The sequence below is a fragment of the Ruegeria sp. SATB027 genome (assembly GCF_059613825.1).
Window position 1 is genome coordinate 1 of record NZ_JBXWTH010000048.1, and the last position, 57,273, is coordinate 57,273.

At 58.9% G+C, this 57,273-nt stretch carries 54 protein-coding genes, 1 other RNA gene and 1 riboswitch (1 of these 56 only partly in view); of the genes, 18 read left to right on the top strand and 37 right to left on the bottom strand.

The genetic code is table 11. From position 1 onward, the window contains the following. The 10 genes from AC2FPW_RS15105 to rplJ all read right to left on the bottom strand — a co-directional run. Positions 1–386: GTP-binding protein (locus AC2FPW_RS15105; protein ID WP_496814355.1), on the bottom strand; the 386-nt coding region annotated here is incomplete at its 3' end. Positions 387–446: 60 nt separating this feature from the next. Further along, positions 447–2,564: an elongation factor G gene (gene fusA / locus AC2FPW_RS15110; RefSeq protein ID WP_209507797.1), complete on the bottom strand. Its 2,118-nt coding sequence runs from the start codon at positions 2,562–2,564 to the stop codon at positions 447–449. Between the two features lie 18 nt (positions 2,565–2,582). Beyond that, positions 2,583–3,053, bottom strand: coding sequence for a 30S ribosomal protein S7 (rpsG, locus tag AC2FPW_RS15115; RefSeq protein WP_039529242.1), 471 nt, complete (start codon positions 3,051–3,053; stop codon positions 2,583–2,585). A 15-nt stretch (positions 3,054–3,068) separates the two neighbouring features. Beyond that, positions 3,069–3,440 (bottom strand): 30S ribosomal protein S12, encoded by a 372-nt coding sequence (rpsL, locus tag AC2FPW_RS15120; protein ID WP_005621086.1) that lies wholly within the window; start codon positions 3,438–3,440, stop codon positions 3,069–3,071. A gap of 424 nt (positions 3,441–3,864) precedes the next feature. Continuing rightward, positions 3,865–4,734 (bottom strand): DMT family transporter, encoded by an 870-nt coding sequence (locus tag AC2FPW_RS15125; protein ID WP_496814357.1) that lies wholly within the window; start codon positions 4,732–4,734, stop codon positions 3,865–3,867. 138 nt (positions 4,735–4,872) lie between these two features. Next, positions 4,873–5,652 carry a hypothetical protein gene (locus AC2FPW_RS15130; RefSeq protein WP_496754536.1) on the bottom strand — a complete coding sequence of 260 codons (780 nt, stop codon included), beginning with the start codon at positions 5,650–5,652 and terminating at the stop codon, positions 4,873–4,875. A 210-nt stretch (positions 5,653–5,862) separates the two neighbouring features. Continuing rightward, positions 5,863–10,104, bottom strand: coding sequence for a DNA-directed RNA polymerase subunit beta' (rpoC, locus tag AC2FPW_RS15135; protein WP_496804270.1), 4,242 nt, complete (start codon positions 10,102–10,104; stop codon positions 5,863–5,865). Positions 10,105–10,309: 205 nt separating this feature from the next. Beyond that, on the bottom strand, positions 10,310–14,446 hold the full coding sequence (gene rpoB, locus AC2FPW_RS15140) for a DNA-directed RNA polymerase subunit beta (RefSeq protein WP_496814358.1): 4,137 nt from the start codon (positions 14,444–14,446) through the stop codon (positions 10,310–10,312). 250 nt (positions 14,447–14,696) lie between these two features. Beyond that, positions 14,697–15,074: a 50S ribosomal protein L7/L12 gene (gene rplL, locus AC2FPW_RS15145; protein WP_209507787.1), complete on the bottom strand. Its 378-nt coding sequence runs from the start codon at positions 15,072–15,074 to the stop codon at positions 14,697–14,699. A 79-nt stretch (positions 15,075–15,153) separates the two neighbouring features. Beyond that, the gene (gene rplJ, locus AC2FPW_RS15150; RefSeq protein ID WP_209507785.1) at positions 15,154–15,672 is read right to left on the bottom strand and encodes a 50S ribosomal protein L10; all 519 of its coding nucleotides are present in this window, start codon (positions 15,670–15,672) and stop codon (positions 15,154–15,156) included. Positions 15,673–16,119: 447 nt separating this feature from the next. Here rplJ and AC2FPW_RS15155 point away from each other — a divergent pair, with 447 nt between their 5' ends. Continuing rightward, positions 16,120–16,890, top strand: a complete 771-nt coding sequence (locus AC2FPW_RS15155; protein WP_496814360.1) for a class II glutamine amidotransferase — start codon at positions 16,120–16,122, stop codon at positions 16,888–16,890. A 55-nt stretch (positions 16,891–16,945) separates the two neighbouring features. Here the strand turns inward: AC2FPW_RS15155 and rplA are convergent, their stop codons facing one another. Together rplA and rplK are read right to left on the bottom strand one after the other, a co-directional pair. Beyond that, positions 16,946–17,644, bottom strand: coding sequence for a 50S ribosomal protein L1 (gene rplA, locus AC2FPW_RS15160; RefSeq protein WP_480484697.1), 699 nt, complete (start codon positions 17,642–17,644; stop codon positions 16,946–16,948). Between the two features lies 1 nt (position 17,645). Continuing rightward, positions 17,646–18,095, bottom strand: a complete 450-nt coding sequence (rplK, locus tag AC2FPW_RS15165; RefSeq protein WP_010440985.1) for a 50S ribosomal protein L11 — start codon at positions 18,093–18,095, stop codon at positions 17,646–17,648. A gap of 446 nt (positions 18,096–18,541) precedes the next feature. Between rplK and AC2FPW_RS15170 the strand changes: the two genes are divergently transcribed. Beyond that, positions 18,542–19,753: a peptidoglycan-binding domain-containing protein gene (locus AC2FPW_RS15170; protein ID WP_267363515.1), complete on the top strand. Its 1,212-nt coding sequence runs from the start codon at positions 18,542–18,544 to the stop codon at positions 19,751–19,753. A 96-nt stretch (positions 19,754–19,849) separates the two neighbouring features. Here AC2FPW_RS15170 and nusG read toward each other — a convergent pair whose 3' ends face one another. The 7 genes from nusG to AC2FPW_RS15205 all read right to left on the bottom strand — a co-directional run bounded on the left by nusG (position 19,850) and on the right by AC2FPW_RS15205 (position 26,087). After that, the gene (nusG, locus tag AC2FPW_RS15175) at positions 19,850–20,383 is read right to left on the bottom strand and encodes a transcription termination/antitermination protein NusG (protein ID WP_209507773.1); all 534 of its coding nucleotides are present in this window, start codon (positions 20,381–20,383) and stop codon (positions 19,850–19,852) included. A 195-nt stretch (positions 20,384–20,578) separates the two neighbouring features. Continuing rightward, the gene (gene secE / locus AC2FPW_RS15180; protein WP_170427365.1) at positions 20,579–20,776 is read right to left on the bottom strand and encodes a preprotein translocase subunit SecE; all 198 of its coding nucleotides are present in this window, start codon (positions 20,774–20,776) and stop codon (positions 20,579–20,581) included. 99 nt (positions 20,777–20,875) lie between these two features. Continuing rightward, on the bottom strand, positions 20,876–21,034 hold the full coding sequence (gene ccoS / locus AC2FPW_RS15185) for a cbb3-type cytochrome oxidase assembly protein CcoS (protein WP_209507770.1): 159 nt from the start codon (positions 21,032–21,034) through the stop codon (positions 20,876–20,878). A gap of 5 nt (positions 21,035–21,039) precedes the next feature. Then, positions 21,040–23,217: a heavy metal translocating P-type ATPase gene (locus AC2FPW_RS15190; protein ID WP_496814361.1), complete on the bottom strand. Its 2,178-nt coding sequence runs from the start codon at positions 23,215–23,217 to the stop codon at positions 21,040–21,042. A 3-nt stretch (positions 23,218–23,220) separates the two neighbouring features. After that, positions 23,221–23,679: a FixH family protein gene (locus AC2FPW_RS15195; RefSeq protein ID WP_209507766.1), complete on the bottom strand. Its 459-nt coding sequence runs from the start codon at positions 23,677–23,679 to the stop codon at positions 23,221–23,223. Between the two features lie 2 nt (positions 23,680–23,681). Then, a complete protein-coding gene (gene ccoG, locus AC2FPW_RS15200; RefSeq protein ID WP_480484692.1) occupies positions 23,682–25,109 on the bottom strand; it encodes a cytochrome c oxidase accessory protein CcoG in 1,428 nt (475 codons plus the stop codon). Positions 25,110–25,211: 102 nt separating this feature from the next. After that, the gene (locus AC2FPW_RS15205) at positions 25,212–26,087 is read right to left on the bottom strand and encodes a LysR family transcriptional regulator (RefSeq protein WP_496814362.1); all 876 of its coding nucleotides are present in this window, start codon (positions 26,085–26,087) and stop codon (positions 25,212–25,214) included. Positions 26,088–26,187: 100 nt separating this feature from the next. Here AC2FPW_RS15205 and AC2FPW_RS15210 point away from each other — a divergent pair, with 100 nt between their 5' ends. Further along, on the top strand, positions 26,188–26,346 hold the full coding sequence (locus tag AC2FPW_RS15210) for a hypothetical protein (RefSeq protein WP_480488890.1): 159 nt from the start codon (positions 26,188–26,190) through the stop codon (positions 26,344–26,346). Between the two features lie 152 nt (positions 26,347–26,498). Here the strand turns inward: AC2FPW_RS15210 and ccoP are convergent, their stop codons facing one another. Genes ccoP through ccoN form a run of 4 tightly spaced genes read right to left on the bottom strand, consistent with a single transcriptional unit; the run spans position 26,499 to position 29,909 of the window. Next, a complete protein-coding gene (gene ccoP / locus AC2FPW_RS15215; protein WP_267363525.1) occupies positions 26,499–27,362 on the bottom strand; it encodes a cytochrome-c oxidase, cbb3-type subunit III in 864 nt (287 codons plus the stop codon). Then, positions 27,359–27,544 (bottom strand): cbb3-type cytochrome c oxidase subunit 3, encoded by a 186-nt coding sequence (locus AC2FPW_RS15220; RefSeq protein WP_267363526.1) that lies wholly within the window; start codon positions 27,542–27,544, stop codon positions 27,359–27,361. Before AC2FPW_RS15220 ends, ccoP begins: the two co-directional genes overlap by 4 nt. Positions 27,545–27,556: 12 nt before the next feature. Further along, complete coding sequence (gene ccoO / locus AC2FPW_RS15225; RefSeq protein ID WP_480484688.1) at positions 27,557–28,285, bottom strand: cytochrome-c oxidase, cbb3-type subunit II; 729 nt, start codon at positions 28,283–28,285, stop codon at positions 27,557–27,559. Positions 28,286–28,301: 16 nt separating this feature from the next. Further along, positions 28,302–29,909, bottom strand: coding sequence for a cytochrome-c oxidase, cbb3-type subunit I (ccoN, locus tag AC2FPW_RS15230; protein WP_480508578.1), 1,608 nt, complete (start codon positions 29,907–29,909; stop codon positions 28,302–28,304). Between the two features lie 201 nt (positions 29,910–30,110). Here ccoN and AC2FPW_RS15235 point away from each other — a divergent pair, with 201 nt between their 5' ends. After that, positions 30,111–30,950, top strand: a complete 840-nt coding sequence (locus AC2FPW_RS15235) for a universal stress protein (RefSeq protein WP_267363529.1) — start codon at positions 30,111–30,113, stop codon at positions 30,948–30,950. Between the two features lie 39 nt (positions 30,951–30,989). Here the strand turns inward: AC2FPW_RS15235 and AC2FPW_RS15240 are convergent, their stop codons facing one another. Both AC2FPW_RS15240 and fnrL read right to left on the bottom strand, forming a co-directional pair. Further along, positions 30,990–31,244, bottom strand: coding sequence for a GlsB/YeaQ/YmgE family stress response membrane protein (locus AC2FPW_RS15240; RefSeq protein WP_209598278.1), 255 nt, complete (start codon positions 31,242–31,244; stop codon positions 30,990–30,992). A 73-nt stretch (positions 31,245–31,317) separates the two neighbouring features. Further along, the gene (gene fnrL, locus AC2FPW_RS15245) at positions 31,318–32,061 is read right to left on the bottom strand and encodes a transcriptional regulator FnrL (RefSeq protein WP_267363531.1); all 744 of its coding nucleotides are present in this window, start codon (positions 32,059–32,061) and stop codon (positions 31,318–31,320) included. Between the two features lie 61 nt (positions 32,062–32,122). Here fnrL and hemN point away from each other — a divergent pair, with 61 nt between their 5' ends. Continuing rightward, positions 32,123–33,478 (top strand): oxygen-independent coproporphyrinogen III oxidase, encoded by a 1,356-nt coding sequence (gene hemN, locus AC2FPW_RS15250; protein WP_496814364.1) that lies wholly within the window; start codon positions 32,123–32,125, stop codon positions 33,476–33,478. A 213-nt stretch (positions 33,479–33,691) separates the two neighbouring features. Next, positions 33,692–35,620 carry an elongation factor G gene (locus tag AC2FPW_RS15255; RefSeq protein ID WP_496814365.1) on the top strand — a complete coding sequence of 643 codons (1,929 nt, stop codon included), beginning with the start codon at positions 33,692–33,694 and terminating at the stop codon, positions 35,618–35,620. A gap of 24 nt (positions 35,621–35,644) precedes the next feature. Here AC2FPW_RS15255 and AC2FPW_RS15260 read toward each other — a convergent pair whose 3' ends face one another. From AC2FPW_RS15260 to AC2FPW_RS15280, 5 genes are all read right to left on the bottom strand, one after another. Further along, positions 35,645–37,222, bottom strand: a complete 1,578-nt coding sequence (locus AC2FPW_RS15260; protein WP_480508570.1) for an ABC transporter ATP-binding protein — start codon at positions 37,220–37,222, stop codon at positions 35,645–35,647. Continuing rightward, entirely contained in the window at positions 37,219–38,325 is a 1,107-nt protein-coding gene (locus tag AC2FPW_RS15265; RefSeq protein ID WP_496814366.1) for an ABC transporter permease, read from the bottom strand. Before AC2FPW_RS15265 ends, AC2FPW_RS15260 begins: the two co-directional genes overlap by 4 nt. After that, positions 38,326–39,420 (bottom strand): microcin C ABC transporter permease YejB, encoded by a 1,095-nt coding sequence (locus tag AC2FPW_RS15270; protein ID WP_267363536.1) that lies wholly within the window; start codon positions 39,418–39,420, stop codon positions 38,326–38,328. It abuts the gene before it with no gap. A 1-nt stretch (position 39,421) separates the two neighbouring features. Beyond that, positions 39,422–41,326, bottom strand: a complete 1,905-nt coding sequence (locus AC2FPW_RS15275) for an extracellular solute-binding protein (RefSeq protein ID WP_496814368.1) — start codon at positions 41,324–41,326, stop codon at positions 39,422–39,424. Positions 41,327–41,496: 170 nt separating this feature from the next. Beyond that, entirely contained in the window at positions 41,497–42,009 is a 513-nt protein-coding gene (locus AC2FPW_RS15280) for a c-type cytochrome (RefSeq protein ID WP_267363544.1), read from the bottom strand. A gap of 120 nt (positions 42,010–42,129) precedes the next feature. Here AC2FPW_RS15280 and AC2FPW_RS15285 point away from each other — a divergent pair, with 120 nt between their 5' ends. Next, entirely contained in the window at positions 42,130–42,963 is an 834-nt protein-coding gene (locus AC2FPW_RS15285) for a prephenate dehydratase (protein WP_267363539.1), read from the top strand. A gap of 118 nt (positions 42,964–43,081) precedes the next feature. Here the strand turns inward: AC2FPW_RS15285 and AC2FPW_RS15290 are convergent, their stop codons facing one another. Genes AC2FPW_RS15290 through nudC form a run of 3 tightly spaced genes read right to left on the bottom strand, consistent with a single transcriptional unit; the run spans position 43,082 to position 45,076 of the window. Then, the gene (locus tag AC2FPW_RS15290; RefSeq protein WP_496814370.1) at positions 43,082–43,597 is read right to left on the bottom strand and encodes a GNAT family N-acetyltransferase; all 516 of its coding nucleotides are present in this window, start codon (positions 43,595–43,597) and stop codon (positions 43,082–43,084) included. After that, on the bottom strand, positions 43,587–44,054 hold the full coding sequence (locus AC2FPW_RS15295) for an SRPBCC family protein (protein WP_267363541.1): 468 nt from the start codon (positions 44,052–44,054) through the stop codon (positions 43,587–43,589). The genes AC2FPW_RS15290 and AC2FPW_RS15295 overlap by 11 nt, the downstream gene beginning before the upstream one ends. 38 nt (positions 44,055–44,092) lie before the next feature. Beyond that, positions 44,093–45,076 (bottom strand): NAD(+) diphosphatase, encoded by a 984-nt coding sequence (gene nudC / locus AC2FPW_RS15300; protein WP_496814372.1) that lies wholly within the window; start codon positions 45,074–45,076, stop codon positions 44,093–44,095. Between the two features lie 183 nt (positions 45,077–45,259). On the opposite strand from nudC, the gene AC2FPW_RS15305 reads away from it, so the two are divergent. The 3 genes from AC2FPW_RS15305 to rsgA all read left to right on the top strand — a co-directional run bounded on the left by AC2FPW_RS15305 (position 45,260) and on the right by rsgA (position 48,453). After that, complete coding sequence (locus AC2FPW_RS15305) at positions 45,260–47,128, top strand: bifunctional 2',3'-cyclic-nucleotide 2'-phosphodiesterase/3'-nucleotidase (RefSeq protein WP_496814374.1); 1,869 nt, start codon at positions 45,260–45,262, stop codon at positions 47,126–47,128. Between the two features lie 39 nt (positions 47,129–47,167). Further along, an RNA gene (gene ffs / locus AC2FPW_RS15310) (signal recognition particle sRNA small type) lies at positions 47,168–47,266 on the top strand. 158 nt (positions 47,267–47,424) lie between these two features. Further along, entirely contained in the window at positions 47,425–48,453 is a 1,029-nt protein-coding gene (gene rsgA / locus AC2FPW_RS15315) for a ribosome small subunit-dependent GTPase A (RefSeq protein ID WP_496814376.1), read from the top strand. A gap of 35 nt (positions 48,454–48,488) precedes the next feature. Here rsgA and AC2FPW_RS15320 read toward each other — a convergent pair whose 3' ends face one another. After that, positions 48,489–49,346 carry an alpha/beta hydrolase family protein gene (locus AC2FPW_RS15320; RefSeq protein WP_496814377.1) on the bottom strand — a complete coding sequence of 286 codons (858 nt, stop codon included), beginning with the start codon at positions 49,344–49,346 and terminating at the stop codon, positions 48,489–48,491. Positions 49,347–49,479: 133 nt separating this feature from the next. Further along, a riboswitch (cobalamin riboswitch) is annotated at positions 49,480–49,698 on the top strand. Between the two features lie 90 nt (positions 49,699–49,788). On the opposite strand from AC2FPW_RS15320, the gene AC2FPW_RS15325 reads away from it, so the two are divergent. Continuing rightward, positions 49,789–50,196 carry a hypothetical protein gene (locus AC2FPW_RS15325; RefSeq protein WP_267366881.1) on the top strand — a complete coding sequence of 136 codons (408 nt, stop codon included), beginning with the start codon at positions 49,789–49,791 and terminating at the stop codon, positions 50,194–50,196. Here AC2FPW_RS15325 and AC2FPW_RS15330 read toward each other — a convergent pair. Further along, positions 50,188–50,700: a protein-tyrosine phosphatase family protein gene (locus tag AC2FPW_RS15330; RefSeq protein ID WP_480488864.1), complete on the bottom strand. Its 513-nt coding sequence runs from the start codon at positions 50,698–50,700 to the stop codon at positions 50,188–50,190. The genes AC2FPW_RS15325 and AC2FPW_RS15330 overlap by 9 nt on opposite strands. A 172-nt stretch (positions 50,701–50,872) precedes the next feature. Between AC2FPW_RS15330 and AC2FPW_RS15335 the strand changes: the two genes are divergently transcribed. From AC2FPW_RS15335 to AC2FPW_RS15355, 5 genes are all read left to right on the top strand, one after another. Beyond that, positions 50,873–52,636: a DNA polymerase III subunit gamma/tau gene (locus tag AC2FPW_RS15335; RefSeq protein ID WP_496814379.1), complete on the top strand. Its 1,764-nt coding sequence runs from the start codon at positions 50,873–50,875 to the stop codon at positions 52,634–52,636. A 190-nt stretch (positions 52,637–52,826) separates the two neighbouring features. After that, the gene (locus AC2FPW_RS15340) at positions 52,827–53,180 is read left to right on the top strand and encodes a YbaB/EbfC family nucleoid-associated protein (RefSeq protein ID WP_209507712.1); all 354 of its coding nucleotides are present in this window, start codon (positions 52,827–52,829) and stop codon (positions 53,178–53,180) included. 61 nt (positions 53,181–53,241) lie between these two features. Continuing rightward, positions 53,242–53,835 (top strand): recombination mediator RecR, encoded by a 594-nt coding sequence (gene recR, locus AC2FPW_RS15345; RefSeq protein ID WP_480588744.1) that lies wholly within the window; start codon positions 53,242–53,244, stop codon positions 53,833–53,835. Positions 53,836–53,916: 81 nt separating this feature from the next. Next, positions 53,917–54,480, top strand: a complete 564-nt coding sequence (locus tag AC2FPW_RS15350) for a histidine phosphatase family protein (RefSeq protein ID WP_496814381.1) — start codon at positions 53,917–53,919, stop codon at positions 54,478–54,480. 137 nt (positions 54,481–54,617) lie between these two features. Further along, on the top strand, positions 54,618–55,106 hold the full coding sequence (locus AC2FPW_RS15355; RefSeq protein WP_496814382.1) for a hypothetical protein: 489 nt from the start codon (positions 54,618–54,620) through the stop codon (positions 55,104–55,106). On the opposite strand, the gene AC2FPW_RS15360 is transcribed toward AC2FPW_RS15355, so the two are convergent. After that, positions 55,103–55,732 carry a ribonuclease T2 family protein gene (locus AC2FPW_RS15360; protein WP_480488860.1) on the bottom strand — a complete coding sequence of 210 codons (630 nt, stop codon included), beginning with the start codon at positions 55,730–55,732 and terminating at the stop codon, positions 55,103–55,105. The two genes, AC2FPW_RS15355 and AC2FPW_RS15360, sit on opposite strands and share 4 nt — an antisense overlap. A gap of 130 nt (positions 55,733–55,862) precedes the next feature. Between AC2FPW_RS15360 and AC2FPW_RS15365 the strand changes: the two genes are divergently transcribed. Beyond that, positions 55,863–56,624, top strand: a complete 762-nt coding sequence (locus tag AC2FPW_RS15365) for a DUF1013 domain-containing protein (protein WP_480484669.1) — start codon at positions 55,863–55,865, stop codon at positions 56,622–56,624. 51 nt (positions 56,625–56,675) lie between these two features. Then, complete coding sequence (locus AC2FPW_RS15370) at positions 56,676–57,065, top strand: hypothetical protein (protein ID WP_267363610.1); 390 nt, start codon at positions 56,676–56,678, stop codon at positions 57,063–57,065. Positions 57,066–57,121: 56 nt separating this feature from the next. Here the strand turns inward: AC2FPW_RS15370 and AC2FPW_RS15375 are convergent, their stop codons facing one another. Continuing rightward, on the bottom strand, positions 57,122–57,273 hold the 3' end of the coding sequence (locus tag AC2FPW_RS15375) for a permease (RefSeq protein WP_496814385.1). Its footprint extends 880 nt past the window's final position; 152 of the gene's 1,032 nt are visible here — the last part of the coding sequence; the start codon falls outside the window, past its right edge; the stop codon is at positions 57,122–57,124.

The window sequence follows — 57,273 nt, forward strand, 5'->3', positions numbered from 1 at the left end:
AACACGACCATCTTCGGGATGCCAACCTGGCGGCCCAGCAGGATGTGCTCGCGGGTCTGCGGCATCGGGCCGTCCGCTGCGTTCACAACCAGGATCGCGCCGTCCATCTGAGCGGCACCGGTGATCATGTTCTTGACGTAGTCGGCGTGGCCGGGGCAGTCGACATGCGCATAGTGGCGCGCGTCGGTCTCGTATTCCACGTGCGCGGTCGAGATGGTGATGCCGCGGGCTTTCTCTTCCGGCGCGCCGTCAATCTGGTCATACGCCTTGAAGTCACCGAAATACTTGGTGATCGCTGCGGTCAGCGTCGTCTTGCCGTGGTCAACGTGCCCAATCGTGCCGATGTTGACGTGCGGCTTATTACGCTCAAACTTTTCCTTTGCCATGATGGCCTCCTTTTTCTGTAATGAAGGGAGCCCCGGAACGGCGCTCCCTCAAATCGTCGCTTATGCGTATTTCGCCTGGATCTCGTCCGAGATGTTCTGCGGAACCGGATCGTAGTGGTCGAACTGCATGGTGAACTGGGCGCGGCCCGACGACATCGAACGCAGGGTGTTGATGTAGCCGAACATGTTCGCCAGCGGAACAAACGCATCGATCGCGATCGCGTTGCCGCGCGGTTCCTGACCAGACACCTGGCCCCGACGCGAGGTCAGGTCGCCGATGATACCGCCGGTGTATTCTTCCGGGGTGATCACTTCGACCTTCATGATCGGTTCCAGCAGCTTCGCGCCAGCTTTGCGCATGCCTTCACGCATACACATACGGGCCGCGATTTCGAACGCCAGAACGCTCGAGTCAACATCGTGGAACTTACCGTCCAGCAGGGCAACCTTGAAGTCGATCACGGGGAAGCCAGCCAGAGGGCCGCTGTCCATGACCGAGTTGATGCCTTTTTCAACACCGGGGATGTATTCCTTCGGAACGGCACCACCAACGATGCGGCTTTCGAACGAATAACCTTCGCCTGCCTCGGTGGGCTGGATCTCCAGCTTGACTTCGGCGAACTGACCCGAACCACCCGACTGTTTCTTGTGGGTGTAGGTGTGTTCGACCGGCATCGAGATGGTTTCACGATAAGCCACCTGAGGCGCACCGATGTTGGCTTCGACCTTGAACTCGCGCTTGAGACGGTCCACCAGGATGTCCAGGTGAAGTTCGCCCATGCCCTTCATGATGGTCTGACCCGATTCCAGGTCGGTTTCCACGCGGAAGGACGGGTCTTCGGCGGCCAGACGGGCCAGACCCTGAGACATCTTTTCCTGGTCGCCCTTGGTTTTGGGCTCGACCGCGATCTCGATCACCGGATCGGGGAAGGTCATGGTTTCCAGAACCACCGGATCCTTCGCATCGCACAGAGTGTCACCGGTGGTGGTGTCTTTCAGACCCGCCAGCGCGATGATGTCGCCTGCAAACGCTTCTTCGATCTCTTCCCGGTTGTTGGAGTGCATCATCATCATACGACCGATGCGCTCTTTCTTGCCTTTGGTCGAGTTCAGGATCGAGTCACCCTTGTTCATGGTGCCCGAGTAGATCCGGGTGAAGGTCAGCGAACCGACGAAGGGGTCGTTCATGATTTTGAACGCCAGACCCGAGAAGGCCATGCCGTCATCGGCACGACGTGCGATGTTACGAACTTCTTCCTCGTCGCCGGGTTTGAAGCCCATGTAATCAACAACGTCCAGCGGGCTGGGCAGATAGTCGATCACAGCATTGAGCAACGGCTGAACGCCTTTGTTCTTGAACGCCGAGCCTCCCAGAACGGGTACGAAATGCAGCGCCAGCGTGCCTTTGCGCAGCAGTTTGCGCAGGGTCGGAACGTCGGGCTCTTCGCCTTCCAGATAGGCCATCATCGCGTCGTCGTCTTCTTCGACGGCCGCTTCGATCATCTTGCCGCGCCATTCGTCAGCCATGTCTTTCAGGCTGTCGCGGATCGGAGCTTTGACCCAGCTTGCACCAAGGTCTTCGCCCTGCCACAGCCACTCTTCCATGGTGACCAGATCAACCAGGCCTTCCAGCTCGGTTTCGGCACCGATCGGAATACCAACCGGAACAGCGCGTGCGCCGGTGCGGTCTTCGATCATGCGAACGCAGTTGAAGAAGTCTGCGCCGATCTTGTCCATCTTGTTGACGAAAACCATACGCGGAACCTTGTAGCGGTCAGCCTGACGCCACACGGTTTCGGTCTGGGGTTCAACACCGGCGTTTGCGTCCAGAACGCAGACGGCACCGTCGAGAACCGCCAGCGAGCGTTCGACTTCGATGGTGAAGTCAACGTGGCCGGGGGTGTCGATGATGTTCAGACGGTGCTTGGGGGTATCGGCAGTCTGACCGTCTTCGGTGCGTTCCCAGAAGGTGGTGGTCGCAGCCGAAGTGATGGTGATGCCGCGTTCCTGCTCCTGCTCCATCCAGTCCATGGTGGCTGCACCATCGTGCACCTCACCGATGTTGTGGGATTTACCAGTGTAATACAGGATACGCTCCGAGCAGGTGGTCTTACCTGCGTCGATGTGCGCCATGATACCGAAGTTACGGTATAGTTCGAGCGGATATTCGCGTGCCATTTGGATAAGCCTCTGGGATTACCAACGGTAATGGCTGAAGGCTTTGTTCGCCTCGGCCATCTTGTGGGTGTCTTCGCGCTTCTTCACGGCGGTACCGCGGGACTGTACAGCGTCCAGCAGTTCACCGGCGAGGCGTTCTTCCATGGTGTTTTCATTGCGGCCGCGCGCAGCGGTGATCAGCCAGCGGATGGCCAGTGCTTCGCGGCGCTCGGGGCGGACTTCGACCGGAACCTGATAGGTTGCACCACCAACCCGGCGCGAGCGAACCTCGACCGACGGTTTGATGTTGTCGAGTGCTTCGTGGAACACTTCGACGGGCGCGCGCTTGATCTTGTTCTCAACGCGGTCAAAGGCGTTGTAGACGATGCGCTCGGCGACCGACTTCTTGCCGTCGATCATCAGGTTGTTCATGAATTTGGTCAGAACCTTATCGCCAAACTTGGCGTCAGGCAGGACTTCGCGTTTTTCGGCGGCGTGACGACGTGACATATCAGCCTCTCCTTCTTACTTGGGACGCTTCGCGCCGTATTTCGAACGGCGTTGCTTACGGTCTTTGACGCCCTGAGTATCCAGAACACCGCGCAGGATGTGGTAACGCACACCGGGAAGGTCTTTCACACGGCCGCCACGGATCAGAACAACCGAGTGTTCTTGAAGGTTGTGGCTTTCACCGGGGATGTACGAGATGACCTCGAACCCGTTGGTCAGGCGCACCTTGGCAACCTTACGCATAGCCGAGTTCGGTTTCTTCGGTGTGGTGGTGTAAACACGTGTGCAGACGCCGCGTTTCTGCGGGCACTGCTCCAGGTGCATGGACTTCGAGCGTTTTACTTTGGGCTGCCGCGGTTTGCGGATCAGCTGTTGAATAGTTGGCATTCCGGTTTCTTCCCCGTTTTGCAACACACATGACATGCACGCGGGCTGCGTGCGGCTAACTTCGCTGCGCTTATGCGTCCACAAGCGCAAAACCCACGAGCGTTCCCATTCCGAGGTGAACGTCGCGGTTGTTTCTCAGAGGGCGCGAACTGCAAAATTGTCCGGGCCTTGACCAGCTCATTACTGGAATCGGCTATGGGGCGGCCCCCGGCACCGAGATGACGCGCGTAATAGGGGGAGTCGGCCCGAGTGTCAACAGCACGATACCGGTTGCCCGGCAATAGGCTGATCCGGGCCGTGCCGAAGTAGGTGCGCGGGCTTTACCGGGTTCATATAACCGCGCTGCACCGGAAGTGCCAAGCCCGCAACCGGAGGCTGGGTTTCGCCTTTGGATAACCAGTGTTCAGAGCCGTGTCACGCAGGTTCACGCCGCTTCCCGACGCGCGCGTTCCCGGAACAGCGTAAACAGTCCGGCGGCCACAATCAGTGTCGCACCCAGCATGGTCAGACCGTCGGGCCATTCATCGAATACGGCCCAACCCAACCCCAGGGCCCAGATCAGGCTGGAATAGCGAAACGGCGCGATGAACCCGACATCGCCCTGACGCATGACCATGACGCTGAACAGGTAGCCCATCAGGACGAACACGGCCGCCGCCGCAACCAGAGAACCCGCCGCGCCGGAAACCGGAACCCATCCTTCGAACACCGAAGCAATCGCTGCGGCCACGGTGATGGAGAGAGACGTCGCCAGCGTCACCACCATTGACGGAACCTGGGGCGACATGCGTCGCGTCACCAGATCGCGAACCGTGATCGAAGCCACTGCGATCAGCGCGTAGATGGAATACAGGCTGAAGCCGTCAGGACCGGGTCTGACGATCAAAACCATGCCACCAAAACCAATGGCAATCGCCAATATGCGCCGCCAGCCGACCTGTTCGGAGAAGACCAGCGCCGCGCCCAGCGTCACGGTCAGGGGCAGCGCCTGCAGAATGGCCGTCACATTGGCAAGCGGCATGTTCTTGAGCGCTGTCAGAAAAAAGAAGGTGGCCGACAGTTCGGCCAGACTGCGCAGCGCAACCAGCAACCGGTCGCGGTTTGAGAAATTGAGGTGCAGCGCCCCCAGATAACGGGCAAGACCGTAGACAAGGAAAACGGCCAGGACGCCCCGCATGGCCACCAGTTGGAACAATGGCAGATCCCGAAGCGCGACCTTGACCAAAGTGTCGTTCAGGGTGAAGGCCGCCATGCTGCCCATCATCAGCAAGGCACCTTTGGTGTTTGGGTTCATGTCAGATTTGGCCCTGCGCAGAGTGATCGGGCCATTGGCCCAATCGGACAGCCGCCTGTCAACGCATCAAATCAGATCAGCGCAAGAATTACGCTCCGACGCGTTGGGAGCGGGCCGAAAACGCCTTCTGAGCCCCTATCAGAGACCAGAGACCCGACCGCCTCCGATACCTTCCACAGCCACCCCGGCGCTGAGCGTGTGCGTTGCGATCAACCCGCCGGACATGTCCAGAACGCCAAGCTGGTTGCCGTTCTGAAGCGCAACATAAAGCTCGCGGCGTTTGGAATTGATGCCAAGGCCAAAGCGTTCGATCTGCACCGCTGCGCCGACCGATGGATTGGTCGCCCGGATTGTCCTAAGCACCGTGCCGTTCAAATCCACCTCGGCGATCAGGCGATTGCGGATGAACAGCACATAAAGCGTGCCGGTCGTTTCATCAAAGGCCAGCCCGCCAATCGGCCCCTGTGGCTGGCTGAGGGTTATGTTGCGCACAAATTGCCCGTCGCGGGTCAGTTCCGCGATCATCACCCCGTTCGGATGGTCGAGGAACAAATGCCCGTCGCTTCCCCGAATGGCCAACCCGCATTCCTTGATGGGAAACTCGTCAGGTGTGATGCCACCGCATCCGGCCGGAACCCGCTGTGCCGCAAAGGTACGCAGAACACGGCCATTTCGGTCCAACTCCTGTAGTTGGGTGCCGGGAAGATTGCGCAGGAAGATCCGCCGTCGCGGCTCATCATAAGCCAACCCGACGATCGAGGCGGAGATCGGGATCAGGCGCGTCGTGCCGTTCGGGATCACGATCTCACGCGATGGCTGCCCCGGCGGCATCCCCACATAGGCATAGTCCGTGCAGGCGGCCATCAGGCCCAGACCGAAAACCGAAAATACGCGCGACAGCTTTGTGACAGTTCTCATCATTCACCCCCGTCACCTGTGTGAATTCAAGGCGGATGGTAGCACAGTTTAGGCGAAATCAGAAAAACCCTGCTGTTATTGCAGGTCTCATACGGCGAGCGCGATATGCCAGTGGTCCGGAACCGCCCTAAGCGTGGTGCGCGTTTCAGCCCACAAAAACGAAAGGCCCCGCGAAATCGCGGGGCCTTCCTAAACTTGTCAATCGGGCGATTACTCGCGGCTTTCGGGTGTTTCCACCAGAACGTCCAGCTCATCCCCGACCAGATCATCATCCATGATCGGCGCAGCCAGGGCAGCGGCCGCTTCGGCCTCTTCCCGGCGGGCTTCGATCACCACATTGTCGCGCGACTGGGCGATGTGGCGGACGGCCTGCGTGGCCCCACCGGTACCGGCGGGAATCAGGCGACCAACGATGACGTTCTCTTTCAGGCCGACCAGCTTGTCCTTTTTGCCCTGCACGGACGCTTCGGTCAGTACGCGGGTGGTTTCCTGGAACGACGCCGCCGAGATGAACGAACGCGTCTGCAACGAAGCCTTGGTGATCCCCAGAAGGATCGGCTCACCCTGTGCCGGACGACCACCGCGGGCGATGGTCTTTTCGTTGGCTGCGTCGAACTCCTGCTTGTCGACATGTTCGCCTTTCAGCAGGGTGGTGTCGCCTGAATCCAGGATCTCCCACTTCTGCAGCATCTGGCGCACGATGACTTCGATGTGCTTGTCGTTGATCTTCACGCCTTGCAGACGATACACGTCCTGCACTTCGTCGATCATGTAGTTCGCCAGCGCCTCGACACCCATGATGGACAGGATGTCATGCGGGGCCGGGTTACCGTCCATGATGTAGTCGCCCTTCTGAACGAAGTCGCCTTCGACAACAGGGATGTGCTTGCCCTTGGGTACCATGTACTCGATGGGTTCCAGCGACTCGTCAGCCGGTTCGATGCTGATGCGGCGCTTGTTCTTGTAGTCGCGGCCAAAGCGCACGTAACCATCGGCTTCTGCGATGATCGCGTGATCTTTCGGACGGCGGGCTTCGAACAGTTCGGCCACACGCGGCAGACCACCGGTGATGTCCTTGGTCTTGGCACCTTCACGCGGAATACGCGCAACAACGTCACCGGCTTCGATCTTCTGGCCATCTTCGACCGACAGGATCGCATCCACCGACATCGGATAGTGAACCGGGTTGCCCGCATCGTTGCGGACCGGTTCGCCATCGTCACCGACCAGAATGATCTCGGGCTTGAGGTCGCTGCCACGGGGGGCGGCGCGCCAGTCGATCACGATCTTCTGGGTCATGCCGGTTGCTTCGTCGGTCTCGTCACGGACGGCAAGGCCCGAAACCAGATCGACGTATTTGGTGGTACCGGCTTTCTCGGCGATGATCGGCAGGGTGTAGGGATCCCATTCGAACAGCTTGTCGCCGCGGGCCACCTTGGTGCCTTCCTTGACGAACAGCTTGGAGCCGTAGCCCAGCTTGTGGCTGGCGCGCTCTTCGCCGTGATCGTCCTTGATCACCAGCTTCATGTTCCGGCCCATGACAAGGCTTTCGCCTGCGGCATTGACCAGGATCTGCGGGTTCTCGAAGGATACGACACCAGCCTGGCTGGCTTCCTGGAACGACTGCTGACCACCTTGCGCAACACCACCGATGTGGAAGGTCCGCATCGTCAGCTGTGTACCGGGTTCACCGATGGACTGGGCGGCGATGATGCCGACAGCCTCACCCGTGTTCACCATGGTACCGCGAGCAAGGTCACGACCGTAGCAGGTGGCACAGACGCCTTCCTCGGACTCGCAGGTCAGAGGTGAGCGGATGCGGGTCGACTGAACGCCCGCTTCGTCGATGGTGTCTGCCATACGTTCGTCGATCAGCTGACCAGCCGCGACAAGCACCTCATCCGTACCCGGACGCAGGATATCGTCAGCCGCCACACGGCCCAGAATACGTTCAGCCAGCGAGGCGACAACCTCACCGTCGTTGACCGCAGCTTCGGCAGTGATTGCGCGCTCGGTGCCGCAGTCGATCTCGCGAACGATGCAGTCCTGCGCCACGTCCACCAGACGACGGGTCAGGTAACCCGAGTTCGCCGTCTTCAGAGCGGTATCCGACAGACCCTTACGGGCACCGTGGGTCGAGTTGAAGTATTCAAGAACGGTCAGACCTTCCTTGAAGTTCGAGATGATCGGCGTCTCGATGATGTCACCGTTCGGCTTGGCCATCAGGCCGCGCATACCGCCCAGCTGTTTCATCTGAGTGACCGAGCCCCGCGCACCGGAGTGGGCCATCATGTAGACCGAGTTCGGTTCCATGTCAGACCCGTCTTCGGCCTTGGCGACGTTCGAGATGGTGCTCATCATCGCCTCGGTCACACGGTCGTTACACTTCGACCAGGCATCGACAACCTTGTTGTACTTTTCGCCCTGAGTGATCAGGCCGTCCATGTACTGCTGTTCGAAGTCTTTCACCTGATCGCGGGTGTCATCAACGATGCCCCACTTGTCGTCTGGAATGACCATGTCGTCCTTACCGAACGAGATGCCCGCCCTGAACGCTTCTTTGAAGCCCATCGACATGATCTGGTCACAGAAGATAACCGACTCTTTCTGACCGCAGTAGCGGTAGACGGTGTCGATCACCTGCTGCACTTCTTTCTTCCGCAGCAGGCGGTTGACCAGATCGAACGGTGCCTTGTTGTTCATCGGCAGCAGGGCACCCAGACGCAGACGGCCCGGAGTGGTTTCATAGCGCTTCTGAACTTCGTTGCCTTCTTCGTCGATCTGCGTGATCCGCGCGGTGATTTTGGTGTGCAAATGCACCTCACCCGCATCCAGCGCGTGCTGAACTTCGTCGATCGAACCAAAGACCTTGCCTTCGCCCGGCATACCTGCACGTTCCAGCGACACATAGTACAGACCCAGGATCATGTCCTGCGACGGAACGATGATCGGCGCGCCGTTTGCAGGCGACAGAACGTTGTTCGTCGACATCATCAGAACACGGGCTTCCAGCTGTGCCTCAAGGCTCAGCGGGACGTGAACGGCCATCTGGTCGCCGTCGAAGTCGGCGTTGAAGGCCGAACAGACCAGCGGGTGCAGCTGGATCGCTTTGCCTTCGATCAGGACCGGTTCGAACGCCTGAATGCCAAGACGGTGCAGCGTCGGCGCACGGTTCAGCATGACAGGGTGTTCGCGGATCACCTCGTCGAGGATATCCCACACTTCGGGACGTTCTTTCTCGACCAGTTTCTTCGCCTGTTTCACGGTCGAAGACAGACCCTTGGCTTCAAGGCGCGAGTAGATGAATGGCTTGAACAGCTCCAGCGCCATCTTCTTGGGCAGACCACACTGGTGCAGCTTAAGCTCCGGACCGGTCACGATGACCGAACGGCCCGAGAAGTCGACGCGTTTCCCCAGAAGGTTCTGACGGAAGCGACCCTGCTTGCCTTTCAGCATGTCCGACAGCGATTTCAGCGGACGCTTGTTGGCGCCGGTGATCACCCGGCCACGACGGCCGTTGTCAAACAGAGCATCCACGGATTCCTGCAACATCCGCTTTTCGTTGCGGACGATGATGTCAGGCGCGCGCAATTCGATCAGACGCTTCAGACGGTTGTTCCGGTTGATCACGCGGCGATACAGATCGTTCAGATCCGACGTCGCGAAACGGCCACCATCCAGCGGAACCAGCGGACGCAGTTCCGGCGGAATGACCGGGATCACGGTCATGACCATCCATTCAGGCCGGTTGCCCGACTCGAGGAAGGATTCGACAACTTTCAGACGCTTGATGATCTTCTTGGGCTTCAGCTCGCCGGTTGCTTCGGCCAGATCAGCGCGCAGCTGCTCGGCTTCGGCTTCCAGATCGATCTGGGCCAGCATCTCACGGATGGCTTCGGCACCGATATTCGCGGTGAACGCGTCCATGCCATAGGCATCCTGCGCGTCCATGTACTCTTCTTCGGTCAGCATCTGGCCGTAGGTCAGGTCGGTCAGACCGGGCTCGATAACGACATAGTTTTCAAAGTACAGCACGCGTTCCAGATCGCGCAGCGTCATGTCCAACATCAGACCGATGCGGGACGGCAGCGATTTCAGGAACCAGATATGTGCAACGGGCGCGGCCAGTTCGATGTGGCCCATACGCTCGCGGCGGACTTTCTGCAGGGTGACTTCCACACCGCATTTCTCGCAGACAACGCCGCGATACTTCATCCGCTTATATTTGCCGCACAGACATTCGTAGTCTTTGATCGGGCCAAAGATACGCGCGCAGAACAGGCCGTCACGCTCGGGCTTGAACGTCCGGTAGTTGATGGTTTCGGGTTTCTTGATCTCGCCATAGGACCAAGACAGGATCCGCTCGGGCGACGCCAGCGAGACCTTGATCTCGTCGAAAACCTTCGGGGGCGTCAGCGGGTTGAACGGGTTGTTGGTGATTTCCTGGTTCATTTTATTCTCCCCAAATGGGTAAATATCCAAAGATTGCGGCGTCTAGGGCAGTAGCTAAGATGATTACGCCCCAGACTAAGGCTTTTGGTCTTTCTGGATCATACCAAGGGCTTGCGGCATCGGGTTTCCAAACTGCTGCGGCGAGCAACGCCAATCCAATCGGGAAACCCAGATATGCAAGCCAAATTGGCATCACACGTCAGACCTATTCCTCAACCTCCGCATCCAGGAGTTCCATATTCAGGCCGAGGCCACGGACTTCTTTCACCAGAACGTTGAACGATTCCGGTACGCCCGCTTCAAAGTTATCCTCGCCCTTGACGATCGACTCATAGACCTTGGTCCGGCCGGCGACGTCATCCGATTTCACGGTGAGCATCTCCTGCAGGGTGTAGGCGGCGCCGTAAGCTTCCAGAGCCCAGACCTCCATCTCACCAAAGCGCTGACCACCGAACTGCGCCTTACCACCCAGCGGCTGCTGGGTAACCAGGCTGTACGGCCCGGTCGAACGCGCGTGGATCTTGTCGTCCACCAGGTGGTGCAGTTTCAGCAGGTACTTGATGCCCACGGTCACCGGACGTGCAAATTGCTCACCCGTACGACCGTCGAACAGAACCGACTGACCGCTTTCCGAGAAGCCCGCACGCACCAGTGCGTCGTTGACGTCAGCCTCTTTGGCACCGTCAAAGACCGGGGTTGCGATCGGAACACCGCGGGTCACGTTGCCCGCTGCCTCAATCAGCGTTTCCTCGTCCATGCCAGTGATGCCTTCTTCGTAGACATCTTCGCCATAGGCCAGCTTCATCGCCTCGCGCACCGGGGTCAGGTCGCCGGAACGGCGGTATTCACCCAGAGCTTCATCGATGTTCAGACCCAGACCGCGCGCGGCCCAACCCATGTGGGTTTCAAGGATCTGACCGACGTTCATACGCGAAGGCACACCCAGCGGGTTCAGACAGAAGTCGACCGGGGTCCCATCGGCCAGGAACGGCATGTCTTCCATTGGAACAACCTTGGAGATCACACCTTTGTTCCCGTGACGACCGGCCATTTTGTCGCCCGGCTGCAGCTTACGCTTCACGGCGATGAAGACTTTGACCATCTTCATCACACCCGGCGGCAGGTCGTCGCCACGGCGGACCTTCTCGACCTTGTCTTCGAAACGGGCATCCAGAGCGCGCTTCTGCACTTCGTACTGCTCGTTCAGGGCCTCGACGATCTGTGCGTCCTGCTCGTCTTCCAGCGCCAGCTGCCACCACTGACCACGGGTCAGGGTGTCCAGCAGATCCTCGGTGATCACCGACCCTGCCTTGACACCTTTCGGGCCTTTGACAGCGGTTTTACCCAGGATCAGACCTTGCAGACGCGCATAGATGTTGCGGTCAAGGATCGCCAGCTCGTCGTCCCGGTCACGGGCCAGACGTTCGACTTCCTCACGCTCGATCTGCAGCGCACGCTCGTCTTTCTCGACGCCGTGACGGTTGAAGACACGAACCTCGACGACCGTACCGTAATCGCCCGGCTTCACGCGCAGCGAGGTGTCGCGCACGTCAGATGCTTTTTCACCAAAGATGGCGCGCAGCAGCTTTTCTTCCGGGGTCATCGGGCTTTCGCCCTTCGGAGTGATCTTGCCGACCAGAATATCGCCCGGCTCCACATCCGCGCCGATGTAAACGATGCCCGCCTCGTCGAGGTTGCGCAGCGCTTCTTCACCGACGTTAGGGATGTCGCGGGTGATCTCTTCCGGGCCCAGCTTGGTGTCACGGGCGGCGACTTCGAATTCCTCGATATGGACCGAGGTAAAGACGTCGTCACGCGCGATACGTTCCGAGATCAGGATCGAGTCTTCGTAGTTGTAACCGTTCCACGGCATGAACGCGACGACCACGTTCTTACCAAGGGCCAGTTCACCCATATCGGTCGACGGACCGTCGGCAATGACCTCGCCCTTCTGGACAGTGTCACCCACCTTGATCAGCGGACGCTGGTTGATGCAGGTGTTCTGGTTCGAACGCTGGAACTTGCGCAGACGATAGATATCAACGCCAGCGTCACCCAGTTCCAGATCCTCGGTGGCACGGATAACGATACGCTGGGCATCGACCTGGTCGATGATGCCGGCGCGTTTCGCCTGAATCGCAGCGCCTGAGTCGATTGCAACCTTCTCCTCGATCCCGGTACCGACCAGCGGTGCCTCGGCCCGCAGCAGCGGAACCGCCTGACGTTGCATGTTCGAGCCCATCAGAGCGCGGTTGGCGTCGTCATTTTCAAGGAACGGAATCAGCGATGCCGCGACCGAAACCAGCTGTTTCGGCGACACGTCGATCAGGTCCACATTCTCGCGCGGGGCAAGGGTGTAATCGCCTGCCTGACGGGTCGAAACCAGATCGTTGATGAACTTGCCGTTCTTATCCAGCGTAGCGTTCGCCTGCGCCACTGTGTGACGCATTTCCTCGGTCGCGGACATGTAGTGAACCTCATCGGTCACCTCGGCGTCCTTGACGACGCGGTAAGGTGTTTCGATGAAGCCATACTTGTTCACGCGGGCAAAGGTGGCCAGCGAGTTGATCAGACCGATGTTCGGGCCTTCCGGCGTTTCAATCGGGCACATCCGGCCGTAGTGGGTCGGGTGCACGTCGCGTACTTCAAAGCCCGCACGCTCACGCGTCAGACCACCGGGGCCAAGCGCCGAGAGACGGCGTTTGTGGGTGACTTCCGACAGCGGGTTGGTCTGGTCCATGAACTGCGACAGCTGCGACGAGCCAAAGAATTCACGCACAGCAGCAGCAGCCGGTTTCGCGTTGATCAGGTCCTGCGGCATGACGGTGTCGATCTCGACCGACGACATACGCTCTTTGATCGCGCGCTCCATACGCAGCAGACCGACGCGGTACTGGTTTTCCATCAGTTCGCCGACCGAACGCACACGACGGTTGCCGAGGTGGTCGATATCGTCCACGTCGCCTTTGCCGTCGCGCAGTTCGACCAGAGCCTTGACGCAGGCCACGATGTCTTCGCGGCGCAGGGTACGCAGGGTATCCGGCGCGTCCAGAGCCAGGCGCATGTTCATCTTCACGCGGCCAACGGCCGACAGGTCATACCGCTCGCTGTCGAAGAACAGGGTGTCGAACAGGGCCGACGCCGCTTCGACGGTGGGCGGTTCTCCCGGACGCATGACGCGGTAGATATCCATGAGCGCGCTTTCGCGGTTCATGTTCTTGTCCTGCGCCATGGTGTTGCGCATGTAGGGTCCGACATTGACGTTATCGATGTCGAGAACCGGAATATCGGTGATGCCCGCGTCGATCAGTTCCTTCGCGGTACCGCCGATCAGGTCGCCATCCTTGTCATATTCCAGCGTCAGTTCGTCACCGGCTTCGACATAGATCGCGCCGTTTTCTTCGTTGATGATGTCCTTGGCGACAAACTTGCCAACGATGTGATCGAACGGAACCAGCAGTTCGGTGACGGTGCCCTCGTCGATCAGCTTCTTGACCGCGCGCGGGGTGACTTTCTTGCCTGCCTCGGCAATTACCTCACCTGATTTCGCGTCGATCAGGTCGTAGGTCGGACGGGTGCCGCGAACACGCTCGGGGAAGAACGGCGTGACCCAGCCCTTCTTCTTGTCCAGCTTGTAGGACACGGTTTTGTAATACGCGTCCATGATCGCTTCCTGATCCAGACCCAGCGCATATAGCAGGGTTGTCACAGGCAGTTTGCGGCGGCGGTCGATCCGGGCGAACACGATATCCTTGGCGTCGAACTCGAAGTCCAGCCAGCTGCCGCGATACGGGATGATGCGGCAGGCAAACAGCAGCTTGCCCGAGGAATGGGTTTTACCCTTGTCGTGGTCAAAGAACACGCCGGGCGAGCGGTGCATCTGGGAGACGATCACGCGCTCGGTGCCGTTGACGACAAAGGTGCCGTTCGGGGTCATCAGGGGCATGTCGCCCATGAAGACATCCTGTTCCTTGATGTCTTTAACCGATTTCGCGCCAGTGTCCTCATCGACATCGAACACGATCAGGCGCAGGGTAACCTTCAGCGGTGCGCTGTAGGTCATGTCGCGCTGCATGCACTCTTCGACGTCGTATTTGGGTTTCTCCAGATCGTATTTCACGAACTCCAGAACAGAGGTTTCGTTGAAATCCTTGATCGGGAAAACCGATTGGAACACGCCTTTGATACCTTCGCCGTCTGTGGGCTGTTCTGCATCGCCGGAGCGCAGGAAAAGGTCATAAGAAGATTTCTGCACCTCAATGAGGTTCGGCATCTCCAGCACTTCGCGGATTTTGCCGTAATATTTACGAAGACGTTTCTGGCCAAGGAACGTTTGAGCCATGTCAGATGTCACCTTTCGATGTTCTCAGCGGGCAAAGACACCGTCGGGCCCCGGCATCTTGCACAATCGAGACAACACGTCCGGATCAATTCGTGGCCACCGTCCCGAAGGCGGCCTCCCGATCCGAAAACCGTGTCTTAGAAAACGCCCCATTCCGTGAGGCCCTTTCTAAGACAGGTTCGGCTGGACCCGGATTTCTCCGGATCCAGCCAAAATTTTCGGCGCATCAGCGATGCGCCTGAGACCAGGCTTAGGCCAGCTCGACTTCGGCGCCAGCTGCTTCCAGCTTGGCTTTGACGTCTTCGGCTTCGTCTTTCGACACGCCTTCTTTGATCTTGCCGCCAGCTTCGACCAGTTCCTTGGCTTCTTTCAGGCCCAGACCGGTGATGCCGCGAACTTCTTTGATCACGTTGATTTTCGAAGCGCCGGCGTTCTTCAGAACGACGTCGAATTCGGTTTTCTCTTCCTCAGCTGCGCCACCGGCGTCGCCACCAGCTGCTGCGACCATTACGGCGCCGCCAGCTGCGGGCTCGATGCCGTATTCGTCTTTGAGGATGGTTTTCAGTTCTTGTGCTTCCAGCAGGGTCAGACCCACGATGCTTTCTGCGAGTGCTTTCAGATCAGCCATTTTATCAGCTCTTTCCGTTTACAATGTGTGTTCCAACGTCAGGGTAGGTACCCTACGCAGATCATTCAGTGCCAACCGCTTACGCAGCTTCCGCCTTCTCTTCGATGGTGGAAAGGATGCTTGCGATATTGCTTGCAGGTGCGCCAATCGCGCCGGCGATGTTCGAAGCAGGTGCGCCAATGCAGCCCACGATCGAAGCAATAAGCTCCTCGCGAGACGGCATTTTCGAAACGGCTTCAACGCCTTTGCGGTCCAGAGCGTTCTCGCCCATTGCACCGCCGAGGATTTCAAATTTCTTGTTATCCTTGGCGAAGTCCTCGGCCACCTTGGCTGCTGCCACGGGGTCCTCGGAATAGGTCAGAACGGTCATCCCTGTCAGCAGGTCGGCCATGCTTGCACACGGCTTACCCTCGAGGGCGATTTTGGCGAGCCTGTTCTTGGCAACACGCACGGAGCCACCCGCGTCACGGGCACGTGCGCGAAGGTCCTGCATCTCGGCAACTGTCAGACCGGCGTAGTGGGCAACCACTACGACGCCAGAGCTTTCGAAGATTTGGCCGAGTTCCTCGACCACTTTCTCTTTCTGGGCTCTATCCACAGTTCTCTCCAAGTTAGGGGTGAGATCTCACCCCGGCTCATATTTGCCGCGGCTTGCGCCCCGGCGTTCAGGTCCGTTGTTACGGGATTGGCCAAAACTCGCCCGAGGGTGGGACCCTCAGAATTCTTTGGTCTTACCCGTCTCAGGCAGGGAATTAAGGGGCCATATGGCACCACCCACCGTCTTGGACGAAACAAAATAAAGCGCACGACGAATCGCACGCTTTATTCCGCAGGTCTACTTAGGACAGATGGCCGGGGTTTCCAAGAGGTAAATTGGGATAAATCAGAAGCAACAAGGGATGACCAGAACCACAAGATAAAGTGCGGTGACGAGCAATTGATTTGGTCGAATTTCAGGGCTGACGGCAAAATAGTTCGTGACATTGTTCCAAGTTCAAGACTGTAACCCGACAATTTTTCTCAGAAACAAGAAGAATCAGAACAAATGTGCAGAATTGCCGCCTATTGCGGACCAAGTATCCCGCTTGAAAACATCGTCATCCGGCCCCAGCATTCCTTGCTGGAGCAAAGCCAGCACGCGGCCGAAGCTAAACTTGCCGTCAATGGCGATGGCTTTGGTATGGCCTGGTACGCAGACCAGGATCGCCCCGGCCTGTACAGGGATGTCCTGCCCGCGTGGTCGGATGGTAACCTGGTCGATCTTTGCAGGATGATAAAATCCTCGCTGTTTCTGGCCCATGTCCGCGCGTCGACGTTCGGCGAAGTGTCGCGCGCAAACTGCCACCCTTTCACGTTTGGCAAATGGTCCTTCATGCATAATGGCCAGATTGGCGAGTTCGGGCGTTTGCGAAGACAGCTTGAATCCTCACTGCCGGACGAACTTTATGCGGCGCGGCGCGGGTCGACGGATTCAGAGCTTCTGTTTCTGCTCCTGCTGGCAAACGGGCTGGATGATGCGCCGCAGGACGCTGTTGTCGCAACTCTGCGTCAGATCGATGCGCTTGACGGTCATCGGACGCAACCGGATCGCATGGCCGTCGCCTTTTCAGATGGGCAGAGCCTGTATGCGTTTCGATATTCCAGCGACCAGCGCAGCCCGTCCCTGTATTTCGGGGAAGGGCTGGACCACGGCGGCAGGGTCATCGCGTCCGAGCCTCTGGACAAGGGCACAGGAAAATGGGTGCCCATTGAAGACCGGAGCTTCTTCACCCTGACCGGCGATACAGCCAGCCACACAGCGTTGCGGTTCAGCTAAAAAAATGGGCGGTCCGAAGGGACCGCCCGCAACATTGCTTTGGCGTAGGTCAGGCTTATTCGCCCGAAGCTTCTGCCACATCAACGGTCACACCAGGGCCCATGGTCGAGCTCAGCGCGATTTTCTTCATGTAGGTGCCCTTGGCGCCCGACGGCTTGGCCCGTGCAACAGCCGAGACGAAAGCGCGAATGTTTTCGACCAGCTTGGCTTCGTCAAACGACGCTTTGCCAACGCCTGCGTGCACAACGCCGCCTTTTTCCGCCTTGAACTGAACTTCACCGCCTTTGGCTGCTTCCACGGCTGCTTTCACGTCCATGGTCACAGTGCCAACCTTGGGGTTCGGCATCAGGTTACGGGGGCCCAGAACCTTACCCAGACGACCGACGATCGGCATCATGTCCGGGGTTGCAATGCAGCGATCGAATTCGATGGAGCCGCCCTGAATGGTTTCCATCAGGTCTTCTGCACCAACGATATCCGCGCCTGCTTCTTTCGCTTCGTCAGCCTTCGCGCCACGTGCGAACACAGCAACGCGCATGTCTTTGCCTGTGCCGTTCGGCAGTCCGACAACGCCGCGCACCATCTGGTCTGCGTGACGGGTGTCAACGCCCAGGTTCATCGCGATTTCGATGGTCTCGTCGAATTTCGAAGTTGCATTGGCTTTGACCAGGGCAACAGCTTCGTCCACCGACAGGTTTTCCTTGCCAGCGACGGCTTCGCGCGCAGCGCGGGTACGTTTACCGAGTTTTGCCATCTTACTTCACCTCGATGCCCATGGAGCGGGCCGAGCCCAGGATGATCTGCATTGCGCCTTCGACGTCGTTGGCGTTCAGATCTTTCATTTTGGCTTCGGCGATTTCACGAACCTGCTTGGAGGTCACGGTTGCCACGGTCTCGCGACCTGGGTTTTCCGCGCCGCGGGGGCGGTTACGCTTACCGACCGGCTTAAGACCAGCAGCTTTTTTCAGGTAGTAAGACGCGGGCGGCGTCTTGATGTCCATGGTGAAGGACTTGTCCTGATAATAGGTGATCACGGTCGGGCACGGCGCGCCGGGCTCCATATCTGCGGTCTTGGCGTTGAACGCCTTGCAGAATTCCATGATGTTGATGCCGCGCTGACCCAGCGCCGGACCAACTGGCGGCGACGGGTTCGCCTGACCTGCAGGAACCTGCAGTTTCATTGTACCAGCAAGCTTCTTAGCCATTTGGTTTTCCTTTCAACTAGGGTGAAACGCGTCTCACCCGGATTTTGTTGCGTGGTCCGGCCCAGGATCGCGACCCCGGTAACCTCCCACGAGAGAATCTCGCCCGAAGACGATGGGGCGGCATTTACAGGGGATCATGGGGGTTGGCAAGTGGCCTGCCTTTCAATTCGGGATCACCGAATCGAGTTCCAAGTCGATGAACACCGGCGTTGACGCGCCAGGGCGGGAAAGTGCTGATCATTCCGGTCAAAGCCAGGAAAAACCAGTCGGCCTGAAACACAAGGTATCGCACCATATTAAGGGTTTAATTTGCTTGAAAAAACCGGAGCGAACCCGGCACCCGATTGAAAGACTACCGAGGCTTCGTTCCTTGCACCGCATAAATAACCGCGCCATGCTGCGGCTGTGCTATACTTGGTCAGAACAAATTTGTTCGGAGGTTCGTCATGATTATTCGTTTATTCACTATGCTAATCGCCGCGCTGTCTTTTGCAGCAGCCGTTCCCCAGACCGCGCGGGCCGATGCGGGCGACTTTATCGGCGGTGCTGTCGTTGGCGGGGTCGTCGGATACGCGATCGGCAAAGACCAGCAAAAGAAAAAGTCCCGGTCTTCAAGCCAGACCTACCGGTCGGGCATTCCATCGACCTCGCAAGGGGCGCAAACGCAGACCGCGCTCAACTATTTCGGCTATAACGCCGGGCGTGTCGATGGGCAGGTCGGGCATGGAACCCGGTCGGCGATCGAACGCTACCAGGTGTCCATGGGCTATCCTGTGAATGGCTATGACTTCCAGCCCTATCAGTATGACTTTCTGATGCAGGCCTATTACTGGGCGACAAGCGGTGGGCAGGCGGCAACCCAGCTTTCGGGTCAACCGCTCTTGATGGCCTATCGCCAACAGGTGCAAACCGGCTCTGCCTTGGCGGCGGCACCTCAGACCCAGGCACCGGCCATCCCGGTTATCACGCCTCAACAGGCCGAACCGGCAACGAGCGCCACTGAAACCACGACAGCCAGCCTGCCGAGCCTGTTTTCCGGCGGAACCGGAGGCCCGTCGCTGGCCAATCGGTGCAGCGGGGTCATGCTGCAAACGTCGACCAATGGCGGCTATACGACCCTGTCTAACATGTCCGATCCTGACTTTGCGCTCAGCGAGCAGTTCTGCCTTGCCCGCAGCTATGCGATGGCACAGGGCGAAGAGCTGATGCAGGGCATTCAGGGTCTTACACCCGATCAGGTCGCAGACCAGTGCGCCGCCTTTGGCGACATGTTGGCACCGCAAGTTGACGCGCTGTCTATCAACTCGAAATCAGAGGCTGAAACCCAGGTGCGCAAGCTTGCCTTGGATTCGGGTCTTAGCCCTGCTGATCTTGCCGCAACCAGCAAGGTCTGCCTTGCGATGGGATATCGTCAGGACAACATGGATACCGCAGTTGGGTCTGCGCTGATGCTGGTTGCCATGGGTGAACCCGCATACGGAGAACTGGTCGGTCACCATCTGCGCGAAGGCTTTGGTGTTCAGGCGCGCCGCGATCTTGCGATGCAATGGTATGATGCAAGCCTTTCGGCGCTGGATGCCGGGTCGCAGGCGGTCTTCCTGCCGTCCCAGACCGACCGCCCGCAGCTTTTGCGCGCAGCCATGGTTCAGTCGCAGTAAGCCCATTTGAAAACTGTATAGGCCCGTGCAGGGCTGAAACTGAAAACGCCGCTATGCTTTCACATCGCGGCGTTTCGAATTTCTCTGGAAGCGCGCTTAGCTCTGCTTCGTGACCTGAGTAAAGTCCAGCTCAACTGGGGTTTCGCGGCCAAAGATCGAGACCGATACTTTCAGCTTCTGCGCCTCGTCGTCCACGCCTTCGACCATGCCGTCGAAATCCTCGAACGGGCCGTCGTTGACCTTGACCTTCTCGCCGATCTCGAAGGTGATCATCAGCTTGGGCGCTTCTTCGCCTTCCTGAACGCGGTTGAGGATCTGGTTCACCTCGGCGTCGCGCATCGGCATCGGGCGACCCTGCGGGCCCAGAAAGCCGGTGACGCGGTTGATCGAGTTGATCAGGTGATAGCCCTGATCCGACATTTCCATATGCACCAGCACGTAACCCGGCATAAAGCGGCGTTCGGTGGTGACCTTCTTGCCCCGGCGCACTTCGATCACCTCTTCGGTGGGCACCAGAACTTCGTCGATATCGTTCTCAAGGCCCTGTTCAGCCACCGACGTGCGGATCTGCTCTGCGATCTTCTTTTCGAAATTCGAAAGAACGCTGACCGAGTACCACCGTTTCGCCATGAACCTGTCGTCCTTGTTTGTCTTCGGGGCATCACATATTGCGGACACACCCGTCATTTAAATCCTGTCACGTCATCCGGAATAAAAAGCGGCGCGTGACCCGAATCGCCACACGCCCATTCCGAATATGCGTCACCTACTCTGACATCGCGCGAGGTGCAAGGGGCAGTCGTATTTGCCCCCGCCTGGACCGGCTTAGCCGAAAGCGCCGAGAATTAGCTGAAGGCCGCCCCGGATACCCAGATCGACCAAAGCAAAAAACACAGCTGTCAGCGCCGCCATGATGAAGACCATGACCGTGGTCAACAGCACTTCGCGCCGGGTCGGCCAGACGACCTTGGAAACTTCGGCACGGACTTGCTGAATGAACTGGATCGGGTTGGTGGTGGCCATTTGGCGTGTTCTCTCTGCTTGCGGATGGGCCGGACATAGCCGGGCATTGCGGCAATTTCAAGGGCGCTTGGATGAACTCTGTGCGTATCGGGCGATTGGTCAGGGTTTGGGTTTGTCGTCCCACTCGTCACTCAGGATGCGGCGCGCATCGCCATCGGGGTCTTCGTACTGATTGGAACGAACGGTATAGATAAAGGCGACCAGACCAACGCCCCCCAGAAACAGGGAAATCGGGATCAGATAGGCAAGCACTTCCATCAGGGTTACCTCAGCCGCAATGCGTTCAGCGATACGGTAATCGACGAGGTCGACATCGCCAAGGCCGCGATCAGCGGTGTCGCCAGTCCGATCACGGCCAGCGGAACGGCAATCACGTTGTAAACGGTTGCGATCTGGAAGTTCTCGCGAATGCGACGGGTGGCCTTGATGGCCGTATCGCAGGCATCCGCAATGGGCAGAAGGTCATTGCCCAGAAGAACGATGTCCGAGGCAACCCGCGCCGCATCCAGCGCCGAGGCCGGAGAGATCGACACATGTGCCGCCGCCAAAGCAGCCGTATCGTTCAGGCCGTCCCCCACCATCAGAACTTTGCGGCCCTGGTCCCTGAGGTCCTGAATGCGCTGTGCCTTGTCCTGCGGCAAAGCCTCGGCGACCCAATCCGTTATTCCCAGCTTCTCGGCCAATGCGCGCACGGCACCTTTCGAATCCCCCGAGATCAACAGCACATGCTTGCCCGACGCGCGCAACGCTTCCACCGCCTCGTCCGCGCCCGGGCGCAACGCGTCCGAGAAGCGGAACGCCAAGGGCGCATCGTCGCCAATTGCAAGCCAGGCGGACGTTTCCGCGCCCTGCTGTGCGCCAACCCATGCGGCCCGGCCCAAACGAACGCGTTGACCGCGGTATTCCCCTTGGGTGCCGTATCCCGGCACTTCGGTAATGTCCCGGACGTTAGCAGGTTTGATCCCGGCCTGCCGCGCGGCCTTTGCCAATGACACGGACAAGGGATGCGCGGAGGCCTCGGCCAAGGCCAGCGCGACCTCGACCTGTGCGCGGGCGTGGTCGCCAAGATTGACCAGTTCCGGCGCACCCGAGGTCAGTGTGCCCGTCTTGTCGAACACCACGGTGTCGGTCTCGGACAACCGTTCGAGCGCGGTTGCGTGCTTGATCAGCATACCCTTGCGGAACAACCGGCCCGAGGCAGCGGTGGTCACTGCCGGAACAGCCAGACCCAAGGCGCAGGGACAGGTGATGATCAGAACCGCCGCGGCGATGTTCAGAGCGGTGCGCAAATCGCCCGAATAGATGTACCACCCCACAAAGCTGAGCGCCGAAAGGATGTGGACACCGGGCGCGTAAAGCTTGGCGGCCTTGTCGGCCAGCGAGGTATAGCGGGACCGCCCCGATTCAGCGATGGCCACCAGATCCGCCATCCGGTGCAGCGACGTATCCTGCCCCACAGCTGTCGCGCGCAGGGTCAGCGGACCCGTCAGGTTGACCTCGCCCGCGCTGACCTGCTGGCCGGCTTCGGCAAACACCGGCAGGGTTTCCCCCGTCAACAGCGAGCGGTCCAGTTCGGACTGACCAGACACGATCTGACCGTCCGCCGGCATTCGGCCACCGGGGCGCACAAGGATCAGATCACCGACCTTCAGATCGGCCACTGCAACTTCGGCCTCCACCCCGTCCACGATACGGATCGCGCGCGGCACTTCCAGAGCGGTGAGCTCTTCTGCGGCGGATCGGGCTGCGGCGCGGGTGCGGTAGTCCAGATACCGGCCTGCCAGCAGGAAGAAAGTCAGGGTTAGCGCGGCATCGAAATAGGCGTGCTCTCCGCTCAGTGCGGTCTCCCACAGGGAGGTGACCAGCGCCAGCAGGATCGCCAGCGTGATCGGCACATCCATGTTCAGCCGCCGCACCCGCAGGGCGCTCCAGGCGTTGGCAAAGAAAGGTTGAGCCGAGAAGGCAATGGCAGGCAGCGCGATTGCAGCGGAAATCCAGTGGAACATGTCGCGCGTCGCGTCTGTTGCGCCGGACCAGACCGACACCGACAACAGCATCACGTTCATGGATGCGAACCCGGCGACGGCCAGTCGCATCAGCAGGTCACGCCCCGCCTTGTCCGCCTGTGTTGCCGACAAAGCGCCGGGGTCAAGCTCGTGCGCTTCGAAACCTGCCTGTTCAAGCACCGGGATCAAATCGGCCGCGCGGGTTTCCGGCGCGGCTTTGATCATCGCCCGTTTCAGAGTCAGGTTGACCCGCGCGTCTTCGACACCGGGATGGGCGTTCAGTTCACGTTCGACCGTCGCGATACAGGCCGAGCAGTGGATGCCCGGCAGGGACAGGGCAATCTGCACATCTTCCGGAATCGGGCGCGCGGGTTCTGCTGGTGCTGCCAGACACCCCGGACAGGCCGCCGTACCGGATGAAAGCTGCGCCGTCATCGGCTATCCTTTCACGTACAGCGGAACGCGCTGCGAAAACTCGGCGCCACTGCCGTCACGCGCGACCAACCGGATATTCCAGTTGCCCTTGCCCAGCGTGGCAGGCGTGGCATAGGCCGCGCCGTCAAAGGTGAAATCCGGTGCAAAATCGTCCCGCACATGGGTTGCGCGGCCAACCACCGCCTGCAACTCGCTGACCTGAACCGGTGCACCGGTCGCGTCCGTAATATGCAGGATCAGAAGGCCACCTTTGGTTTCTGCCCGAACCGTCCAGCCCAATGCCTGCTGCTCTTTCAGGCGATCGTTGAACTCCTGGCTGGCAACGTAGGAATTCTTGACCTCCAGCCCGGGAAACGTTTTCACCGCATTATAAGCCAGCACGAGGTTCACCGCGATGATCACGCCAAAGGCACCGACAAACACCGCCAGAGCGTGCTTTCCGGTGAATTTACGTTCGGCCATGATCAGTTCCCCCGTCCGTTGAACGTGGTGTCCTTGTAAGCGCGTTCGCCGCTGCTGAGGTCTTCGACCCAGATCCGCACTGGTGTCGCTTCTGCTGCCGCCGGACCGCTGTCACGGGATGCCACGATATATACACGGGTCAATTGTGCCGTATCCGCCGTGACATTCACAGTATCGATCTTGGTTCCCTCAATTTCCAGTCGCATCGACGGATCGCCCGCCAGAGACAATTTGAACAGGCGGTCCTCGCCGTGCTTGTTGCGCAGTCTGACATCATAGGTGTTCCGAATGGTGCCGTCTGACAGGGTGACAAAGGTCGGGTTGCGCACGGGCGCTACGGTCAGATCGATGTCAGAGCGAATGAACAGGGCGAACAGCAGCGCAAACCCCACCAGTGACCACAACGAGGTGTACAGGATCGTGCGGGGCCGGAAGATGTGTTTCCAGACATTCTTGGGCGGTTGGCCTGAGCGTTCGCGTGGCTCGTCGCTGAGCGCCATATAGTCGATCAGCCCGCGCGGTTTGCCGATCTTGGCCATCATGTCATCACACGCGTCGATACAAAGGGCACAGGTGATACATTCAAGCTGCTGACCATCCCGGATATCGATCCCAACAGGGCAGACATTCACGCAGGCCATGCAGTCGATGCAATCCCCCAACTCGGAATCGGCTGTTCGCTTGCCTTTGCCGCGCGGCTCGCCGCGCCATTCGCGGTATCCCACGACCAGCGTGTCTTCATCCATCATCGCGGCCTGAATGCGCGGCCAAGGACACGCGTAGATACAAATCTGTTCGCGGGCGAACCCGCCAAAAAAGAAGGTCGTGCCGGTCAGAACCAGCATCGTCGTGTAAGCGACGGGATGCGCGTTACCCGTCACAAGATCGCGGAGCAGCGTCGGCGCATCCGCAAAATAAAACACCCAGGCGCCGCCGGTGGCCAGACCGATCAGGAACCAGGTCACCCATTTCGTCACCCGGAGCCGTGCCTTGCGGAAATCCAGCTTTTCCTGACGATGCAGGCGCAAACGGGCGTTCCTGTCGCCTTCGATCCAGCGCTCGACCAGAATGAAAAGGTCAGTCCAGACCGTTTGCGGGCAGGCATACCCGCACCAGACCCGCCCCAGCGCAGAAGTAAACAGAAACAGACCCAGCCCCGCCATGATCAGCAGGCCCGCCACGAAATAGAACTCGTGCGGCCAGATTTCGATCCAGAAGAAATAGAAGCGCCGGTTTGCCAGATCCAGCAGCACGGCCTGATCCGGCAGGCTGGGGCCACGATCCCATCTGATCCAGGGCGTAACGTAGTAAATGCCCAGTGTCACGATGAGGATGATCCATTTCAGGTTTCGAAATGGCCCAGAAACGCGTCTTGGAAAGATCGGTTCTCGTGCGGCGTATAGGCTGGGGGTGGGGTTGGAATCGCTCACAGGCTGGCTCCGGTACTGGCTCTTCTGAGTGTGTGTTCTTCCAGATCACGTGCATAGCAACTTTGACATGGGTCAAAACGCGCATCGTACAGACACCTTTTATCACATTTCCCGTGCCTGACGCCTCAACCACGTCACAAATGTCTTTACTGCGGGTCTAAGTGCCGAATTTGGCGTCACAATATGGTAACCGCGCGTATCCGGCTCTGCATAAAGCTCGACAATACGACCGGCCTTGATGTCCGGCTCGACGAAATGTCGCACTGTGACAGTGACCCCCTGCCCGGCCCTCAGTCCGTCCAGTACCAGGTTTCCCGGCAACTCGGTGCGCCCGGCGCCGCGTTCAGGACCGGCACCGTGTTCGGCCAGCCAGGTCGTCGCCTCGGTGGTGCCGATTTCCTCAAGCCAGGGCAGCTGGGCCAGCTCGGTCGGAGTCCATGATGTCTTTTCCCCCAGCAGTTTCGGGGCGGCGACGATGACCACGGGCGACTGCAACAGCATTTCAGATTGCACACCGGTCCAACCGCCGGGGCCGTACCGAATGGCAATATCGATCCCACCCGGTCGCAATTCGACAATTTCCGCAGTAGGATCGAGGATCAGGTTCACCTCGGGGTGGGTTTCGCGAAAGGCCGGCAGGCGCGGCATCAGCCAAGAGGCCGCAAAAGAAGATGTCAGCGACACGTGGACCGGGCGATCCTGACCAGACCGCGTCAAATCCCCCACTGCCGCCTCGATCGCGGCAAACCCGAGTTGCAGGGCTCGGGCCAGGTGTTCGCCATCGGCGGTCAGGGTCATGGCTTTGCCGGTTCGATCCAGCAAGGCAGCACCCAGATGTTTCTCAAGTACGCGCAACTGTTGGCTAATCGCCGCATGGCTTACGTTTAGCGCAGCACCAGCTTCGACGACGTTGCGTTTTTCAGCAAATGCCGCAAACGCCCTCAGCGCGGCCAACGGGGGAAGCGACAACCAATTCATATGTAATCCTGACTTACACTATGGAATGGTATTTGAGTCGCATTCAGCACCTCAAAGGTCAATCTTTATTGCAGAGATACCCGTGCAGAGGAGACCAACCATGCTGACTGTTTTTGCCAGATCTTTCATGACCGCAACCCGGATCAATGCGCCGCATATTCGCGATGCGCCAAAGCCGGGTCGCCACAAACGCCGTTGGCTGCCGGAAGGTCATTGGTGGATTAAAAACCCGCGCGAGGTGGATCCGAGCAACTTTTGACGCAGGGAACAGTAAACCTGAATCTGGACCACAGGTTTAAGTGGCCTTATTGTGGGAAAAAAGCACCGGCTGTTCAGGAAACGCGCGAACAGATGGAACAGCCGGTGCCCCAGCCTTCGGGCGGCGAACCGCCCGAAGGTGTTCTTTATATCTTACTGACCGCCGCCCAACTGGTGGACATAGGCAGATACGGCGCGAATCTGCGCCTCGGTCAGGCGGGTATCCCAGTTCGGCATGACGCCAAAGCGGCTGTAAGTTACGGTTTCCGTCAGCGTTTCTTCGCTGCCACCGTAAAGCCAGATCGCGTCAGTCAGGTTCGGCGCACCCTGGAAGATATCACCTGTGCCATCCTCGCCGTGACAGGCCGCGCAGTTGTCTTCGAAGACAACTTTGCCTGCCTGCGCTGCCGCATCGTCGGTCTGGGCGTTGCTCAGCGACATGACGTACTGGACCACCTGCGTGATTTCCTCATGTTCGAGGATTTCGCCAAAGGCCGGCATCTCGGAATAGCGCGCATCGTCGCTTTCTTCGTTCCGGACACCGTAGCTGACGGTGTAGACGATGTCGTCCAGCGTTCCACCCCACAGCCAGGCATCATCCAGCAGGTTCGGGAAACCCGGCGCACCCTGCGCACCCGAACCATGGCATTGTGCGCACCAGGTCCGGAACACCGCACCGCCCGAGTTCACGGCATATTGCTGAAGCTCTGCATCCTTAGAGATGTCTTCCAGCGAAGTTTCCACCAGCTTGGCGTTCCAGGGCGCGTTTGCCTCTTCGAAGGCCACCATGTCCTGCTGTACGTTTTCACGGGTTGACCATCCCAGCACACCGGCTGTCGCGCCATGGACCAGGGGCCAGGCCGGAAACATGATCGTATAGATCACGCCCCAGAAGATGGTGGCGTAGAAGGTCCATAGCCACCAGCGCGGCATGGGGTTGTCGAATTCCTCGATCCCGTCCCAGCTGTGCCCGGTTGTATTAGGATCGCCCGGCTGTTTATCAGGTGTCTTGCTCATTGCCGCGCCTCCTTGGGTGTGGCGGGTTTGTCTTGGTGCCGGAAGGGGATGTTGGCGGTGTCCTTGTATTCCTTGCTGGCACCGGGGCGGAAAACCCAGATCACGATGCCAACGAAGAAGACAAACAACACAAGCAGCATCCAGCTATCCGCGAACTGTCGAAGAAGTGTGTATTCTTCCATCACACCCTCCTGTTAACGGCTTGCATCCGGGGTAAAGGTCGAGAAATCGACCAGCGTACCCAGCATTTGCAGATAGGCGATCAGCGCGTCGGCTTCGGTCAGTTCAGGCTGACCATCGAAGTTGCGCACGTTAACCTTGTCACCGTACCGCTCGAGCAGACCGTCGTAGTCACTGTCAGGATCGGCCTGCGCGCTGAAATCGGCAACCGCGTTTTCCAGCATCTCGTCGGTATAGGGGGTGCCGACAACCGCATTGGTCGCCATGATGTCACCGATATACTTGCCGTCGATCTTGCGATGTTCGAGGAAGCCGTATTTTGGCATCACCGATTCAGGCACCACAGACTGCGGGTTGCGCAGGTGGTCCATCTGCCACTGATCCGAATAGCGGCCACCCACACGTGCCAGATCAGGTCCGGTACGCTTTGATCCCCACTGGAACGGGTGGTCATACATCGATTCAGCCGCCAGCGAGTAGTGGCCATAGCGCTCGACCTCGTCCCGCATCGGGCGGATCATCTGGCTGTGACAGACATAGCAGCCTTCGCGGATGTAAATCTCACGCCCTGCCATTTCGAGAGGGGTGTAAGGGCGCATGCCCTCCACCTTCTCGATGGTGTTCTCAAGATAGAACAGCGGGGTGATCTGCACCAGGCCACCGATGGTCACGACCAGAAAGCTGAAGATCAGCAGGAGGGTCGCGTTGGTCTCGAGGATCTTATGTTTGTCGAGAATTGCCATTGCTCCGGCCCTCCCTCTATTCAGCCGGGACCGCGACGGTCAGGCTGGCCTCTTTGGCCGGCGCTTTCCGCACAGTCATCCACAGGTTGTAGCACATGATCACGGCGCCAGCGACGAACATCACGCCACCCAGAGCACGCACCACATACATTGGGAACTTGGCGGCCACGGTGTCAGCGAACGAGTTCACCAGGAAGCCGTTTGCATCCACTTCACGCCACATCAGGCCTTCCATGATACCGGTGACCCACATCGACGCGGCATAAAGCACGATGCCGATCGTGGCGAGCCAGAAGTGCCAGCTGACCATTTGCAGCGAGTACAGACGCTCGCGCTTCCACAGGACAGGCACCAGGAAGTACAGCGCACCAAAAGTGATCATGCCGTTCCAGCCCAGCGCGCCCGAATGCACGTGACCAATGGTCCAGTCGGTGTAGTGGCTGAGGCTGTTCACAGCACGGATCGACATCATCGGACCTTCAAAGGTAGACATGCCGTAGAAGCCGACCGAGATGACCATCATGCGGATGATCGGATCGGTGCGCAGCTTGTCCCAGGCCCCCGACAGGGTCATCAGACCGTTGATCATACCACCCCAGGACGGCATCCACAGGATCACCGAGAACACCATGCCCAGCGTCGACGCCCAGTCAGGCAGCGCGGTATAGTGCAGGTGGTGTGGACCGGCCCAGATATACAGGAAGATCAGCGCCCAGAAGTGGATGATCGACAGCTTGTAGGAAAACACCGGACGTTCGGCCTGTTTCGGGATGAAATAGTACATCATGCCCAGGAAACCCGCGGTCAGGAAGAAGCCCACAGCGTTGTGGCCATACCACCACTGGATCATGGCATCCTGCACGCCTGACCAGACGATGACCGATTTCGAACCCCAGATGCTGACCGGGATGGTCATGTTGTTGACCAGATGCAGCATGGCGACGGTGACGATAAAGGCCAGATAGAACCAGTTGGCCACATAGATGTGGGGTTCTTTCCGCTTGATGATCGTACCCAGGTAGACAGCCAGATAGGCGACCCAAACAATGGTCAGCCACAGATCGACATACCATTCAGGTTCGGCATATTCCTTGGACTGCGTTCCGCCCAGCACATAGCCGGTTGCGGCCAGCACAATGAACAGCTGATAGCCCCAGAACACGAACCACGCGAGGTTTCCGCCCCAAAGCCGCGCCGCGCTGGTACGCTGAACCACGTAGAACGAGGTTGCGATCAATGCGTTACCGCCAAAGGCAAAAATGACTGCCGAGGTGTGCAACGGACGCAAACGACCAAAGTTCAGATAACCCTGCGCCCATTCGAAGTTCAGTACCGGAAACGCCAGCTGAAACGCGATAAAGGTCCCGGCGAGGAACCCGATCACGCCCCAGAAGGCAGTTGCGATCACGCCATAGCGGATCACGCCATCCATGTATTCGCCCGAGCGGTCGATCTGAATATCTGGCTCGTCAGTGTTTCGAAGCGTCCAGATGAACAGGCCACCGGCGATGAGCATCACCAGCAGCGCATGTACCTGATACGCCAAATCGCGTGCATAATTGGTTCCGATCGCTGCAAACAGCGCGATCAGACCAAGCACGATCAGCTTGATGTAATTCGACATATTGCGTCCCTTTGCCATGCTCCGCGCGCTTTTGATTCTTATGACGCGCGAAACCCATTTGACTGGCTGCCGTTCTGAAGCACGGCCACCCTCATTGCTTTGATCTGTATCAAGACAGCCCAGCGTTTTCTATGACACGCATGGTAGTAGAAAAGGGCTAACAGGTCACATGAGACCAATTGCCCGAAACATGAGGTCAAAATGGCGTATAAATCTCTTCTCACAGTCATGACCGAAACGCAGACTGCACAGGCTGCTTTGGCGCAGATTGTGGCCCTGGCCGAGTCTCAGGATGCCCATGCCGAAGTCCTGTGTCTGGGTGTCGATCGCAGTCAGACAGGTTATTATTATGCGGGTGCCAATGCGTTGATCGTTCAGGAAACGCTGAACCGGGCCAATGCCGAAGCACAGGATTTGCTGACCTTTGCCAATGATTATCTCGGCAAATCCGGCGTACGCTGGTCCGCCGAACACGGCGTTGCACAGATTGCTGATATCGGGCGCCACGTCGCGCACCGGGCCCGGTTTTCCGACCTTGTGATCCTGCCGCATCCGTATGGTGAAGGTCGCGGGGCCGAGGCCGAACCCATTATCGAAGCGGCCATGTTCGAAGGACATTGCCCGGTTCTTGTAGTTCCCGACAGCGGCGCGCCGTTGAAAGCCCCGGGCAACATCATGATCGCCTGGAACGAAAGCGTCGAGGCCATGTGCGCCATCCGGCGGGCCCTGCCCTTCCTCAAACAGGCCGAGATCGTCCGTATTGTGGTCATCGACCCGCCACAGCATGGGCCGGACCGGTCAGACCCGGGTGGGATGCTGTCCCAGATGCTGGCCCGTCATGGTGTCAAATGCGAGATCGACGTGCTCAGCAAGACCATGACCCGCGTCTCGGATATCCTTAATCGCCACGCGACGGATACCGAATCGGACATGATCGTGATGGGCGCTTATGGTCATTCCCGCTTTCGCGAAGCCATTCTGGGCGGGGCGACCCGGAACATGCTGGAACAATCCTCGGTTCCGGTGTTCCTGGCGCACTGACCCAATCAAGTTAAAAAGCCGCCTCGACAGGCGGCTTTTTCACCCCCGGCGGATGAGGCCGATCAGGAACAACAGGATCACGGCCCCAATTGTCGCGAAAAGGATCGACGAGAACAGGCCCCCGCCAACGGAAAAACCAAGCGCCGGAAAGATCATGCCCGACAGGAACGCGCCTACGATGCCGACGATGATGTTACCGATCAGGCCGAACCCACGGCCTTCCATGATCTTTCCCGACAGCCATCCGGCGATTGCGCCAATGAACAGCATTGCCAACAGACTGCTGAACCCCATGCCACACTCCTATGTTAGTACGTGAACCGACCGGATGGTCGCGGTAAGCGAATTCTGCCGAATGAAAGACTGGTCAGACCAGAAACCCGCCATCGGAATCGTCGCCTGCTTCTTCCATGAGTCGCCCAAGATCGGGGATGGTCACGTGACGTTTGCCTTCCAGTAAGATCAAACCGTCCTTTTTCAGAGCTGAAATCTGGCGGCTGACCGTCTCAAGCGTAAGTCCCAGATAATCCGCCATGGCTTCTCGGGTCAGGGGCAGGTCGAACACGATCGGTCCCGACAGGCCCTTTTGACCAATCGACGCATCCCGCCGGGCAATGATCGAAATCAGGCTGGCAATCTTTTCGCGCGCTGTCTTGCGACCCAGAACCAGCATCCATTCGCGGGCGGCGTCAAGCTCGTCCAATGTCATCTGCAGCAGGCGATGCGCGATGTGAGGCGTTTCGTCCATCAGCTCTTCGAATGGTTTCTTGCGGAAACAGCACATCACGACATCCGTTGTCGCCTGTACATCGTAAGGCGCAACGTCGCGCCCCGGGCGACCGACGAAATCGCTGGGCAGAAGCAGACCGACCATCTGGGTGCGCCCGTCTTCCATGGTTTGCGTCAGCGATGCGATTCCCGATACGACCGAGCCGACGAAGTTCATCTGGTCGCCCGACCAGATGATGGTCTGACCCGCCTCGAAACTGCGGTAATATTTAATGCCGTCAAGCGCTTCCAGCTCGTCCGCGTCACAGCGGGCGCAGACCGCGCGATGTCGTATCGGGCAGTCTTCGCAATTTGAGTGATCGAACTGTGCTTTTATTGTCATCTGCGTTTCCACTTGATCTCCGTCAAAGCACCTAAGTCGCCTGCCCCCTAAGGGTATCGTCATGATAGTGAAACCACAATTGGCAAAGCTTGGACTTTTTGACGCGAAAGTACCGCGTTACACAAGCTATCCCACAGCGCCCCATTTCAACAATGACGTGGGGGCGGACATGTTTGGCGACTGGATTTCGGGAATCAAACCCGGCAGCGCCATATCCCTTTATATCCACGTCCCGTTCTGCCGCAGGCTGTGCTGGTTTTGCGCCTGCAGAACGCAAGGCACACAAACCGACAATCCGGTGATTGCCTATGTGGATGTTCTGAAAGCCGAGCTGGACCTGCTGGCGGCGCGCCTGCCCGCGGGGGTGGTCCTGTCGCGCCTGCACTGGGGCGGCGGTACGCCAACGTTGCTGAATGCCCAGCTGATGCGCGATCTGGCACAGCACATTCTGCGGATCGTCCCCATGGGGCCGGATGCCGAATTCTCGGTTGAAATCGATCCGAACGAGATTGACGAGGCACGTCTGGATGCGCTGGCAGAGGCAGGCATGAACCGTGCCTCGATCGGGGTGCAGGATTTCGACGATGAAATCCAGAAAACCATTGGCCGCATTCAAAGCTACGATACCACGCGCGACGCTATCGACATGATCCGCGCACGTGGCATTGCCAGCCTGAACGCGGACATCCTTTACGGGCTGCCGCATCAGACCAAAGCCCGGATGACGGAAAGCGTGCAGAAGCTTTTGTCGCTCAGCCCGGATCGCGTGGCGCTATATGGGTATGCCCATGTGCCGTGGATGGCCAAACGGCAGCAACTGATCCCGTCGGACGCACTGCCAACGCCCGAACAACGGCTGGAACTGTTCGACACCGCCCGCCGCCTGTTCCTGTGGGACAACTACGCCGAGATCGGCATCGACCATTTTGCCACACAGGATGACGGGCTGACCCATGCCCTGCGCGCGGGTCGTCTAAAGCGGAACTTCCAGGGTTATACCGACGATCAGGCCGATGTGCTGATCGGTGTCGGGGCCAGCTCGATCTCGCGCTTTCCACAAGGCTATGCGCAGAATGCCCCGGCTACGTCTGCTCATACCAAGGCCATTCGCAACGGGCAGTTCTCGACATCCCGCGGGCACCTGTTCAAAGGTCAGGACATTCTGCGCGCCCGTCTGATCGAAGCACTGATGTGCGATTTCCGGATCGATTCGGCTGAAATCCTGCGCGATCACGATATCTCGGCCGCAGCGCTGAACGAGATGTATCGTGCCGCCAACGCCTCATTCGACGGGCTGCTGCAAATCAGCGAGGAAGGACTGTTCATTCCCCCCGAGGCGCGCGCGCTGACTCGGATGGTTGCCCGCAGCTTTGACGCTTACGACCTCAGCAAAGCCGGGCACAGTTCGGCGATCTGACCTCTCTTTTTGCGGGCAACAATCAGCCCGTAAAGCACAAAACACATCGGGGGCTTGACGCACGCCTGCGGTTTTTCCCACACTCAAGCTGTAGGGTGATGTTTCGCCCTGCGGCCTGAGGCGGGCAAATTACAGACAGTCCTAGCTGACGCAACTGCGTCGGACGGCCCTTTTCGTGCAGCCATTCTGCAACCTGAAAGAGGGACAACACTCATGCGCGTATTCACCGTCCTCGGGCCCAGCCAGTCGGGCAAATCTACCCTGGTCGAGGCCATCAGCCGCCTCGACGGGCGCCCGACCACATTCGATGTTTCCGGAACCGTGCACTTGCACGGTTTTTCTTACCTGGGCGAGCCCTGGTGCGCGGTCGACGTGGATGGGGGTGGCGATTCCCTCGCTTATGTCGGGCCTGCCATGGCAATCTCGGACGCTGCCGTTATCGTGGTACCGCCCGATCCAAATGCCGCTGTGCTGTGTGCGCCTTATCTTCGGCTGGTGGAAGAGGCGGGCATTCCCTGTTTTCTTTTCATCAACCGCATGGACAACCCCAATGGCCGCATCCGCGACATCATCGCGGCGCTGCAAACCTATTGCACACATCACATCGCCCTGCGTCAGGTCCCGATCCGCGAGGGGGACACGATCATCGGCGCGGTCGATCTGATCTCGGAGCGGGCGTGGAAGTATCAGGAGGGCCAGCCGTCGGCCCTGATCGAGCTGCCCAAATCTGTCGAGGATCGCGAGCAGGAAGCCCGGACCGAGTTGCTTGAAACACTTTCCGATTTCGATGACCACCTGCTGGAACAGCTGATCGAAGACAAACAGCCCCCAAGCGATGAGGTTTATGAGCTGGCCGCTCAGGTTCTACAGAATCATCAGTTGATCCCCGCCTGCCTGGGCGCCGCAAGCCACGGCAACGGGCTGACGCGCCTGATGAAAGCGCTGCGTCATGAGGCCCCAGAGTTTGATATCGCGGCCGGACGGGACGAGGCCGCCGAAAGTGCCCGTGCCATCGCTGGATTTGCGGATGTCAAAAAGCATATCGGAAAGATCATCGTTCTGCGCGGCCTTGGGGACGGGGTAAAAGCGCATGAGGCGTTGGGCGGTGAAACCGTCGGCAACCTGACAACACTGGACGCCAAGACCCAGATCGCCACGCTGGAGGCCGGGCAGATCGGACTGGCGGTCAAATCCGATCACCTCAACCCCGGATACATTTATGACAGTTCCTCCGCGACGGAACTGCCGGAATGGGCGTCGTCTCATCCGGTCGCGCATCGTCAGGTCGTCTCGCCCGCGCATGAGCGGGACGATGTGCGCCTGTCAAACGCCCTTAGCCGTCTGGCCGAAATCGATCCGGGCCTGCACCTGCAACAGGATGAGATGAGCGGCCATTCGATCCTCGGCTCGCAAGGTCCGCAGCATATGCGCCGCGTGACCGCCAAGCTGGCCGAGGATTTCGGGATCGAGATCGAGGCGGAACAGGTGGAAACCGCCTATCGCGAAACCATCCGCGCAACGGTTGAGCATCGCCATCGCCATCGCAAACAGTCCGGCGGCGCGGGGCAATTCGCAGATGTGGTGATTTCGGTCGCGCCTTTGCCGCGCGGATCGGGGTTCCAGTTCGATGAGGTGGTCAAGGGCGGTGCCGTTCCCAAGAACTACATCCCGTCTGTGGAACACGGAGCCAAGGACGCATTGGAACAAGGCCCCGAAGGCTTTCCCGTAGTTGATGTCAAAGTGACCCTGAGCGATGGCAAACACCACAATGTGGACAGTTCGGATTATGCCTTCCGGACCGCAGGCAAGAACGCGGTGCGCGAGGCATTGCCACAGGCCAAACCTGTCGTCCTGCAACCGATCCTGAGCGCCGAGATACACCTGCCCTCGGCTTTTGTGGGCGATCTCGTACCAACGATCAGCACCCTTCAGGGGCAAGTTCTGGGATTTGAGGGCAACCCGAATGCGACGGGCTGGGAGATATTCAATGCCCAATTGCCCGCCGTTGCCGAGGACGAGCTGCACCGCACCCTTGCCAGTGCCACGCGCGGGACCGGGTGGGTCAAGCTGAGCTTTGATCACTACGAGGAACTGCGCGGGCCTGTGCCCCAGTCATCGGCGCGGGAAAAGGCCAGCGCCTAACGCGCGACACCGGGCGGGCTGTTCTCAGCCCGCCGCTGCGATCAATTCGCGGGTATAGTCGGTCTGGGCGTTTTCGAACAAATCCTCGGCCGCGCCCATTTCGACCACATCGCCGTTGCGCATGACGATCACGTTGTGCGACATGGCCCGGACCACTTTCAGGTCATGGCTGATGAACAGATAGGCCAGCCCGTATTTCTGTTGCAGATTGCGCAGCAGATCGACGATCTGAACCTGAACGGTCATATCCAGCGCGCTGGTCGGCTCGTCCAAGACCAGCAGTTTGGGCCGCAGAACCATCGCGCGGGCAATGGCGATGCGCTGACGCTGACCGCCGGAAAACTCGTGCGGGTATCGATCCATCGTTGCCGGATCCAGCCCCACTTCGGTCATCACCTCGGCCACAAGTTCGCGTGGCGCACGGTCCGGGTCGACTTTGTGAATGGCCAGACCTTCCGCAATGATCTGCTGACAGGTCATCCGCGGGCTGAGGCTGCCAAACGGGTCCTGAAACACGATCTGCATGTCCTTGCGCAACCGGCGCAGTTCCCGCGTGGACCATTTGCGCACGTCCTGATCGCGAAAGGTGATGCCACCCTCGGACGCAATCAGCCGCATTATGGCCAGTGCCAGTGTGGTCTTGCCCGACCCGCTTTCGCCAACAATCCCCAACGTCTCACCCGCGCGCACGCTGAGGGTCGCGTCGTTCACCGCTTTCACATATCCAACCGTACGCTTCAGAAACCCGCGCTGGATCGGGAACCAGACCTTGAGGTGGTCGGTGCGTGCGACCTCTTCCGCATCTGTGGCAACGGGTTCAGGCTGACCCGACGGTTCTGCCGCCAGTAGTTTGCGGGTATAGGGGTGCTGCGGGTTTTCGAATATCTCGGCCGTCACGCCGGTCTCGACAATCTCGCCGTCTTTCATCACACAGACCCGGTCGGCGATGCGGCGCACAATGCCCAGATCATGGGTGATAAACAGCATCCCCATGTTTTCCGATTTCTGCAATTCAGCCAGCAGCTCGAGGATCTGCGCCTGAATGGTCACATCCAGTGCCGTTGTCGGCTCATCCGCGATCAGGATGTCCGGTTTGTTGGCAAGGGCCATGGCGATCATCACCCGCTGCCGCTGACCGCCCGACAACTGATGCGGATAGCTGTCCAGCCGGTCTTGAGGATCGCGGATACCGACCTTGGTCAGCAATTCGACAATCCTGTCCCGTGCCACATCACCAGCCACACCCTGATGCAGGGCCAGCGATTCAGCCATCTGTTTCTGGATCGTGTGCAAAGGGTTCAGCGATGTCATCGGCTCTTGAAAGATAAAGCTGATGTCGTTGCCCCGCACATCCATCAGACGTTGTTCCGAGGCGCCAATCATCTCTTGCCCGTCATAGGTGACCGAGCCTTCGACCAACGCGCTGTCGCCCAGCAGGGAAACGGTCGATAACGCCGTCACGGATTTTCCTGATCCGGATTCACCCACCAGCGCGACGGTTTCCCCGCGGTCCACGGTGAAGGACACGCCTTTGACCGCCGCGTTGATCTGCCCATCCTGACGGAACGAGACCTTGAGGTTTTTCACATCCAGCAAGCTCATGAGAAGGTCTTTCTGGGATCAAACGCATCGCGCACGCCTTCGAATATGAAGACCAGCAGCGACAGCATGATGGCAAAGGTGAAGAAGGCGGTGAAGGCCAGCCATGGGGCCTGCAGGTTCTGTTTGGCCTGCAAGGTCAGCTCTCCCAGCGAGGGGGCCGAGGACGGCAGGCCAAAACCCAGATAATCCAGCGAAGCCAGCCCGCCGATGGTTCCGGTGACGATGAACGGCATGAAGGTCAGCGTGGCCACCATCGCATTGGGCAGCATATGGCGGAACATGATCGTCATGTTGCCCACGCCCAGCGCCCGCGCGGCGCGCACATATTCAAGGTTCCGCGCCCGCAAGAACTCGGCGCGCACCACGCCAACCAGCCCGGTCCAGCTGAACAGGATCATCAGCGCGACCAGCAACCAGAAACTTCGCCCCAGCACCGCAAACATGATGATGATGACATAAAGCGACGGGGTTGCCGACCAGATCTCGATGATCCGCTGAAAGATCAGGTCCAGCCACCCACCAAAGAACCCTTGTATGGCGCCCGCGAAAATCCCGATAAGGCTTGCCGCGCCCGTCACAAGCAGCGTGAACAGGATCGAAAGGCGAAAGCCGTAAATCACGCGGGCCAGCACATCGCGCTTGGTATCATCGGTACCCAGCAGGTTCTGGCCGTTGGGCGGCAGGGGCGCCGCGCCGGGCCGGTCCACCGAGGTATTGAAGGAATAAGGGATCAACGGCCAGAGCGACCAGCCGCGTTCAAAACCCTCGGCCTGGAATGTACCGGCGTCGATCTGTTCGATGATGCCTTCGGGATCATCGAAACAGTCTTCCAATCCACCGCTGTCGATCAGGCACTGAACCTCGGGGTCGCGATAGATCGCTTCGGTCTGGAAATCACCGCCAAATTCGGTTTCGGCATAGAATTTGAAAACCGGCGTAAAGTACTCTCCCCGATACTTTACAAGGATGGGTTTGTCGTTGGCGATGAACTCGGCAAACAACGACAGGCCGAACAATACCGCGAAGATGATCAGCGACCAGAAAGCCCGTCTGTTGCGGCGGAAGTTGCTCCAGCGGCGCTGGTTTAGCGGGGACAAAGCCATTTACCCCTCCCGCTTTTCGAAATCGATGCGCGGGTCGACCAGCACATACATCAGGTCGCTGATGATGCCAACGACCAGCCCCATCAGACCGAAGATGAACAGCGTGCCGAAGATCACCGGGTAATCGCGGGCCACGGCGGCCTCGAACCCCAATCGGCCCAGACCATCCAGCGAGAAGATCGTCTCGATGATGATCGACCCGCCAAAAAACACCCCGATGAACACGGCCGGGAACCCTGCAATCACGATCAGCATCGCGTTGCGGAAGACATGACCATAGAGAACCTTGCGCTCGCTCAGCCCTTTGGCGCGGGCTGTCATGACATACTGTTTCTTGATCTCATCCAGAAACGAGTTCTTGGTCAGCAGGGTCAGTGTCGCAAAGGCAGATATCGTCAGCGCAATCGTCGGCAGTGCTATGTGCCAGAAATAATCCGTGATCTTGCCAAAGAAACTCAGGCTATCCCAATTGTCCGACGTCAGGCCGCGCAGCGGGAAGATTTGCCAGTATGACCCGCCAGCAAAAAGCACCAGCAGCAGGATCGCAAACAGAAAGCCTGGAATGGCATACGCCACAATAATCGCCCCGCTTGTCCAGGTATCGAATTGCGATCCATCCTTGACCGCCTTTCGAATACCCAGCGGGATCGAGACCAGATAGGCAATCAGGGTCGACCACAGCCCCAGCGAGATCGAGACCGGCATCTTTTCTAGCACCAGGTCGATCACACTGATCGAGCGGAAATAACTCTCGCCGAAATCAAACGTCAGATAGTTGCCCATCATGATCACGAACCGTTCAAGCGGGGGCTTGTCGAAGCCGAATTCTTTTTCAAGTTCGGCAATAAACTCGGGCGGAAGGCCGCGTGCGCCGACATATTTGTCGTCGAAGACACCGCCCGCCGGTTCGGAACCCGCTCCGGCGTCGCCCCCACCGGCGAACCCGGCGAACACGTCACCCTGACCTTCGATTTGCGCGATGATCTGTTCGACCGGCCCGCCAGGTACGAACTGGACCAGCGTGAAGTTGACGATCATGATACCCAGAAGGGTCGGAATGATCAGCAATAAGCGTCTTAGTATATAGGCGCCCATGTTATCGCAGCGCGCCTTTCGCTTTCAACGCAGCCTGTTTTTCCGGATTGATCCACCACAGATCAAGATAACCCAGCGAATAGGGCGGCAGGTTTTCCGGGTATTCGTACATATCGTAATATGCTGTCCAGTATTCTGCGATGTACCCCACGGGGATTACGAAAAACTCGTACCGCAAGGCGCGGTCCAAAGCCATCAACGCCGTGTCCTGATCGGCCTGATTGTCAGTCTCAAAGGACGCTTCGATGATTGCGTCGACCAAGGGACTGGCCAGACCTGCCGGATTGAACAGGCTAAAGGCCGCTTCTTCCGATCCGTACATCTGGCTCAGACCGCCCCCGGTAGACAAGAACGATCCGTAGCGCGTGGAATAGACCATGTCATAATCCCGCTCGCGGCTGCGCAACGTGTATTGCGCCGGATCCACTTTCTCGGTCGAGGCATCCACCCCGATGGATTGCAGGTTCTGGACATAGGTTTCGATCATCGTTGCAGTCGAGGTCGGCAGGTTTGAAGGATATGGAATATTCACCTTCAAAGTCTGCCCTTCGGCATTGCGACGGATATTGCCTTCGCCGACGGACCAGCCTGCCTCATCCAGCATGTTGGCAGCTTTGCGCAGGTTTTTTCGGTCATTCAGGCGTGCAGGGTTTGATTCGTGCGCCACAACAGCGGGTTCCGTCAGGACATCTTCGGGAACGACGTCGCCAAGCGCCTGCAGGAACGCCAGCTCCGCCCCTTCGGGCAGGCCTTGCGCCTCGATCGGGGTTCCTTGCGTGAAAGAATTCCGCGGCGTGTTCAGGCCGAACAACAATGACTCGTTCGTCCATTCGAAATTGAAGGCCAGGGCCAGGGCCTTGCGGACATTCTTGTCGGCAAATTGCGGCTTTCCAAGGTTGAAGACAAAGCCCGAAGGTGTCGGCGGGCTGCCATCCGCGATCTCATCCCGAATAACTGTGCCTTCATCCAGCTTTGGGAAATCATACCCGGTCGCCCAAAGCTTGGGATCACTTTCGATCCGGAATGTGTATTCACCCGCCTTGAAACCCTCGAAAGCTGCCGTTTGATCGGCGAAATACTCAACCCGGATTGTATCAAAGTTGTTGCGCCCGACATTGAAAGGCAGGTCCTTGCCCCAATAATCGTCCCGGCGTTTGTAAACGATGCGGCGATTGATGTCGTAGCTGTCGAGCTTGTAGGGGCCAGAGCCCACCGCCACTTCCAGCCGCGGTTCATCCAATCGCCGTGTCTCATCCGCCTCGAACCATGCTTTTGAGAAAACAGGAGTTGAGCCGACGGTTTCGATCAGGCTGCGACGCGTGACTTCGGGATTGAAGGTAAATTTTACGGTATGGTCATCCAACGCCTCGGCTCCTGTCACCATACGGCCAACGGCCTGCGCATAAGACGGCAGGCCCTGTTCGATGAACAAACGGTGGCTGTAGACAACATCTTCCGCCGTGACCGGCGTGCCATCCCAAAAAGTTGCTTCGGGGCGCAAATGGAAAATGACGTAATTGCGCCCTTCGTCATATTCCAGACTTTCCGCAACTACACCGTAATACTGCCCGACACTGTCTTCGGCACTTTCAAACAGGCGATCATATTGCAATGTGGTCAGCGCACCGGCGCGCCCTTTGCGTGAATAGGGGTTGAGGGAATCGAACGTTCCCGACGCTGCCAACGAAAGTTCCCCACCTTTGGGGGCATCGGGATTCACATAATTCAGATGCGCATAGTCTTCCGGGTAATCGAGATTTCCGAAATACGAATACCCGTGACTGCGGGTGACCCCCTCATCCAGCGCCTGGGCTGTATGCGGAGCAATCAGCGCGGCACAGAGCCCCAAAATGCCAACCCATGGCCTTACCTTAGGATCACGTGCAGCAGGCATCAGGGATATCATGTGGCTCATCCTCTCGGTCATTGTCACCGTCAATGTCGTAACCGCTAGCTAAAGTGCCAGCACGTGCAGATTCAAGTTTAGAATGCGTGAGCACTTTGTGAAGGTTTCTTCAGACAAAAAAGCCGCTGCGTTGCGGCAGCGGCTTTGAATGGTTCTGATCGCTCAGACAATCAGTTGCCGATTGTCTGCAGATAGGCAATCACGTCGGCGCGATCTTGCGGCTTTTTCAGGCCGGCAAAGCTCATCGATGTGCCCGAGATATAGTTGCCGGGCTTGGTCAGGAAAGCATCCAGTGCTTCGGGTGTCCAGTTGCCGCCATGCGCCTGCATACCGGCCGAGTACCCGGTGAAGCCGTTGGCGGAGGCGACGGGGCGATTAACCACACCGTACAGGTAGGGGCCAGTGCCGTTTGCGCCGTCTTCCAGCTTGTGGCACGCGGTGCATTTGCGGAACACTTTTGCGCCGCTCTCGACGTCTGCGGCGGCCAGCAGGTCTTCGAAGACCACTTCTTCGCCGTTCGCGCTTTCGCCCGAGCTTTCGGTTTCGATAATGTAGGCGGCCTCAGCCGAGCCATGGCCACCGGAAGAATAGAGGACATCCGCCCCCCACTTGGCCAGAAGCAGCACCAGGAATGTGCCGAACAGGCCTGCGGCGGCCTTGGTTACTGTCATCGTGTCGAACATTGATCGCGAGTCCATTTCAGCTGTCTGGGCAGCTGTCTAAGGCTTCCCCTTGCGAGAGGCAAGGTATAGACACCGCGACGAAACGACCAAATCGCGAACTTGTTGCATGGAATCGACCAAATGACCAATCGCATTGCTTTTCAGGGGGAACCCGGCGCCTACAGTCACGAGGCCTGCCGCAACGCTCGGCCAGATATGGAAGCCCTGCCCTGCCGCACTTTCGAGGATGTGATCGAATCGGTCCGCTCGGGTGCTGCGGATCTGGCAATGCTTCCGGTCGAGAACACGACCTATGGGCGGGTGGCCGATATTCACCGGCTGCTACCCCACAGCGGGCTGCATATCATCGATGAGGCCTTTGTCCGGGTTCATATCAACCTTCTTGCCGTGCCGGGTGCAAAACTGGAAGACATAACCGAGGCGCATTCGCATCTGGTACTGCTGCCGCAATGTGCGGGTTTCCTGAAGGAACACGGCATTCGCGGCCGCGTCAGCCCCGATAACGCCCGCGCCGCCCGCGAAGTGGCCGAGGAAGGCAATCCGCATTCAGCCGCGCTGGCCAGCGAGCTGGCCGGTGAGATTTATAACCTGAACGTTCTGGCCCGCCATATCGAGGATAATGACGACAACACGACCCGCTTTCTTGTCATGTCGCGCGAAACGGATTTGTCCCGCCGGGGCGATCACGGGATGATCACCAGCTTTGTGTTTCAGGTGCGCAACATCCCTGCCGCGCTTTACAAAGCGATGGGCGGCTTTGCCACCAACGGGATCAACATGACCAAGCTGGAAAGCTATATGGTCGACGGCTCCTTCACTGCGACGCAGTTTTACGCGGATATTGTCGGGCATCCCGAAGACCGCAACGTGCAGCTGGCCATGGACGAGCTTGAGCATTTCACGACCAATGTCGAGGTTCTGGGCGTCTATCCGGCAGCACATCCGCGTGGATAATCACGGTTCGCGACGGCATTCCTTTGGGTTTGTTTGGATGTTGCCCGTTTTTTCGAAGCTGTTTGCAATGCCGGTGGCTCCCAACGTCCCGCGCCGCTGCGCCTGGAATCGTCGCTCTCTAGCGGTTAATCCGGTAGACCTTTGACACAGACCCATCTTGCGTGCGGTACGTCCGGAAACCCATGGCTTCGTAATAGGCCAGACCTTCGGTATTGCCTGCACCAATTGTTGCATCAATAGCAGGGAGACCATGCGCAAGGGCCGCGTCCAGAGTGTGCGCGAAAAGTGCACGCCCGATCCCAAGCCGGGCGGCTGACGGTCGGATATGGGTTCCAATCACGCCCCACCCCACTGACACGCCGTAGGGGTGGTTTTCGACCGCATATTTCAGGGACTGGAACCCAAGCACGTGACCACTCGGGTCCGTGGCGATTGTACACCGCAATTGATCCGGGTGGCGAATATAGTGCCTTAAGGCAAAATCGACATCGTGGGCTTTGCGCCGCTTGCCAGCCAAGACCAGATCGTGAAGGACGCCAGCGATCCTTTCGGCATCGCTGGCGGATGCGGAATTGAAACTCAGGTGATCCGATCCCATCGCACCTGCTGTGCGATCTCGTGTCTTACCCGCCATGCAGGTGCCTCTGCTCCAACTCGCGCGCGAATTCGCTGAGACGCACCTGGAACTGCTTGCGAAATCTGGATTGCCCCAGTTTCATGGATTGCAACAGCAACCGTGCCGGAAGGGACTTGGCGGCGAGTGACATTTCAACGCTCAGGCGCGTCCGGCGCGGGGACAGGGCCAGAAAATCCACGGTCGTGAACCCGGTGATACCCTTGCTGGCAGCGTCAAATCGCATTTGCGAAGGCCTGTCGAAATCCGTCATCACCACCGACATCTGACGCGGCTTTCCGCGCAGTTTGAACTCCGTATTCCACTCGGTTCCGGCAGTCACCGCCGCGCCACCGCCCAAACGGCGCACATCGATGCCACGGCGCATTGCCATACGCTCGAATCGTTCAAAATCCGACACCATGTCGAACACCGATTGGATGGGGGCCTCGATATCTTCTCGCGCTGAAAACTGCATAATGACCTTTGCTGTTTTTTTGCTGAGCCAATGTTTCCTCAGTCCAGAGTATCTGCAAGCCAGTTCTGAAGCAGAAAATGAGCGATTGCCCCTTTGCGCGCTGGCAATAGCCTAGGATGATCACCGGCAAAGGCCTGCATCATTTCAGATTTGCTGACCCACATCGCCTCTTCTATCTCGACCGGGTCGATCACGATGTCGCGTGACAGCGCCTCACCCGCACATCCAAACATCAATGAGGCCGGGAACGGCCAGGGCTGGCTGGACAGGTACGAAACCGCACCTACCGGCACGCCCGCCTCTTCCATCACTTCGCGGCGCACTGCTGCCTTAAGCGTTTCGCCGGGCTCAACAAATCCCGCCAGCAAGGAGAACATCCCGTCAGGCCAGCCCGGAGACCGGCCCATCAGCACGCTGTCACCATGCGTGATCAACATGATCACAACCGGATCGGTGCGCGGAAAGTGTTGCCCGCCACAGGACAGGCAACTGCGCTGCCATCCCCCTTGCGACACCTCGCTGGCGGCACCGCATCGGGCGCAATAGCGATGCGTTTCATGCCAGCCGATTATTGCCTTAGACGTGGCCGCCAGTTCCGCGTCGCGCGCCGACAGGCGTGTCATGATCCGGCGCAGTTCGGCAAACACGTGGCCTTGCGGTAAATCCGGGTGTTGTTGTTCGGACTTGTCCACGAAGGCGCCCAGACTGGTCAGATCCAGCCCCTCGGCTGTCCATGCGGAAATATCAACGGCAAACACGGGGGCGCTGTCAGCGCTCAGACCCAAAAACACCGGGGATTCAATGACGCCGCCGGGACCATTGCTGATCAGCGGGTGCGTCATCGGGATCATGGCAAGCTGGTCCAGCCCCTCACCCTGTACCAGCAGTTTTCCACGCCACAGCAAGATACAGCGGGCGGCCGGGTTGTGCATCGCCTCGGTCAGCTTGTCCGCATCTCCGCGATACTGCGCCGCCCGATCAAGGCCCGAACCCCCGAAGGTTACCTGCTCTGCGTTTTTCATTGGATTTCCTTTTGATCTTGCGCACAGGGCTGCCACGTCTCGGCCTGTGTTGCAATGGCTATTCAGGGACGGAGAATCCACCACCCTGCCGCTGAAAAGCCGCATGGTGGCCTCGGAAAAATCATCTAGAGTGAATTTTGATGGATTTAATCAATACACACATTCAATAGCAGAATACTCAAAGTGAAGATCCCCTCCTCGACGCAGGTACAGCCCATTGGTGACAGTGGGATAATTCGCATTCTGGCCACAACCGACCTGCATATGAACCTGACCGGTTTTGACTATTACACCGACACGCCAGACCAGACGATTGGATTAACGCGCACTGCCAGCCTGATCCGCGCTGCCCGACAAGAGGCCGAACGCGCGCTGGTGCTGATGTTTGACAACGGGGATTCGTTGCAGGGAACCCCAATGGGCGATTGGGCAGCCAATAGTGGCACCGCCCATCCGATGATGAAAGCGTTCCAAGCCCTGGATTATGACGCAATCGGATTGGGCAACCATGATTTCGGGTTCGGGCTAGCGTCATTGGGCAACATCCTGACGCAAGCCCCCTGTCCGGTCGTTTGCAGCAACCTGTGTCGCACGCGCGGCCCACAGCCCTGGCAGCGACACACCATTCTGGACCGCACTGTATCTTTGAACGGTGAAGACATTCCCGTTCGCATCGGCGTCTTCTCGGTTCTTCCGCCGCAAACGGCCTGTTGGGAGGCGCATAATCTGGATGACGATATCGTCGTCGAGGATATCCTGGTTGCGGCAAAGTCCCTGACGCAGACATTGCGCGACGAGGGGTGTGATATCATCGTCGCGCTTGCTCATTCCGGCCTTGGGGGCACCGAACCGGTGGCGGGGATGGAAAACGCCGTGATACCCTTGGCCGCGATCAAAGGCATCGATGCCATTGTGGCCGGGCACACTCACCTGACACTTCCAGGAGAGGACCATGCCAATACCCCGGTGGTCGATCACCTGACGGAGCTGGTACACGGAACACCCGTTGTCATGCCGGGATCAGCGGGCTCTTACCTGGGGGTTATCGATTTGGCCGTGACCGCCGGGCCGGACGGCAAAGTGCAAATCCGGGATTACCGCGTCGAACTGCGACCGGTTATCAGCAACGGCACAGCCGTCGGGGAAGACAGTGAAATTGCGGGCTTGTGTGAGGTGGCACATCGTATGACCCGTCAATCCGTTGCCGCACCGGTGGCACATATCCCGGATACATTGCACAGCTATTTCAGTTGCTGTGTGCCGGATCGCGGGCTGACCCTTGTAGCTGCGGCGCAAGCCGCCGCACTGCGCCCGTTTTTACAGGGAACAGACCTGGCGGATCTGCCGATTTTGTCGGTTGTTTCGCCTGCCAAATCCGGCGGACGCTCAGGCCCGCGCCATTATACCGAGGTACCCGCCGGAGAAATATGTTTGCGCCATGTCGCGGATCTGCATGTGTTTCCCAACGAGTTGCGTGCAATCCGGATCAGCGGCGCGCATTTGCTGGACTGGTTGGAGATGTCGGCCAGCGTATTCAACCAGTTAAAGCCCGGTTCCGAACCCGAACTGATCAACCCTGAACGGGCCGGGTACAATTTCGACATCGTTTTTGGACTGTCTTATCAGATCGATCCCACGCGGCCGCCTCGTTACGATGCGCAGGGGAAAATGATCCGCCCCGACCAAAAGCGGATCAGCGATCTGACATATGCAGGCCGTCCCGTACGACCGGAGCAGATGTTCGTTATGGCGCTGAACAATTACCGCGCCAGCGGAGGCGGGCATTTTCCGCATGCGACAACGTCTGAGCTGATCAGCCTGCCACCGCTGAGCATCAAGGACCTTGTGCAGGATTACCTGGCGCAGCACCTTCCGCCCCATCCGATCGCCACGCAGCCCTACCCGTTCTCGCTGATGCCGCAACGGGGCGTGACAACAATTCTTCGTACAGGTCCGGGTGCCCTGAAATATCTGGATGAGTTGCACAGGTTCGATCCCGTGTCGCTGGGCGCGGATGGCAGGGGATTTGAACGCATTCGCCTGACGCTCTGATGGGTTGTCTTTTCTCGATGCCTTCCCTATATCCGGACTCGAGAGGTTGGCGCGGGCGAGCGCCTCGCCAACCTGGTCAGGTCCGGAAGGAAGCAGCCACAACGAGCCCCGCTTGGGTCGATGTCCAACCTCTCACTTCGTGAACCACAGCCGCAGGAGGGCTTTATGATTGTAGTGAAAACCCTTCGGGCAGACTGGTTCTGATTCACCGGAATCACCGGACTGCCTGAACACACGACCTGCGGATGCGCGATTGCCATCCGTTGGCATTGCTGTTTCTGAAAACAGGCAGATAAATGTCTTATACGCTTTCGGACCTGGGATGGTCCTCTCACTTTGCCGCGCAACACGCGGCTTTTCTTTCTGACACGCCCTTTCGCGTCGCCTCTGTTCATCGGGACCGTCTGATCGGGCTGAGCCCGGATGGTGAAATCCGTTTGCTGACACCGGATAATCCGACCGGTTCATATGCCGTCGGGGATTGGGTTCTTGCGGACGCCGAATACCGCGTGCGTCACCTTCTGGACCGGCGCAGCCTGCTGCAACGCAGGGCTGCCGGTACAGGTGCCGCAACCCAACTGATTGCCGCCAATGTCGATGTTTTGTTCATCGTCAGCTCGTGCAATGCGGACTTCAACCTTCCCCGGCTGGAACGTTATCTGGCGCTGGCGCATCAGGCCGGATGTTATCCGGTCGTTGTCCTGACGAAAGCTGACCAGTCGGATGACCCCGGCAGTTTCTCGGGACAAGTGCAATCTCTGGACCCTTTTCTGTCGGTGCTGGCGGTCAATGCGCTGGACCCGGCAGATGTCGAAAAGGTTCTGGCGTGGTGCCCCAAAGGCCAGACCGGCGCGCTGGTCGGGTCGTCGGGCGTAGGTAAAACGACGCTCAGCAACGCCATGACGGATCAAAACCTCGCCACGTCTGGAATTCGCGAAGACGACGCACGGGGCAGACACACGACAACGGTGCGCGCGTTGCACAGGATGGGTAACGGTGGCTGGCTGATCGACACGCCGGGAATGCGCGCATTACGTTTGCTGGACGCTCAGGACGGGATCGACAACGTGTTCTCGGACATCACGGAGCTTGGCCAAAGCTGCCGCTTTTCGGATTGTCAGCACGAGACCGAGCCCGGCTGTGCCGTGCAGAACGCAATCGGCGAAGGCGTACTTGACCCGACCCGGCTGGACCGTTGGCGCAAGCTGCGGCGCGAAGATCAGCGAAACTCGGAAACCGTTGCCCAATCGCGGGCGCGGGACAAGGCGTTCGGCAAGATGGTGCGCGGTGTCATGCAGGACAAGAAACTTCGCAAACGGCCATAACTGCAAGGTGTTAGGAAAACCTGCGTCGCGTCTGATCAGGCGATCAGGCGCGGCCAGACCGCTGCATTGCGACGGGCAAATGCTCCGATATGGCCTATTTCCGGCAGTCCGAATTCAGCAGGCTTCAGAAGGTGGCGTCTGGACTCGGGGCCGTACAGGTCGGCAAGGCGCCAAACTGCCTCGGGCGGAGCCATCTGGTCATCTTCGAACGTGAACAGATCCACAGGTGTTCCAGAACTGCCCCAATGCGCATCAGGCAAATTCTGCCCGATCTCGGGAACGTAGCTAAGAGGAGCTGTACACCATTTGCGCCATTGCCAGTAGACCGAGGCGGGCAGGTCCGACCCAAACCCGATTGCTTTGCCGGGCAGATACCCAAGCGCCCGCACCATCAGCGGTGCATGGCCATACCAGAACAGCCCTGCCAACCCCCGATAGGGCCATGGGTGATCTTTCAAAGTCACCAGCCCCGAACACACACCGATCATTCGGTCGATCTGGTCGATATCCGGCTGCACCGGCCCCAGCATCGCACCGACCGAATGGCCGATGGTCCACTGCTGCGCCTTTGGAAACCGCCTGCGCATCTCGGCCCGTGCCGCTGGCATGTCGATCAACGCCCAATCCGCCATTGTCGCGGTTGCGTCTTTCAGGCGGCCGACCAAAGAAAGCCCGTAGTCCCGATAGTCATAGGTCAGGCAAGCTATCCCCCGGTCGGTGGCCAGCCATCGCGCGAAGTGTTGATAATAGTCACGCGGCACACCCGTGGCACTGTTCAGCACGATAACCGTGTCCGACTCACCCACTGGCCGGTACAGCCGCGCCGACAAGGTCACAGACCCGGACGGAAAGCGGAAATCTTCGATCAACACTGTCTGTTCCGTATCCAACATGATCCCCGGCTTTCGCTGAAACAATCGGTTTGCCTGCCTTCGATGCCGACGACACTAGGCCGGAAGGTAAACCGCATCCAGCATGACCAAACGTCCGGCCTAAAGATCGGCTTGACTCGGAACGCGATCAGGCGCTAGCGGTTGTGTGATGGTTTCCGGCCCCCACAAGAGGTCGGGATGAAAAGGGAACACGGTGCGGTTTGTCTGGTCACACAGATATCAACCAAGTCCGCGACTGCCCCCGCAACTGTAAGCGGTAAGCAATGCCGAAATACCACTGGCCCACGGGCTGGGAAGGTCGGCAGAGCAATGACCCGCAAGTCAGGAGACCTGCCATCGGAACTGAAACCGAAACTCGGGCGGGGTGTCCGGGCAGGTCCTGATGGCGAAACGCTGTTCCACCTGCCCTAATATCCAGCCCACCACGCGCGGAGGGCGCAGGATGATCTGGAAGACAAAGTCACACGAATACAGCGCTACAGTGTGCCAGCGGACGGGCAAAACCTGCCCGGCTTTGGCGCGACTGGCCCGCTCGATTTCCGAAGCCATGGCGCAGGCGGTTTCGGCCACCAGCGAGGATTTCGAATTTGAAGGCAACAGCGCGCTGTCACATTGCGCGGAAGGGTGCATGGCAACGATCCGAGCGCGATCCGACAGCGTTCGCGTTTTCTGCGGGGCGCACCCTGATACGGCAATACGGGACCTTGATGCCTATGCCGATTTGATCTTCGGACCTACATTCAGCACGCTGCCCTCGGGCATTGTCGCGAACCCGCCTTGCGCCATGATCGAGGTTTCAACGATCCGGCCCCGGAAAACCGGCTACGCACCCCAGCAGCTGTCAGCTTGATCCCACTTCCACCTGTGCCGGGGTGATCCGGGACGCCCAGGCCAGCTGCGCATCGGTTTCGACAGCGCAGGGGCGCACGGCCCGCAGGCGGTCCAGTGCGTCGCTGGCGCGTTCACCGCATTCAACCATCAGTCGCAGAACAATCATCCCGGATCTGCCGCACCCCCCACGGCAATGCACAAGAACCCGGCCACCGCCCGACAGCGCATGTCGGGCCGTGGCGCTGACCTCTGGCCAGGCCTTCTGAACCGCCTGCGTCGGTGCTCCAAAATCTTCGATCGGCAGGTGAACCCACCGGCTGGCACGGCTTTGGATGTCGCTGCCAAAGTGCTGCGCGCCATCCTGAAGCATTTCAACATCCGTCGTCATTGAAATCACAAGGCCCGGTTTCCAAGCAGCAATCATATCCAGATCGCCGACGTAATCCCCGCCACGCCCGGGCATTGAAGTAAGGGCAAGCGTTCCGCCTCCGACCTGCAGAGCAAAAATGACCAGCTGCGACATGAAGTGCGTCCTCCCCCAAGGTACTCTTTAAGAAATGAGTCATTAAATCCGCTGGACCAGTTTAGTTGGAAACCAGCCCGTTTCTGAAACAAAAAATCATCGCGCCCCACAGTGGACGCGGACTGCCGCCGCCACTACGCTGTGCCGAAGCACCGAATCCGAGCGAGAAGACATGACAGACACGCCCAGCCCCGCCTATCAGGTTCTCGCCCGCAAATACCGCCCGGAAACCTTTGCCGACCTGGTGGGTCAAGATGCTATGGTGCGCACCCTAAAAAACGCCTTCGAGGCCGACCGGATTGCGCAGGCCTTTATCATGACCGGCATTCGCGGAACGGGAAAAACCACCACGGCGCGGATCATCGCCAAGGGCATGAACTGCATCGGACCGGATGGAACCGGAGGGCCGACAACCGAGCCTTGCGGTCAGTGCGAGCATTGCGTCGCAATCATGGAGGGACGCCATGTCGATGTGATGGAAATGGATGCGGCCAGCCGTACCGGCGTCAACGATATCCGCGAGATCATCGACAGTGTCCGCTATCGCGCCGCCAGCGCGCGCTACAAGATCTACATCATCGACGAGGTTCACATGCTCTCGACCAGCGCATTCAACGCGCTGCTCAAGACGCTCGAGGAACCGCCCGCACATGTGAAATTCATCTTCGCGACCACCGAGATTCGCAAAGTGCCGGTCACGGTTCTGTCGCGGTGTCAGCGCTTTGACCTGCGCCGGATCGAGCCCGAAGACATGATCGGCCTGCTGCGCAAGATCGCCGGGGCCGAGAGCGCGCAGATCGCCGACGATGCGCTGGCGTTGATCACCCGCGCTGCAGAAGGGTCGGCCCGCGACGCGACCTCATTGCTGGATCAGGCAATCTCGCACGGAGCCGGAGAGACGACGGCAGATCAGGTCCGTGCGATGCTGGGTCTGGCGGATCGTGGTCGGGTTCTGGACCTGATGGACATGATCCTGCGCGGTGACGCGGCAGGGGCGCTCACTGAACTGAGCGGTCAATATGCGGAAGGTGCAGATCCTCTGGCCGTGCTGCGCGATCTGGCCGAAATCACGCATTGGGTGTCCGTCGTAAAGATCACACCCGACGCGGCCGAAGACCCGACAGTTTCCCCCGACGAACGCACACGGGGCCAGCACATGGCCGAGGCCTTGCCGATGCGGGTTCTGACCCGGATGTGGCAGATGCTGCTGAAGGCGCTGGAGGAAGTCTCTGCCGCGCCCAACGCGATGATGGCCGCCGAAATGGCTGTTATCCGACTGACGCATGTCGCCGATTTGCCCAGCCCCGAAGAGCTGATCAAACGGCTGCAAGACGCCCCACCTTCGCCACCCGGCGGGCCGGGCGGGGGCATGTCACCGTCCCGGCAGGCCCCGGTGGCAACGCAATCCAACGCGACCCCGCCGCCTGCCTATACATCGTCCCCGCGCGGAGCGGGTGGCGCACCGGTTGCCGCACTGGCGCAGGATGCACAGACGGCCCTGGCCCGCTATCCAACCTTCGGGCATGTGGTGGAACTGATCCGCACGAACCGCGATGTGAAACTGCTTGTCGAGGTGGAAAGCGGCGTGCGCCTTGTGTCATACCAGCCTGGCCGGATCGAATTCACCCCGACGCCTCAGGCACCGTCGGATCTGGCGTCGCGATTGGGCTCTGCCCTGCAACGCTGGACCGGCAATCGGTGGGCCGTCTCCATTGTCTCGGACGGGGATGCCGCGACCATCGCGGAAGTGCGGGACCGGGCCGAACTGGCCCTGAAAGCCGAGGCCGAAGAACACCCGCTGGTTCAGGCCGTGCTGACGCAATTCCCCAAGGCAAAGATCATTAGGATCGAAACACCGGAACAGCGCGCCGCCAAGGTTGAGACCGAGGCCCTTCCCGAAGTCGAAGAGGAATGGGACCCGTTCGAAGAGGACTAGCCCCTGAGCCCGCGGGTCCAAGTTTCAAGAAACCGGCATACTCCCCCCCTTCCACGATGCACCTGAGGGAGGGAATGCGGGCACATAAATGATCGGTCCGCGACGCTCTGATCTGGACAGGCGGGAGACCTCTTGTGCCACCTGCCTGCGGTCCGTATTTAGAACCAAACAGAAACACAGGAGACGACTGATGCTGAAAGGACTCGGCGGGCTTGGCGGACTGGGCGACATGGCCAAGATGATGAAATCCGCACAAGACCTGCAAACCAAGATGACCGAAATGCAGGAAGAGCTGAACAACATGATGGTTGTCGGCGAATCCGGTGCAGGGCTGGTCAAGGCAACGGCCACAGCCAAGGGTGAACTCAAGGGGCTGGACATTGATCCGTCGATCTTCAACGGCGACGACAAGGAAGTGGTCGAAGACCTGATCCTGGCCGCAATCAAGGACGCTCAGGCCAAAGCCGCCGAACGTTCACAGGAAGAGATGGGCAAGCTGACCGAAAGCATGGGCCTGCCCAAAGACATCAAGCTACCGTTCTGAGCTTCATCTTTTCCCAAATACTCCCGCCGGAGGCTCCCTCCGGCGCAAAGCAGGACAGGCCATGGGCACGAACAGCGAAATCGACAATCTGATCGACCTGATGGCCAAACTGCCGGGGTTGGGCCCGCGCTCGGCCCGCCGCGCGGTGCTGCACCTGATCCGCAAACGCGCTCTGCTGCTGACGCCCCTGTCAGACGCCATGCAGCAAGTGGCCGTCACCGCCCGCGAATGCCTGAATTGCGGCAATGTGGGCACCACGGATATCTGTGACATATGCAATAGCGAGGCCCGAGCGACCGGCGAACTCTGCGTGGTCGAAGACGTCGCCGACCTCTGGGCGATGGAGCGGTCAGGGGTCTTCAAGGGCCGCTATCACGTGCTGGGAGGCACACTGTCTGCACTGGACGGGGTCGGCCCGGACGAGCTGCGCATTCCCCGCCTCAGGGATCGAGTCCTAGCCGAGGGGATCACCGAAGTGATCCTTGCCCTGAACGCCACCGTCGACGGCCAGACCACCGCCCATTACATCGCGGATCAGCTGGAAGGCCAGGTGCGCCTGACCTCACTGGCGCAAGGCGTGCCCATCGGCGGAGAGTTGGATTATCTGGATGACGGAACGATCACGGCGGCGCTCAGGGCGCGAAAGGAACTTTAGGTCAGCATCTGTAAATCAACGACCTTAATAAAAAGTCAGCAGGAACGGCATCTCCAACGGTATTCAATTCAGGTACACATCTTGAACAAGTATCCAGATCTTTTTGTACTGCGACATGGCGAAACCGAATGGAACACACTGGGGAGGTTCCAAGGGCGCAAGAATTCCCCGTTGACGGAAATCGGCAAGTCTCAGGCCCTGAAGCAAAATGAGATACTCAGGCGAATACCGAATGCACCGTCGCGCGTTTTTGTCAGCCCGCAAGAGAGAGCAATGCATACCGCCCGCTTGGCAACAACGCCTCATCATGAGTTGATACATGATGAACGGCTTATGGAAATCGCGTTTGGGCAATGGGAAGGCGCAACGCGTGAATTCATCCGAGAGCAAATCGATTGTTCCTATGAAAGCTATCATTGGTTCTTCCGCAGCCCGGGTGGAGAAAGCTTCGATGATATCTGCGGTAGAGTAGACTCATTTCTGAAGGAACAAGATGAACCTGCGATCATAGTAACCCACGGCGTCACGTCTTTGGTGCTAAGAGGGCTTTGGTTGGGTCTCGATCTGGACAAGTTGCTACAGCTACCCCGAACTCAGGGTTGCGTGTTTCATCTTTCAAACGGAGTTGAAACCATAGTGACCTGAACAAATTGTTTGGGTTCGGAACTCATGCTGTACTCATCATCGTTGTCAGAACAGTCTCGTTGATAAAAAAGCGACTTTGGATGACCATGGAACTACTCTAAGGATAGGTAAATTCAGCGATTATTTTGGAGCCGCCTATGACCCGCCTTCTCGCCTTCACCCTCGCCGCCTTCACCGCAACCGCTGCCCTGTCGCAGGACCTTGTGGACAAGGGCTTCGTCGAAGGCTGGAACATCATGATGGACCCCGCGCTTGGGAACGGGTGTCTGATCCAGACGGTGTATCAGGATCTCTCGGTGGTCAGGCTGGGTTACGACGCGTTGGGCAATCGCGGGTATTTCGCCGTGTACAACAAAGCCTGGGGCGACATTAAGCAAGGTGAGAGCTATCCCATCCGGTTCGAACTGGACGGCAAGAGCTTTGATGCCACCGCTATCGGGTTCAATGAACGCAAAGTGCCCGGTGCGACGGTGTTTTTTACCGACAGGAGTTTCGTCACCGCGATTGCCCAGAACAAGACGATGACGGTTTACAATACCGCAGGCGAGGTGGTGATGGCGATTGATCTGAAAGGCACCGCCAAGGCGCTGGACTATGCGCGGGACTGCCAGAACAAAAAGCTTTAACGAATCGGATCGAACAGCGCGTCCTTGGCGGTGCAGTCGCGGATCACATCGCGGCCGCATGGCACCGGATCAAGGTCGCGCGACAGGCATAGGCGGACCTCTTCGATATAGCCCTGTTTGCAGGTGACCGTGATCATATCGCGCTCCAGCTCCGGATTGGCTTTCAAAAACGCATCCTCGACCACCGAAGCCGGCAGTTTGACGGATGCGTCCAGTTTGCGGAAGACCTGCGGGCGTTCGACAGCATCATAGGCACGCCGGGACAGGGCGAAATAGTCGGGCGCAGATAGCCCCGAACAGGTGCCGTGTTTCTTCCACTGATGCCATGCAAGGCCCGCACTACCCTGAATATCTTCCATTTCCCGCGTCATGCGGCGCGTTGGCGGCGCCTCGGGCGAGCGGCAGAAGGATGGCCAGCCCTGATGAAATTGCGGCCAGAGCCCGTGCAGGATCCATCCGTGGTCGTGCCGGTCGTCGCATTGGTCTGACCCGCGCGCGTCCCCTTCACGGGCGCACCAATTGGGCGACCAGCTAAGCGACAGGACGTAATAGTCGAACTCACCTGCTTTTTCACCTTCGGCCAGCGCTGTCATCGCGCTGAAGACCCACAATACGACCCAGCGCATTCGCCTCTTCCCTTCTTGCTGCGTGGCGACTATATACGGGCCAAGTTCCCCGACAACGGAAACCTGCCCCAAGACCAAGGGGCCGCCGAATTCCGGCGACGGGAAAGATGTATGTATAGGAGACGGGCTGATGGCAAAACCGCTTATGGCCAAGGCAACCGCCGTATGGCTGGTGGACAACACCACGATCAGCTTTAAGCAGATCGCGGATTTCGTAGGAATGCACGAACTGGAAGTGCAGGGCATCGCCGATGGCGATGTGGCCGCAGGCGTAAAGGGCTTTGACCCGATCGCAAACAACCAGCTGACACAGGATGAGATCGACGCCGCGCAGAACAACCCGCTGCACAAGCTGAAGCTCAAGTTCAATCCGGCGGCATCCGGCGAAGAAAAGCGCCGTGGCCCGCGGTATACCCCGCTGTCCAAGCGTCAGGACCGTCCGAACTCGATCCTGTGGCTGGTCAAGTTCCACCCCGAACTCAGCGACGGCCAGATCGCCAAGCTGGTTGGCACCACCAAGCCGACCATCCAGTCGATCCGCGAGCGCACGCACTGGAACATCTCAAACATGCAGCCGATCGACCCGGTTGCTTTGGGCCTGTGCAAACAGTCCGAACTGGATGCGATCGTGCAGAAGGCCGCTGCCAAGAAAGCAGCCGAAGGCGGCGTGATGAGCGATGACGAGCGTCGCAAGCTGGTTTCGACCGAGCAATCGCTGGAAATGGACGCTGCGCCGAAAATCCCGACCGCGATCGAAGGTCTGGAAACCTTCTCGCTGTCCGATGATCGGTCGGATGAAAAAGACGACGAGCCTATCATCGACGCCGACAGTTTCTTCAACCTGCCCAAAGGCGGGGCGGATGATGAAGACGAGGATGATCCTCGTCTGTAACAGACAATCAGCCCCGGTCGGAACGGCTGGGGCTTTTTTGACGGACTTGTCATGCTGAGCATTCTTTCTGCGATTTTCGGCCCGCACCGCGCCGTAACGATCTACGCCTTTCTCAGGACATGGGGGCTGGGTCTGGCGGGTGGTGTTGTCATGATCGCCATCGTCACCACCTTGTTTCTGCTGGGGGACGAAGGCGAACACGAACACGAGGCTTTCCTGATCGTACCGGTTCTGTCCGCAACCCCGGTGAACGGGGACCTGAAGAACGGCGTCGTAGCCTCGGTTCGCCTGCCCGATGGATCGGCCACGTCGATTACGTCGACCGAGTCGCAGATTTCACAAACCGTTGGAACGACGGCCTGCGTGGAAAAACGCATCTACGTCAAAAGCGGCGAAGCCCGGTATCGGTTCAAACTGCCCCGTCTCTGCGAATCCGGTTGATCGAAATTTCAGACAAAACAAGGCCGCCCGATGCTGACACCGGGCGGCTTTTTCGTTCATACCACCTGAAAGATGATGCCTGCGATTATTGCGCCCCCCACACCAAGGCTCAGGTAAGTCGCAAACACGCGCGGTTTGACCAATGACCAGACTGCGGCCATCGCCGGTATGGAACTGACGGCACCCGCAACCATGAACGACATCGCAG

Coding starts and splice junctions, on each gene's coding strand:
- AC2FPW_RS15335 (WP_496814379.1), top strand. CDS start 50,873: ATGACAGACACGCCCAGCCCCGCCTATCAGGTTCTCGCCCGCAAATAC.
- rplL (WP_209507787.1), bottom strand. CDS start 15,074: ATGGCTGATCTGAAAGCACTCGCAGAAAGCATCGTGGGTCTGACCCTG.
- rpsG (WP_039529242.1), bottom strand. CDS start 3,053: ATGTCACGTCGTCACGCCGCCGAAAAACGCGAAGTCCTGCCTGACGCC.
- AC2FPW_RS15360 (WP_480488860.1), bottom strand. CDS start 55,732: ATGCGCTGGGTCGTATTGTGGGTCTTCAGCGCGATGACAGCGCTGGCC.
- AC2FPW_RS15195 (WP_209507766.1), bottom strand. CDS start 23,679: ATGGCCGAACGTAAATTCACCGGAAAGCACGCTCTGGCGGTGTTTGTC.
- AC2FPW_RS15365 (WP_480484669.1), top strand. CDS start 55,863: ATGGCAAAACCGCTTATGGCCAAGGCAACCGCCGTATGGCTGGTGGAC.
- AC2FPW_RS15155 (WP_496814360.1), top strand. CDS start 16,120: ATGTGCAGAATTGCCGCCTATTGCGGACCAAGTATCCCGCTTGAAAAC.
- AC2FPW_RS15295 (WP_267363541.1), bottom strand. CDS start 44,054: ATGCAGTTTTCAGCGCGAGAAGATATCGAGGCCCCCATCCAATCGGTG.
- AC2FPW_RS15210 (WP_480488890.1), top strand. CDS start 26,188: ATGCTGACTGTTTTTGCCAGATCTTTCATGACCGCAACCCGGATCAAT.
- ccoS (WP_209507770.1), bottom strand. CDS start 21,034: ATGGAAGTGCTTGCCTATCTGATCCCGATTTCCCTGTTTCTGGGGGGC.
- AC2FPW_RS15275 (WP_496814368.1), bottom strand. CDS start 41,326: ATGATATCCCTGATGCCTGCTGCACGTGATCCTAAGGTAAGGCCATGG.
- AC2FPW_RS15260 (WP_480508570.1), bottom strand. CDS start 37,222: ATGAGCTTGCTGGATGTGAAAAACCTCAAGGTCTCGTTCCGTCAGGAT.
- AC2FPW_RS15340 (WP_209507712.1), top strand. CDS start 52,827: ATGCTGAAAGGACTCGGCGGGCTTGGCGGACTGGGCGACATGGCCAAG.
- AC2FPW_RS15330 (WP_480488864.1), bottom strand. CDS start 50,700: ATGTCGCAGCTGGTCATTTTTGCTCTGCAGGTCGGAGGCGGAACGCTT.
- AC2FPW_RS15355 (WP_496814382.1), top strand. CDS start 54,618: ATGACCCGCCTTCTCGCCTTCACCCTCGCCGCCTTCACCGCAACCGCT.
- fnrL (WP_267363531.1), bottom strand. CDS start 32,061: ATGACAATAAAAGCACAGTTCGATCACTCAAATTGCGAAGACTGCCCG.
- AC2FPW_RS15125 (WP_496814357.1), bottom strand. CDS start 4,734: ATGAACCCAAACACCAAAGGTGCCTTGCTGATGATGGGCAGCATGGCG.
- fusA (WP_209507797.1), bottom strand. CDS start 2,564: ATGGCACGCGAATATCCGCTCGAACTATACCGTAACTTCGGTATCATG.
- rplA (WP_480484697.1), bottom strand. CDS start 17,644: ATGGCAAAACTCGGTAAACGTACCCGCGCTGCGCGCGAAGCCGTCGCT.
- AC2FPW_RS15255 (WP_496814365.1), top strand. CDS start 33,692: ATGCGCGTATTCACCGTCCTCGGGCCCAGCCAGTCGGGCAAATCTACC.
- AC2FPW_RS15240 (WP_209598278.1), bottom strand. CDS start 31,244: ATGGGGTTCAGCAGTCTGTTGGCAATGCTGTTCATTGGCGCAATCGCC.
- rpoB (WP_496814358.1), bottom strand. CDS start 14,446: ATGGCTCAAACGTTCCTTGGCCAGAAACGTCTTCGTAAATATTACGGC.
- nusG (WP_209507773.1), bottom strand. CDS start 20,383: ATGGCGAAACGGTGGTACTCGGTCAGCGTTCTTTCGAATTTCGAAAAG.
- AC2FPW_RS15190 (WP_496814361.1), bottom strand. CDS start 23,217: ATGACGGCGCAGCTTTCATCCGGTACGGCGGCCTGTCCGGGGTGTCTG.
- AC2FPW_RS15285 (WP_267363539.1), top strand. CDS start 42,130: ATGACCAATCGCATTGCTTTTCAGGGGGAACCCGGCGCCTACAGTCAC.
- AC2FPW_RS15325 (WP_267366881.1), top strand. CDS start 49,789: ATGATCTGGAAGACAAAGTCACACGAATACAGCGCTACAGTGTGCCAG.
- AC2FPW_RS15280 (WP_267363544.1), bottom strand. CDS start 42,009: ATGTTCGACACGATGACAGTAACCAAGGCCGCCGCAGGCCTGTTCGGC.
- recR (WP_480588744.1), top strand. CDS start 53,242: ATGGGCACGAACAGCGAAATCGACAATCTGATCGACCTGATGGCCAAA.
- AC2FPW_RS15290 (WP_496814370.1), bottom strand. CDS start 43,597: ATGGCGGGTAAGACACGAGATCGCACAGCAGGTGCGATGGGATCGGAT.
- AC2FPW_RS15265 (WP_496814366.1), bottom strand. CDS start 38,325: ATGGCTTTGTCCCCGCTAAACCAGCGCCGCTGGAGCAACTTCCGCCGC.
- rsgA (WP_496814376.1), top strand. CDS start 47,425: ATGTCTTATACGCTTTCGGACCTGGGATGGTCCTCTCACTTTGCCGCG.
- ccoO (WP_480484688.1), bottom strand. CDS start 28,285: ATGGCAATTCTCGACAAACATAAGATCCTCGAGACCAACGCGACCCTC.
- nudC (WP_496814372.1), bottom strand. CDS start 45,076: ATGAAAAACGCAGAGCAGGTAACCTTCGGGGGTTCGGGCCTTGATCGG.
- AC2FPW_RS15270 (WP_267363536.1), bottom strand. CDS start 39,420: ATGGGCGCCTATATACTAAGACGCTTATTGCTGATCATTCCGACCCTT.
- rpoC (WP_496804270.1), bottom strand. CDS start 10,104: ATGAACCAGGAAATCACCAACAACCCGTTCAACCCGCTGACGCCCCCG.
- ccoN (WP_480508578.1), bottom strand. CDS start 29,909: ATGTCGAATTACATCAAGCTGATCGTGCTTGGTCTGATCGCGCTGTTT.
- AC2FPW_RS15130 (WP_496754536.1), bottom strand. CDS start 5,652: ATGAGAACTGTCACAAAGCTGTCGCGCGTATTTTCGGTTTTCGGTCTG.
- ccoP (WP_267363525.1), bottom strand. CDS start 27,362: ATGAGCAAGACACCTGATAAACAGCCGGGCGATCCTAATACAACCGGG.
- rpsL (WP_005621086.1), bottom strand. CDS start 3,440: ATGCCAACTATTCAACAGCTGATCCGCAAACCGCGGCAGCCCAAAGTA.
- rplK (WP_010440985.1), bottom strand. CDS start 18,095: ATGGCTAAGAAGCTTGCTGGTACAATGAAACTGCAGGTTCCTGCAGGT.
- AC2FPW_RS15320 (WP_496814377.1), bottom strand. CDS start 49,346: ATGTTGGATACGGAACAGACAGTGTTGATCGAAGATTTCCGCTTTCCG.
- AC2FPW_RS15235 (WP_267363529.1), top strand. CDS start 30,111: ATGGCGTATAAATCTCTTCTCACAGTCATGACCGAAACGCAGACTGCA.
- AC2FPW_RS15370 (WP_267363610.1), top strand. CDS start 56,676: ATGCTGAGCATTCTTTCTGCGATTTTCGGCCCGCACCGCGCCGTAACG.
- AC2FPW_RS15205 (WP_496814362.1), bottom strand. CDS start 26,087: ATGAATTGGTTGTCGCTTCCCCCGTTGGCCGCGCTGAGGGCGTTTGCG.
- hemN (WP_496814364.1), top strand. CDS start 32,123: ATGATAGTGAAACCACAATTGGCAAAGCTTGGACTTTTTGACGCGAAA.
- secE (WP_170427365.1), bottom strand. CDS start 20,776: ATGGCCACCACCAACCCGATCCAGTTCATTCAGCAAGTCCGTGCCGAA.
- AC2FPW_RS15170 (WP_267363515.1), top strand. CDS start 18,542: ATGATTATTCGTTTATTCACTATGCTAATCGCCGCGCTGTCTTTTGCA.
- AC2FPW_RS15220 (WP_267363526.1), bottom strand. CDS start 27,544: ATGGAAGAATACACACTTCTTCGACAGTTCGCGGATAGCTGGATGCTG.